At 36.3% G+C, this 57,671-nt stretch carries 51 protein-coding genes (1 of these 51 running past the window's edge); 33 read left to right on the top strand and 18 right to left on the bottom strand.

What is annotated here, in order from left to right:
* Positions 1 to 127: 127 nt before the first annotated feature.
* Positions 128 to 1,411, top strand: a complete 1,284-nt coding sequence (locus PY093_RS09415; RefSeq protein ID WP_275645258.1) for an IS110 family RNA-guided transposase — start codon at positions 128 to 130, stop codon at positions 1,409 to 1,411.
* Between the two features lie 680 nt (positions 1,412 to 2,091).
* Positions 2,092 to 2,439, top strand: a complete 348-nt coding sequence (locus tag PY093_RS09420) for a substrate-binding domain-containing protein (RefSeq protein ID WP_275645639.1) — start codon at positions 2,092 to 2,094, stop codon at positions 2,437 to 2,439.
* An 81-nt stretch (positions 2,440 to 2,520) separates the two neighbouring features.
* Here the strand turns inward: PY093_RS09420 and yhfH are convergent, their stop codons facing one another.
* Positions 2,521 to 2,655, bottom strand: coding sequence for a protein YhfH (yhfH, locus tag PY093_RS09425; protein ID WP_275645640.1), 135 nt, complete (start codon positions 2,653 to 2,655; stop codon positions 2,521 to 2,523).
* Between the two features lie 152 nt (positions 2,656 to 2,807).
* Here yhfH and PY093_RS09430 point away from each other — a divergent pair, with 152 nt between their 5' ends.
* From PY093_RS09430 to PY093_RS09465, 8 genes are all read left to right on the top strand, one after another.
* Positions 2,808 to 3,536 carry an MBL fold metallo-hydrolase gene (locus PY093_RS09430; RefSeq protein ID WP_275645641.1) on the top strand — a complete coding sequence of 243 codons (729 nt, stop codon included), beginning with the start codon at positions 2,808 to 2,810 and terminating at the stop codon, positions 3,534 to 3,536.
* A 205-nt stretch (positions 3,537 to 3,741) separates the two neighbouring features.
* Positions 3,742 to 5,295, top strand: a complete 1,554-nt coding sequence (locus PY093_RS09435) for a fatty acid--CoA ligase family protein (RefSeq protein ID WP_275645642.1) — start codon at positions 3,742 to 3,744, stop codon at positions 5,293 to 5,295.
* A 142-nt stretch (positions 5,296 to 5,437) separates the two neighbouring features.
* A complete protein-coding gene (locus PY093_RS09440; protein WP_275645643.1) occupies positions 5,438 to 6,214 on the top strand; it encodes an enoyl-CoA hydratase-related protein in 777 nt (258 codons plus the stop codon).
* A gap of 164 nt (positions 6,215 to 6,378) precedes the next feature.
* Positions 6,379 to 7,380, top strand: a complete 1,002-nt coding sequence (locus PY093_RS09445; RefSeq protein WP_275645644.1) for an ABC transporter substrate-binding protein — start codon at positions 6,379 to 6,381, stop codon at positions 7,378 to 7,380.
* 289 nt (positions 7,381 to 7,669) lie between these two features.
* A complete protein-coding gene (locus PY093_RS09450; protein ID WP_275645645.1) occupies positions 7,670 to 8,695 on the top strand; it encodes an ABC transporter permease in 1,026 nt (341 codons plus the stop codon).
* On the top strand, positions 8,670 to 9,464 hold the full coding sequence (locus PY093_RS09455) for an ABC transporter ATP-binding protein (protein WP_275645646.1): 795 nt from the start codon (positions 8,670 to 8,672) through the stop codon (positions 9,462 to 9,464). The genes PY093_RS09450 and PY093_RS09455 overlap by 26 nt, the downstream gene beginning before the upstream one ends.
* Before the next feature lie 155 nt (positions 9,465 to 9,619).
* Positions 9,620 to 10,339 carry an AzlC family ABC transporter permease gene (locus tag PY093_RS09460; RefSeq protein ID WP_275645647.1) on the top strand — a complete coding sequence of 240 codons (720 nt, stop codon included), beginning with the start codon at positions 9,620 to 9,622 and terminating at the stop codon, positions 10,337 to 10,339.
* A gap of 1 nt (position 10,340) precedes the next feature.
* Positions 10,341 to 10,637, top strand: coding sequence for an AzlD domain-containing protein (locus tag PY093_RS09465; RefSeq protein ID WP_481769290.1), 297 nt, complete (start codon positions 10,341 to 10,343; stop codon positions 10,635 to 10,637).
* A gap of 45 nt (positions 10,638 to 10,682) precedes the next feature.
* On the opposite strand, the gene PY093_RS09470 is transcribed toward PY093_RS09465, so the two are convergent.
* Positions 10,683 to 11,267 (bottom strand): SCO family protein, encoded by a 585-nt coding sequence (locus tag PY093_RS09470; protein ID WP_275645649.1) that lies wholly within the window; start codon positions 11,265 to 11,267, stop codon positions 10,683 to 10,685.
* A 241-nt stretch (positions 11,268 to 11,508) separates the two neighbouring features.
* On the opposite strand from PY093_RS09470, the gene PY093_RS09475 reads away from it, so the two are divergent.
* The 3 genes from PY093_RS09475 to aceA all read left to right on the top strand — a co-directional run bounded on the left by PY093_RS09475 (position 11,509) and on the right by aceA (position 15,894).
* Positions 11,509 to 12,774, top strand: a complete 1,266-nt coding sequence (locus tag PY093_RS09475) for a M48 family metallopeptidase (protein ID WP_275645650.1) — start codon at positions 11,509 to 11,511, stop codon at positions 12,772 to 12,774.
* Positions 12,775 to 12,988: 214 nt separating this feature from the next.
* Positions 12,989 to 14,578 (top strand): malate synthase A, encoded by a 1,590-nt coding sequence (aceB, locus tag PY093_RS09480; protein WP_275645651.1) that lies wholly within the window; start codon positions 12,989 to 12,991, stop codon positions 14,576 to 14,578.
* A 35-nt stretch (positions 14,579 to 14,613) separates the two neighbouring features.
* Entirely contained in the window at positions 14,614 to 15,894 is a 1,281-nt protein-coding gene (gene aceA / locus PY093_RS09485; RefSeq protein WP_275645652.1) for an isocitrate lyase, read from the top strand.
* 175 nt (positions 15,895 to 16,069) lie between these two features.
* On the opposite strand, the gene PY093_RS09490 is transcribed toward aceA, so the two are convergent.
* Together PY093_RS09490 and PY093_RS09495 are read right to left on the bottom strand one after the other, a co-directional pair.
* Positions 16,070 to 16,264, bottom strand: coding sequence for a hypothetical protein (locus PY093_RS09490; RefSeq protein WP_275645653.1), 195 nt, complete (start codon positions 16,262 to 16,264; stop codon positions 16,070 to 16,072).
* A gap of 56 nt (positions 16,265 to 16,320) precedes the next feature.
* The gene (locus PY093_RS09495; protein ID WP_275645654.1) at positions 16,321 to 16,557 is read right to left on the bottom strand and encodes an IDEAL domain-containing protein; all 237 of its coding nucleotides are present in this window, start codon (positions 16,555 to 16,557) and stop codon (positions 16,321 to 16,323) included.
* Between the two features lie 152 nt (positions 16,558 to 16,709).
* Between PY093_RS09495 and PY093_RS09500 the strand changes: the two genes are divergently transcribed.
* Both PY093_RS09500 and PY093_RS09505 read left to right on the top strand, forming a co-directional pair.
* Complete coding sequence (locus tag PY093_RS09500) at positions 16,710 to 16,919, top strand: hypothetical protein (RefSeq protein WP_275645722.1); 210 nt, start codon at positions 16,710 to 16,712, stop codon at positions 16,917 to 16,919.
* 208 nt (positions 16,920 to 17,127) lie between these two features.
* Positions 17,128 to 17,685: a competence protein ComK gene (locus tag PY093_RS09505; protein WP_275645655.1), complete on the top strand. Its 558-nt coding sequence runs from the start codon at positions 17,128 to 17,130 to the stop codon at positions 17,683 to 17,685.
* Between the two features lie 79 nt (positions 17,686 to 17,764).
* Here the strand turns inward: PY093_RS09505 and PY093_RS09510 are convergent, their stop codons facing one another.
* A complete protein-coding gene (locus PY093_RS09510; RefSeq protein ID WP_275645656.1) occupies positions 17,765 to 18,121 on the bottom strand; it encodes a YhjD family protein in 357 nt (118 codons plus the stop codon).
* A gap of 190 nt (positions 18,122 to 18,311) precedes the next feature.
* Here PY093_RS09510 and PY093_RS09515 point away from each other — a divergent pair, with 190 nt between their 5' ends.
* The 3 genes from PY093_RS09515 to PY093_RS09525 all read left to right on the top strand — a co-directional run bounded on the left by PY093_RS09515 (position 18,312) and on the right by PY093_RS09525 (position 22,039).
* Positions 18,312 to 20,321 carry a S9 family peptidase gene (locus tag PY093_RS09515; protein ID WP_275645657.1) on the top strand — a complete coding sequence of 670 codons (2,010 nt, stop codon included), beginning with the start codon at positions 18,312 to 18,314 and terminating at the stop codon, positions 20,319 to 20,321.
* Positions 20,322 to 20,495: 174 nt separating this feature from the next.
* The gene (locus PY093_RS09520) at positions 20,496 to 21,113 is read left to right on the top strand and encodes a TVP38/TMEM64 family protein (RefSeq protein WP_275645658.1); all 618 of its coding nucleotides are present in this window, start codon (positions 20,496 to 20,498) and stop codon (positions 21,111 to 21,113) included.
* Positions 21,114 to 21,517: 404 nt separating this feature from the next.
* Complete coding sequence (locus PY093_RS09525) at positions 21,518 to 22,039, top strand: YbaK/EbsC family protein (RefSeq protein WP_275645659.1); 522 nt, start codon at positions 21,518 to 21,520, stop codon at positions 22,037 to 22,039.
* A gap of 68 nt (positions 22,040 to 22,107) precedes the next feature.
* Here PY093_RS09525 and PY093_RS09530 read toward each other — a convergent pair whose 3' ends face one another.
* A complete protein-coding gene (locus PY093_RS09530) occupies positions 22,108 to 22,566 on the bottom strand; it encodes a DUF2269 family protein (protein WP_275645660.1) in 459 nt (152 codons plus the stop codon).
* Positions 22,567 to 23,005: 439 nt separating this feature from the next.
* Between PY093_RS09530 and addB the strand changes: the two genes are divergently transcribed.
* The 3 genes from addB to PY093_RS09545 all read left to right on the top strand — a co-directional run bounded on the left by addB (position 23,006) and on the right by PY093_RS09545 (position 30,649).
* Positions 23,006 to 26,500 carry a helicase-exonuclease AddAB subunit AddB gene (addB, locus tag PY093_RS09535; RefSeq protein WP_275645661.1) on the top strand — a complete coding sequence of 1,165 codons (3,495 nt, stop codon included), beginning with the start codon at positions 23,006 to 23,008 and terminating at the stop codon, positions 26,498 to 26,500.
* Positions 26,493 to 30,260, top strand: coding sequence for a helicase-exonuclease AddAB subunit AddA (addA, locus tag PY093_RS09540; RefSeq protein ID WP_275645662.1), 3,768 nt, complete (start codon positions 26,493 to 26,495; stop codon positions 30,258 to 30,260). Before addB ends, addA begins: the two co-directional genes overlap by 8 nt.
* Positions 30,261 to 30,412: 152 nt before the next feature.
* A complete protein-coding gene (locus PY093_RS09545; RefSeq protein WP_275645663.1) occupies positions 30,413 to 30,649 on the top strand; it encodes a hypothetical protein in 237 nt (78 codons plus the stop codon).
* Between the two features lie 75 nt (positions 30,650 to 30,724).
* Here the strand turns inward: PY093_RS09545 and PY093_RS09550 are convergent, their stop codons facing one another.
* The 6 genes from PY093_RS09550 to PY093_RS09575 form a co-directional block, all read right to left on the bottom strand.
* Entirely contained in the window at positions 30,725 to 30,943 is a 219-nt protein-coding gene (locus PY093_RS09550) for a spore germination protein (protein WP_275645664.1), read from the bottom strand.
* 77 nt (positions 30,944 to 31,020) lie between these two features.
* On the bottom strand, positions 31,021 to 31,386 hold the full coding sequence (locus PY093_RS09555) for a spore germination protein GerPE (protein ID WP_275645665.1): 366 nt from the start codon (positions 31,384 to 31,386) through the stop codon (positions 31,021 to 31,023).
* Between the two features lie 10 nt (positions 31,387 to 31,396).
* Positions 31,397 to 31,573 (bottom strand): spore gernimation protein GerPD, encoded by a 177-nt coding sequence (locus PY093_RS09560; protein ID WP_275645666.1) that lies wholly within the window; start codon positions 31,571 to 31,573, stop codon positions 31,397 to 31,399.
* A 2-nt stretch (positions 31,574 to 31,575) separates the two neighbouring features.
* Entirely contained in the window at positions 31,576 to 32,196 is a 621-nt protein-coding gene (gene gerPC, locus PY093_RS09565) for a spore germination protein GerPC (RefSeq protein WP_275645667.1), read from the bottom strand.
* 142 nt (positions 32,197 to 32,338) lie between these two features.
* A complete protein-coding gene (locus PY093_RS09570) occupies positions 32,339 to 32,587 on the bottom strand; it encodes a spore germination protein GerPB (RefSeq protein ID WP_275645668.1) in 249 nt (82 codons plus the stop codon).
* Positions 32,588 to 32,660: 73 nt separating this feature from the next.
* Positions 32,661 to 32,882: a spore germination protein gene (locus tag PY093_RS09575; protein WP_275645669.1), complete on the bottom strand. Its 222-nt coding sequence runs from the start codon at positions 32,880 to 32,882 to the stop codon at positions 32,661 to 32,663.
* 189 nt (positions 32,883 to 33,071) lie between these two features.
* Between PY093_RS09575 and PY093_RS09580 the strand changes: the two genes are divergently transcribed.
* From PY093_RS09580 to PY093_RS09590, 3 genes are all read left to right on the top strand, one after another.
* Positions 33,072 to 34,652, top strand: coding sequence for a long-chain-fatty-acid--CoA ligase (locus PY093_RS09580; RefSeq protein ID WP_275645670.1), 1,581 nt, complete (start codon positions 33,072 to 33,074; stop codon positions 34,650 to 34,652).
* 137 nt (positions 34,653 to 34,789) lie between these two features.
* Positions 34,790 to 35,974 carry a DUF418 domain-containing protein gene (locus PY093_RS09585; RefSeq protein WP_275645671.1) on the top strand — a complete coding sequence of 395 codons (1,185 nt, stop codon included), beginning with the start codon at positions 34,790 to 34,792 and terminating at the stop codon, positions 35,972 to 35,974.
* Positions 35,975 to 35,977: 3 nt separating this feature from the next.
* Positions 35,978 to 36,490: a DNA topology modulation protein gene (locus PY093_RS09590; protein ID WP_275645672.1), complete on the top strand. Its 513-nt coding sequence runs from the start codon at positions 35,978 to 35,980 to the stop codon at positions 36,488 to 36,490.
* 73 nt (positions 36,491 to 36,563) lie between these two features.
* Here PY093_RS09590 and PY093_RS09595 read toward each other — a convergent pair whose 3' ends face one another.
* A complete protein-coding gene (locus PY093_RS09595; RefSeq protein ID WP_275645673.1) occupies positions 36,564 to 36,752 on the bottom strand; it encodes an aspartyl-phosphate phosphatase Spo0E family protein in 189 nt (62 codons plus the stop codon).
* 616 nt (positions 36,753 to 37,368) lie between these two features.
* Between PY093_RS09595 and PY093_RS09600 the strand changes: the two genes are divergently transcribed.
* Positions 37,369 to 38,274, top strand: coding sequence for a fumarylacetoacetate hydrolase family protein (locus tag PY093_RS09600; RefSeq protein WP_275645674.1), 906 nt, complete (start codon positions 37,369 to 37,371; stop codon positions 38,272 to 38,274).
* A gap of 52 nt (positions 38,275 to 38,326) precedes the next feature.
* Here the strand turns inward: PY093_RS09600 and PY093_RS09605 are convergent, their stop codons facing one another.
* Positions 38,327 to 39,517, bottom strand: a complete 1,191-nt coding sequence (locus PY093_RS09605; RefSeq protein ID WP_275645675.1) for an ornithine--oxo-acid transaminase — start codon at positions 39,515 to 39,517, stop codon at positions 38,327 to 38,329.
* Positions 39,518 to 39,756: 239 nt separating this feature from the next.
* On the opposite strand from PY093_RS09605, the gene PY093_RS09610 reads away from it, so the two are divergent.
* Positions 39,757 to 40,113, top strand: coding sequence for a YisL family protein (locus tag PY093_RS09610; protein WP_275645676.1), 357 nt, complete (start codon positions 39,757 to 39,759; stop codon positions 40,111 to 40,113).
* 466 nt (positions 40,114 to 40,579) lie between these two features.
* Here PY093_RS09610 and PY093_RS09615 read toward each other — a convergent pair whose 3' ends face one another.
* Positions 40,580 to 41,140: a DUF2777 domain-containing protein gene (locus PY093_RS09615; protein WP_275645677.1), complete on the bottom strand. Its 561-nt coding sequence runs from the start codon at positions 41,138 to 41,140 to the stop codon at positions 40,580 to 40,582.
* Positions 41,141 to 41,321: 181 nt separating this feature from the next.
* On the opposite strand from PY093_RS09615, the gene asnB reads away from it, so the two are divergent.
* Positions 41,322 to 43,169: an asparagine synthase (glutamine-hydrolyzing) gene (asnB, locus tag PY093_RS09620; RefSeq protein ID WP_275645678.1), complete on the top strand. Its 1,848-nt coding sequence runs from the start codon at positions 41,322 to 41,324 to the stop codon at positions 43,167 to 43,169.
* A gap of 122 nt (positions 43,170 to 43,291) precedes the next feature.
* Here asnB and PY093_RS09625 read toward each other — a convergent pair whose 3' ends face one another.
* Both PY093_RS09625 and PY093_RS09630 read right to left on the bottom strand, forming a co-directional pair.
* Positions 43,292 to 44,668, bottom strand: a complete 1,377-nt coding sequence (locus tag PY093_RS09625) for an MATE family efflux transporter (RefSeq protein WP_275645679.1) — start codon at positions 44,666 to 44,668, stop codon at positions 43,292 to 43,294.
* A gap of 532 nt (positions 44,669 to 45,200) precedes the next feature.
* A complete protein-coding gene (locus PY093_RS09630; protein ID WP_275645680.1) occupies positions 45,201 to 46,964 on the bottom strand; it encodes an alpha-glycosidase in 1,764 nt (587 codons plus the stop codon).
* A gap of 268 nt (positions 46,965 to 47,232) precedes the next feature.
* Here PY093_RS09630 and PY093_RS09635 point away from each other — a divergent pair, with 268 nt between their 5' ends.
* The 6 genes from PY093_RS09635 to PY093_RS09660 all read left to right on the top strand — a co-directional run bounded on the left by PY093_RS09635 (position 47,233) and on the right by PY093_RS09660 (position 55,869).
* Positions 47,233 to 48,507 (top strand): sugar ABC transporter substrate-binding protein, encoded by a 1,275-nt coding sequence (locus tag PY093_RS09635; protein WP_275645681.1) that lies wholly within the window; start codon positions 47,233 to 47,235, stop codon positions 48,505 to 48,507.
* A 74-nt stretch (positions 48,508 to 48,581) separates the two neighbouring features.
* Positions 48,582 to 49,871, top strand: coding sequence for a sugar ABC transporter permease (locus PY093_RS09640; protein ID WP_275645682.1), 1,290 nt, complete (start codon positions 48,582 to 48,584; stop codon positions 49,869 to 49,871).
* Positions 49,871 to 50,713 carry a sugar ABC transporter permease gene (locus tag PY093_RS09645; protein ID WP_275645683.1) on the top strand — a complete coding sequence of 281 codons (843 nt, stop codon included), beginning with the start codon at positions 49,871 to 49,873 and terminating at the stop codon, positions 50,711 to 50,713. Before PY093_RS09640 ends, PY093_RS09645 begins: the two co-directional genes overlap by 1 nt.
* Positions 50,714 to 50,757: 44 nt before the next feature.
* On the top strand, positions 50,758 to 52,290 hold the full coding sequence (locus PY093_RS09650) for an alpha-amylase family glycosyl hydrolase (protein ID WP_275645684.1): 1,533 nt from the start codon (positions 50,758 to 50,760) through the stop codon (positions 52,288 to 52,290).
* A gap of 17 nt (positions 52,291 to 52,307) precedes the next feature.
* Entirely contained in the window at positions 52,308 to 54,674 is a 2,367-nt protein-coding gene (locus PY093_RS09655) for a glycoside hydrolase family 31 protein (protein WP_275645685.1), read from the top strand.
* Between the two features lie 157 nt (positions 54,675 to 54,831).
* A complete protein-coding gene (locus PY093_RS09660; RefSeq protein ID WP_275645686.1) occupies positions 54,832 to 55,869 on the top strand; it encodes a LacI family DNA-binding transcriptional regulator in 1,038 nt (345 codons plus the stop codon).
* A gap of 182 nt (positions 55,870 to 56,051) precedes the next feature.
* On the opposite strand, the gene metH is transcribed toward PY093_RS09660, so the two are convergent.
* Positions 56,052 to 57,671 carry the final stretch of a methionine synthase gene (gene metH, locus PY093_RS09665; RefSeq protein ID WP_275645687.1) on the bottom strand. 1,830 nt of this gene lie beyond the right edge of the window, so only the last 1,620 of its 3,450 coding nucleotides appear in the window; the start codon falls outside the window, past its right edge; the stop codon is at positions 56,052 to 56,054.

The following is a 57,671-nucleotide window of genomic DNA, read 5'->3' on the forward strand; positions in this document are numbered from 1 at the left end:
AAAGATAAGAAAGCATTCCTGTATTAAAGCAAAATGAGATTTGAATAAAATAAGCCTCCTTGGTATGATACAAAGTGTCCAAGCTGATCAGCGCAAAGGACATTTAATAACCAAAGGAGGACATAAAATGAAGTATAAACAAAATGACAAGATTCTGCAACTTACAGAAAAAACCTTAATTATAGGGGTTGACATTGCTAAACATAAGCATGTCGCAAGAGCACAAGATTATAGAGGTATACAATTTGGAAAAGCTCATACATTTTTAAACACATATGAGGGTTTTGAAGGTTTCATAAACTGGTTAAATCAAATCAAAGCTAAACAGTCTAAGGAAGATGTCATCATTGGGATGGAACCTACTGGACATTATTGGCTTCCGTTGGCTTATTGGCTAAAAGAAAAAGGAAAAAAGGTGGTTGTAGTTAATCCAGCTCATGTTAAGCAAACAAAGGAGTTAGATGACAATTCTCCTACTAAGAATGATTTCAAGGATGCTAGAGTTATCTCTAGACTTATTGAGGGCGGAAGATATTCGGAGCCCAATTTACCGGAAGGTATATACTCGGATTTACGTGAAGGTATGAACCTATATAACCAATTGGTACAGGACCTAACAGCTGTGAAAAATATAGTTCACCAATGGCTCGACCGTTTCTTTCCTGAATATTTAACGGTCTTTGGGAAGTGGGATGGAAAAGCTTCTCTACAAGTTCTAAGAATGGGACTTTTTCCTGATGAGTTATTAGAGCGTGAAGACTTGGAAATTCTAGCTGAAATTCGTAAAGAAGTTAAAAAAGGTGTGGGAATAAAGAAGGTTGTTCAGTTGAAAAACGTTGCCCTTCGTTCAGTAGGCATTAAAGAGGGGCGAAGTCTAGCTAGGTTAAAATTAAAAAGCTTACTAGACCAATACGATCTTCTTTCAGAACAATTAGAGAGCGTCTGGAGTGAAGTAGAGAACATCATACAAGATGTTCCAGGGGCGAGAGAGATGGGAGATATTAAAGGTATTGGACAAGTTACAGTAGCCTCCTTTTTTGCAGAAGTCGGTGATTTACAAAAGTACTCACATCCCGACCAAATTGTTAAGTTAGCAGGATTAAACTTAAAACTAGCTACATCAGGAAAGTGGAAAGGGCAAACAATTATTACTAAACGAGGGCGTCCTAAATTAAGGGCACTATTGTTTAAAGTCGTGTTGCCTCTTGTAGCTCAAAATCCTGCATTTAAGGCACTACATCAGTACTTTATTACACGAAATGAAAATCCATTAAAAAAGAAGCAGTCTATCATCGCTATATGTTGTAAATTAATTCGTATTTTATTTACGATTGGAAAGAAACAAATTGAGTTTGAACCAGCTAAAATGTTACAAGATATTCCTCATTTTAGTATGCAAGAAGCTGCTTAAAAGGATAGGGTAAAGTGATCAAAAAGAAGTTAGGTGCAGAAAATAGTCGAAGATTTATATAACATAAACAGTAGTATCGATGACAATATTTAATTCTCATTTTTTATTCACTTAGTAGTCGAAGTATTTTAAAGTTGTTTCAATTTGAAGAAGACTTACAACAGAAGCTAGGAGCAGTCGGCAAGCATTTATACTATTGGGCAATGACCCCGCAAGAAAGCATCGCCGACCCCACTTCATGGATAGGCAGAACGAAGGAATGTATGCGCATATTTTTCATATGACGCCGTGAGAAATGGGAGGGTGTGCCGCCATGAACATTGTGGGATCCAATAGCGACCATATTTCTAGATATTATCCTTTTTTGTAAAAAAATAGAAGAAGAGGGTTTATTTAACTATGTCCTCCTCCTCTAAAATACAAATAAAGTTCTGTTAGTCCATTAAAGTGCAGTCTTATTGAAATTTGAAATACTGAGAAAAACAGAGAAAACAAGAGAAAAACCTTACTTTAATGAGGGAGTATAAAAGTTTGTACCTAGTTTTAGTGTCTAGCTCCGGGTGCCACCCGGCTCTATGGTATAAGCCAATCCGTCTGGAAGGTCAAAGAACAACCTTCCAGAAGGCTCGTCTTATGCTTGACTGCACAGGATGTGCTGATGTCGATGTTCGCCACAGGACGTGGCGGGTTTTAATCGACGCGCCGATAGGCGGGCGCCCTGCGCTTTTCTTACCGGTGGAGATGAAGTAGCTGCCGGAATCATTTCGGAAGCAACATCCTACGGATGGGAACTACCAAAACAGTTAGCGGTAATCGGTTTTGATAATCAAATGATAACAGAATTAGTACAGCCAACAATATCAACTGTATACCAACCCATCGATAAAATCGGTGAAAAAGCAGTAACTATATTGCTAGATAAAATAAATAGTAAGAACTATCGTGTTCGCGAATCGCATGAATTTTCGTTAGAACTAGTAGTTAGAAAATCCACATTAAGTCAAATACCACATATTGTGAAAACATAAAAGCAGCCAATTAATTAGGCTGCTTTAAATATATCTGCAATAAGGGGCAGTTAAACCCCCACTGAGTAAGTTTATTTATATTTAGTGGTTACCTAGTTGAATACAATTGTCACATTTATTTCCATAGCACTCATGTTGCTCATTAATTTCGTTTTCACATTCGATACACTTTTTAGCAGGAAGATTTTTGAAAAACTCTGTACTTTTAATTATCATTATTGATCCCCTCCATTGTGTTTTATTAGTTTAATTGTACTATAACAGCTAATAACGGTCAATAACTGTTTTGTAACAATTTTTAAAAAGATGAAAATGCCTTTATAATGGTATATAGTGAAATGTGACTTATTTTTAAGGAGTGAATAAAGTTGAAAGTTACTGTTGTAGGCTTTTGGGGAGGATTTCCAGGGGTGAATGAGGCTACTTCTGGATATTTAATTCAGGACAATGGTTTTAATTTACTGCTCGATTGTGGTAGTGGTGTTGTAGCGCAGCTTCAAAATTACATAAAGGTAGAAGAGCTTGATGCGGTTATTATTTCTCACTACCATCATGACCATATTGCTGATATAGGTCCTCTGCAGTATGCTCGTTTAATTTCGAAGTCTTTAGTGGCTGGGGTCAGTGAATTGCCTATATATGGACATACATTAGATCGAGATGGTTTCACTAAACTACAGTATAAAGGTTGCACCGTAGGTATTGACTATCAACCAGAAGGTATCCAGATTGGTCCATTTTCCATTTCGTTTTTAATGACTAAGCATCCCGTACCGTGTTATGCCATGCGAATTTCAAATGGAAATAAAACAGTTGTATTTACAGCGGATACCAGCTATTTTGAAGAACTTACTAGCTTTTCTGTCGAGGCAGATTTGTTAATATGCGAGTGTAATCTCTATGAGGGACAAAATGGGGCTGCTTATGGACATATGACAAGCTCTGATGCTGGCAATGTTGCCGGGAAGGCGAATGTAAAAAACTTACTGTTAACCCATTTACCACACTTTGGAAATCATCAACTATTAATAGAACAAGCCGCTACCTACTACTCTGGCTTAATAACATTAGCTAAATCTGGATATGTCTGGAATTGACAGTTATTATTTTTGAAAAACTTTCCTTTACAAAATCGGAGAGTTTTTTTAAAATCGACACCATATTTTTTAATGACAGCAGGGTTATTTTAAAAGTTCACAATGTAATTCTTGCTAGTTTAGTTTTCTTTCAATATAATATATTTAGAATATTATAGAAAGATGAATGATTATTCATTCACAAAAATTAAGGGGAGGCGTTTATATGAATTTAACTTCACAACTTGGGGTAACAGCAAAGAAGTATCACAGTAAACCAGCATTCATTTTTAATGATTCTACAAGTACATATGCAGAGCTTGATGCAGCAGTAACAAAATTTGCAAGTGGTCTTACGAAGCTGGGAATCTCTAAAGGCGACCATGTTGCTCTATTATTAGGTAACTCACCGCATTTTATTATAAGTTTATATGGAGCTTTACGAGCTGGTGCAACAGTTATTCCAATTAACCCAATTTATACGCCGGATGAAATCGGATACATTCTCAACAACGGCGATGTAAAAACGATTATTGCCCTTGATTTACTTGTCCCTTTATTTGAAAAAATGAATGGAGCTCTCCCAGTGGTAGAACATATTATTGTATGTGAAACACCAAAGGGGGCAGAAAGCGATCTTGATGTAAGCACTCTATCTATTTCCCCTAAATTGAAATCGTTTACAAACTTATTAAGTTTGGGTGATTTGTTATTCGAAGGTCCAGTTTTAAATGATGATGACATAGCTGTTATACTATATACTTCTGGAACAACAGGTAAACCAAAAGGTGCACTGCTGACTCATAAAAACTTATTTAGCAATGCAAGTGATGTTGCAAACTATTTGAAGATATCAGATTCAGACAGTGTAATTGCAACACTTCCGATGTTCCATGTATTCTGTCTAACAGTTGCTTTAAATGCGCCACTAATGAACGGTGGAACATTAATAATTGTACCAAGGTTTAGTCCGGCGGAAATATTTAGAGTTGCTAAAGAGCACAACGCAACTGTATTTGCTGGCGTTCCAACAATGTACAATTTCTTAGTACAATACCCAGAAGGTAAAGTAGAAGATTTAAAAAGTCTGCGTCTTTGTATTTCAGGTGGTGCATCCATGCCAGTTGCCCTCCTTAAAAGCTTTGAGAACAAGTTCCAGGTTCTTGTTTCAGAAGGATATGGTCTATCTGAGGCATCACCAGTTACATGCTTTAACCCACTAGATCGTCCTCGAAAAGCTGGCTCGATTGGTATGAGTATCATTAATGTTGAAAACAAAATTGTAAATGAATTAGGTGAAGAAGTAGCCCCAGGTGAGGTTGGCGAACTAGTCGTTCGTGGACCGAACGTAATGCAAGGTTATTATAAAATGCCAGAAGAAACAGCTCACTCCATTCGAAATGGCTGGTTGTATACTGGTGATCTAGCAAAAATGGATGAAGATGGCTATTTCTTTATCGTTGATCGTAAGAAAGATCTCATTATTGTAGGCGGTTACAATGTATATCCACGCGAAGTAGAAGAAGTTTTATATGACCACCCAGGGGTTGTTGAAGTTGCTGTTTTAGGTGTTCCAGATCCTAACTTTGGCGAGGCAGTAAATTGCTATGTAGTTGTTAAAGATCAATCACTAACTGAAGAAAGTTTAATAGAATATTGCCAGGGGCACCTAGCTAAATATAAAGTGCCTAACTCCATTGTATTTTTAGAGGAACTACCTAAAAATACAACAGGTAAAATTCTAAGACGCGCATTAAAGGATAAAGTTCTCCAGAAATAGATTAGGAAGTAGTAGTCAGCTGCATTTAGTAGGCTGGCTATTTTTTACGAATGATACTATGAATATTTAAATAAAGGATTTTTCCTAATTTATAGAGAAATAAAATGTAAGCGATGACATGAGTTTTGGAGGGGAAAAACAAATGGAATCAGTTCTTTATCATGTAGAAAATTATATTGCAACAATCACGATAAATAGACCTGATGCGATGAACTGCTTTAATTTTGAATCATTAAAGAAGCTATCAGATGTAGTTGAAGAAATTCGGACGAACCAAGATGTTCGTGTTGTAGTTATTACAGGATCAGGTGAAAAATCATTTAGCGTAGGTGCTGACCTGAAAGAAAGGAAAACACTTACTCCTGCAGAGGTCAAGCGGAATGTTTATAAGATTGGTGAAGTATTTTCAAGTATAGAAAATTTACCGCAGCCAACGATTGCTGCCATTAATGGATATGCTTTTGGTGGTGGAATGGAACTTGCTTTAGCTTGTGATTTTCGAATAGCTGTCAAGGATACATTAATGGGGTTAACAGAAACAAGCTTGGCGATCATCCCAGGGGCTGGAGGAACTCAAAGATTACCTCGTTTAATTGGCGAAACAAAGGCCTTAGAACTTATTTTAACAGCGCGAAAACTTACTTCAGATGAGGCATACTCTTATGGAATCCTAACAAAAGTAGTCTCTCGTGATATGTTGCTTGAAATGAGCTACGCTTTTGCTAATGAAATGTTAAAGAATGGGCCAATTGCGCTCCAACAGGCGAAGTTTGCTATAAAAGAAGGCATGAATGCTGACATTCAAACAGGTCTTAAAATCGAACGAAAAGCGTATGAAGTAACAATTCCGACTGAAGATCGTGTGGAAGCCTTAAATGCCTTCAATGAGAAAAGAAAGCCAGTTTTTAAAGGAAAGTAATAAAAGGGCCTGACCTCCACACCTTTAAAGCGGTGGGGGTCAGGCCCTAATTTTTTAAAAAAATCTTGTAGTTTATTATTATTTATGTATAATTTAATTTAACGCATAAAAGCATAAAAGCCAAAAAGCATAAAAGCTAGGTTTTATAAAAGGGGGATGTTTAGATGAAAAAAGGTTGGAAGTCATTATTAGTTGGTGGTTCTATTGCAAGTTCCTTATTCATTTTAGGTGGGTGTGGAGGAACTAGCACTTCAAATGGTGGAGAAAAAACAGAGGAAAGTACCTATAAGGTAGGTGTAACTCAAATTGTCGAGCATCCTTCGTTGGATAAAGCTTTGGAAGGATTTCAAAAGGCTCTTTCAGACAAAGGGCTTTCAGTTGATTATGATGTACAAATCGCACAAGGCGATCAAAATAATAACCAAACCATTGCAACCAATTTTGTAGGGGACAAGGTAGATTTAATTTTTGCAAACTCAACCCCTAGTGCACTTAGTGCTTTAAATGTTACCAGTGAGATTCCTATTTTGTTCACTTCAGTTACAGATCCAATCGGTGCTGGACTTGTTGAGGCGATGGATAAGCCGGGACAAAATATTACAGGTACAACAGATACTCATCCTGATGCGATTCCAAATACGATTAAATTTATTGCCGACTATTTTGGTGGTGCATCAAGTGTTGGGATGATCTATAATTCCGGAGAACAAAACTCAACTGCACAAATTGAACTGGTCGAAAAAGCGATGGAAGGTACAGACTTAAAAACAAAATTAGTATCAGTATCCACTTCAGCCGAGGTAAAACAAGCGGCTGAATCGTTAGTAGGAAGTGTAGATGTGTTCTACATTATTACTGATAATACAGTAGTTTCAGCCTTAGAATCAGTGATCCAAGTTGCCAATGATGCAGATATTCCTTTGTTCGTAGGTGAGCTTGACTCAGTGGAACGTGGAGGCTTTGCTGCATATGGCTTTGATTATTTTGATATTGGCTATGAAGCTGGGGTAATGGCGGCACAGGTGTTAACAAAGGAAAAAGCTATAGCTGATTTACCGGTACAATATCCTGGAAACTTAAAACTTTTAATTAATAAAAATGCTGCAGCTGACATGGGAATAGAGCTTAAACCAGAATGGGATGAACTAGCTGAATACAGCGAGTAATAAAATGTTCCTCTTGATTTTTTTCAAGAGGAACGTATTTTTTAAAAAGATATGAAAGTATAAAAGGTTGTACCTAGTTTTAGTGTCTAGCTCCAAGGGCCATCGGACCTGAGGTCATAAGCCATTTCCTTTAAGAAGGAAAAACCACCTTCTTAAAGGAACCGTCTTATGCTTGTCGCCGATAGGCGGGCGCCCTGCGCTTTTCTTATTAAGAGTATCCAATAACAGCATGAGGAGTTTGAAAGAGAAAATCAAGTCTCTTTTTTCAAAAACTGAAAGGGTGAAGATAATGTCAATAGCCATTTTTGGATCAGTCGAATCAGGAATCCTATACGCAATAATGGCACTGGGAGTTTACCTCTCATTTCGAATTCTTGATTTTCCTGATTTAACTGTTGATGGAAGTTTTGTTACAGGTGCCTCAGTTTCGGCCATTATGATTGTAAATGGGTTTAATCCGTTTGTTGCGACGATCGCAGCATTATTTGCCGGCTTTCTTGCAGGTAGCTTAACTGGAATACTTCATACAAAAGGAAAGATTAATCCATTATTATCAGGGATTTTAATGATGATTGCACTTTATTCTATTAACCTTCGAATTATGGGTAGATCAAACGTGCCACTTTTACAGGAATCAACGGTTGTTAAAATAATGTCTGATTTTTGGAAGGGGTTAGGGATCGATGAGTTTATCACCAATCTCCTTTCTGCTATAGGAGTTTCTGGTTTTATTCCAAAAACGTGGGCAGTCCTATTTTTTGGTGCAATCATTACAATTACTATTAAACTAGTGATTGATCGCTTCCTAAAAACTGAAATTGGTCTTTCCTTAAGGGCGGCAGGAGACAATAAGAATATGATTCGAAGTTTCTCAGCCAATACGAATCAACTTACAACACTTGGATTAGGGTTATCGAATGCACTAGTAGCATTTTCTGGGGCAATGATTGCTCAATACAACGGCTTTAGTGATATTGGGATGGGAATTGGAATGATTATTATCGGTCTTGCTTCAGTTATAATTGGGGAAGCTGTTTTTGGAAACAAATCGATTGCTCGTACAACTCTAGCTGTTATCGGTGGTGCGATTATCTATAGACTAGTTGTTGGGCTGGCACTTCGTGTAGAATTTCTAGAAACGGGTGATGTTAAACTAATTACAGCTGCAATCGTCATTTTTGCACTTGTATTTCCGAAAATTGTCGATGCTGGACGTGAGAAGAGACGGAAAAAAGCACGACTACAAAATAGTAAAATGGTAAATGACGGGACGAAACGGGGTGAGAATCTTGCTACAACTGAATCAGATTTATAAAGTATTTAATGAAGGTACAGCAGATGAGAAGGTAGCACTTGACCACCTCAACCTGTCTCTAAAGGCAGGAGATTTCATTACAGTGATTGGCAGTAATGGAGCTGGGAAATCTACCGTTATGAATACAATTGCAGGACGCCTAATTCCTGATTTTGGTAAAGTTTTAATTAATGGGACTGATGTAACAAATATGGCAGAGCACCAAAGGGCAAAGTTAATCGGTAGAGTATTTCAAGATCCAATGGCAGGGACTGCTCCTACAATGACGATAGAGGAAAACCTGGCGATTGCCTATTCACGAACAAAATCTCGAACCTTTCATTTGGGAGTAACGAAACAACGTAGAACGTTTTTTAAAGAGCAATTAGAAACATTACACTTAGGACTTGAAAATCGCCTAAATGCAAAGGTTGGCTTATTGTCAGGAGGAGAGCGTCAAGCATTATCCCTACTGATGGCAACCTTTACTGAACCTAGTATTTTATTGCTTGACGAGCATACAGCCGCCCTTGACCCATCTAGGGCAGAGTTGATTACTAATTTAACAAAAGAAATTATCCAAAGACACGGACTTACAACTATGATGGTAACCCATAATATGCAACAAGCTTTAGATTTGGGAAATCGGTTAATCATGATGGATAAAGGCCAAATTATTTTTGAAGCAGAAGGTAAAGAAAAGCAAGAACTAACAATATCTCAGTTATTATCTGAATTCCAACGTATTCGTGGTGAACAACTAGCGAATGATCGCGCAATTTTAGGATAAAAAAAAGACATAGAATTTATTTTCTATGTTTTTTTTATTAAAAGGAAAAAATAAGATATAATTTCTCTATTGAATCTAATTTTAATGTAAAATAATCTTAAAAGGGTTTAATTTTAAGGAAATAGTAGATATCTAATGTAAGAGGGAGATAACTGATGTCAACAACAATATTAGCCAGAAAACAGTCAGAATTTCGTGAAGGTGTTCAAGCAGGCTTAAGCATCGCGATCGGTTATATGCCAGTTGCACTTACCTTTGGACTTATAGCTAAGTCTACTGGACTTTCAGTTTCTGAAACTGTTTTAATGAGTTTACTTGTTTTCGCAGGTGCGTCGCAATACATAGCACTTAGTTTACTTGCCGTTGGTACGGGTATGTTTGAAATAATATTAACAACATTAATTGTAAACATCCGCCATTTTTTAATGTCTGCTTCACTCAATGAAAAGGTCGAGGATGATTTATCTTTTAAGAAGGCACTATATGCCTTTGGAGTGACTGATGAAACGTTTTCTGTTTCTGCTGTAAAAGAAGGGAAAGTTACTGCTGGTTACATGTTCGGAGTAATCATAATGGCGTATTCAAGCTGGGTAATAAATTCGGGGATAGGACATGTGATTGGATCAAGTTTACCTACAAATTTACAAGAAAGCATGTCTGTCGCATTGTATGCAATGTTTGTTGGTCTATTAGTACCTTCGATGAAAAAACAGCGAAAAGTAATTGTTCTAGCAGGGATTGCAGCAATTGGTAATACAGCATTTTCTCAATTTCTATCAACCGGATGGGCAATTGTGTTAGCAACATTGGTTGCAGCGGTCGTGGTTGAATACTTCTCTAAGGGCTTAAATGGGGAGGGAAAAACAAGTGGATAATATGATTTTGTTATTGATAATTGGAATGGCGGTTGTAACATATATTCCAAGGATGCTACCTCTCGTTTTTATGAATGGCATACAGTTACCACCATTTCTACAAGGAGTATTAAAAAATGTACCATATGCTACCTTAGGTGCTCTAATTGTACCAGGCATTTTTACAATAAATGAAGACATCTGGTTCGGAATAATTGGCGCTGCAACAGCATTTATTGTTGCCTATCTCGGTGCTAATGTAATTCTTGTCGTTCTAAGTGCGATTGTTTCATTAAGTGTGTATTCGTATTTCTTTTAACAGCAATAAAAAAATCACCGAAATTTTAATCGGTGATTTTTCTGTTTAATCTATTTCCTTCTTGATTTGTTTATATAGTTTCTCTGTGTCAAACTCTTGATCCATTCCAAAAGTCTCAATCAACTTATTATTTTCATCGATTAAGTAAGTTGAAGTTGTGTGGATAATCATACCATTACCAGGGTCACGATAAAAGAATTTAAAGGCTTCAGCAATCTTCTGAGTATCTTCTTGACTTCCTCTTAATAAAACCCAATCCATTTCATTACCAATTTCAAAAACTTTTCCGTATTCTTGAAGTGCTTTTGCGGTATCTCGTTTAGGATCGACTGTAATCGTTAGAAACTCAACATTATCCCCAAAAACACCGTCAACTTCAAGTTTTTCACGAAGTTGTTTCATTTTATGTGTTGTAGCAGGACAGATATCCGGGCAATTTATATATATGAATTCAACTAATCGTACCTTAGGCGTTAAGTTATTAAATGAATATTGCTCGCCATACGCTGTTTCCAACTCAACATTTTTTGGGAGCTCCATACTTGGTTGACGAAAAATTGTAAAATAAAAAATACCTCCTAATATTCCAAGAACAAGTAGGGATATGATGGTAATAGATAGCTTTTTCAATAAAGTTCACCCCGCATCATTACAATATTTAGTTAATCAATCTATAACTATCATACATGTGGACTTGTTTAAATCCTAAAGCTTGTCTAAGGTATGAAGGAATATTGATGAACAAAAATAGACAAGTTGTTCTATCTGTCTTTAATTTACACTACAATAAAGTAAATATAGGTTGTTTTTGAAAAGAGTACACTCCATGAACAACATCTAAAGATCTTTTCATAGAAGGGAGCGCATCAATGTGAGAAAAGTTATCGGGTGGTCAATCGTTGGTTATTTACTGTTTGCTCTTTTTATAACATGGTATTTATTTTATGGAGCAAATACAGCAATACCTACCGAATTCAAAGGTACTGCTGCTGATCCAGAGTCTTTTTTGAATTCACGTGAATTATTACTTAGTGAGGAATACTCACAAATTAGAAACTTGTTATTCTTTTTAGCAATTCCAATTGAATGGATTATCTATTTGTTTGTACTAGTTTTAGGAGTCTCAGCAAAGTTTCGTAGCTGGTCAATGGTGTCATCAAAAATATCAGTGGTTCAAACTGCTATCTATTTTTTCTGGTTATCATTATTGGTTGAAGTCCTATCATTTCCCCTACAATGGCTTAGTTATACCTTTTCAAAAAATTATAATATCACAACCCAAGAGTTTTCAAGTTGGATGAAGGATATTCTTATTGATTTTTGGGTTAATTATGCACTGATGATTGTTATTGTAAGTGTGTTATATTGGCTTATTAGAAAAAGTACAAAACGTTGGTGGTTTTACGCTTGGCTACTGTCAGTTCCATTTTCGTTAATTTTAATGTTTGTTCAACCCGTAATTATTGATCCACTTTATAATGATTTTTATCCATTGAAGGATAAACAGTTAGAAACAAAAATACTTGCTATTGCTGATAAGGCCAATATTCCTGCAGAGCATGTGTATGAAGTAGATATGTCTGAAAAAACCAATGCATTAAATGCTTATGTAACAGGGATAGGCTCTAATTCGAGGATTGTCCTTTGGGATACGACCTTAAATCGTCTCGCTGATGATGAGATTTTATTCATCATGGCGCATGAGATGGGTCATTATGTCATGAAACATATTTATATTGGAATTGCCGGATATTTACTACTAACCTTACTTGGTTTGTATATCATAAATAAATTAATGGTTTTTATTATAAAACGCTGGGGGAATTTATTAAAGATACGTGATAGTAGGGACATTGCTTCACTACCGTTACTTTTATTATTAATTTCATTGTTAACCTTTGCGGCTAGCCCATTTTCCAATGCAGTATCAAGATATCAAGAAAATGCGGCTGACACATATGCAATCGAAATGACACAAAACAATGCTGCTGCAGTTAAAACCTTTCAGGAACTAACAAGGGCAGGATTGAGTCAAGTTAACCCACCATATTTAGTCAAGCTTTTTCGTTATGGACATCCAACTATGCTAGAAAGAATTACGCATTTGGAAAATTATCAAGTAGAAAAAAATAAATAATCCCCATTGAGGGTTAGTGTAGGGGCGTGCACGCCCTGAGCGCTACCCGTTACTGCGGGATAAATCCTTTATTTACCTGTTTTCTGTACTAGTACAGAAAACTTTTTTATTTTTTTTAGAAAACTGTTCCATTTTTGGGGATACTGTTATATAATACCTTTAAATTATTAATTCTGTATTATAACAATCCTTTTGAAAGGTGTTGAAAAAACAAATGGCTACACAAACATCAGGAATTCAAGTGAAAGGTAGAATGACTGAACAATTCGAAGAGATATTAACACCTGGGGCATTAGCTTTCATTGAGAGACTGGAAACAAAATTCGGAACACGCAGAAAACAGCTTTTGGAGCAAAGACAACAAAGACAGGAAGAAATAAATCAAGGAAAACTCCCAGACTTCCTTGCTGAAACAGAACATATTCGTAATGGTAAATGGACGGTTGCACCTTTGCCAAAGGATCTATTAGACAGACGGGTCGAGATTACTGGACCAGTTGACCGCAAAATGATCATTAATGCACTTAACTCTGGAGCCAAGGTCTTTATGGCAGACTTTGAGGACGCTAACTCGCCCACCTGGGAAAATGTAATAGAGGGTCAGATTAATTTACGTGATGCTGTGAACCGAAGCATTTCCTTTGAAAATCCAAATGGGAAAAAGTATAGGCTGAATAAAGAAACAGCAACTTTAAAGATTCGACCAAGAGGATGGCATTTAGAAGAAAAGCATATTGAGTTAGATGGAAGAAGGATTTCTGCTAGTTTAGTAGATTTTGGACTTTATTTTTATCATAATGCAAAGAACTTACTTACAAACGGTAGTGGACCTTATTTTTACTTACCTAAAATGGAAAGTCATAAAGAGGCAAAACTATGGAACGATGTTTTTGTATTTGCTCAAAATGAAATTGGAATTCCTCAAGGGTCAATTAAAGCGACTGTTTTAATTGAAACTATCCTTGCTACTTTCGAAGTTGATGAGATTCTTTACGAACTATGTGAACATTCAGCGGGCTTGAATTGTGGCCGCTGGGATTATATCTTTAGCTACCTGAAAAGATTTAGAAACTTTGAGGATGTTATTTTACCTGATAGATTACAAGTGACGATGACAGTTCCGTTTATGAGTACTTACTCACAGCTCGTTATTAAAACTTGTCATAAAAGAAATGTTCATGCAATTGGTGGAATGGCAGCACAAATCCCTGTGAAAAATGACGAAAAAGCAAATGAAGAAGCATTTGCTAAGGTAAGAGCTGACAAAGAGAGAGAAGCAAAGAACGGTCATGACGGTACTTGGGTTGCGCATCCAGGTCTTGTACCTATAGCACAAGAGATTTTTGATGCCTATATGCCACAGGAGAACCAAATCAACCGTAAGAGAGAGGATGTTAACGTTACAGCTTCTGATCTGCTTTCCGTTCCAGCAGGTAAGGTTACAGAGGGTGGGGTTCGTACAAATATCAATGTAGGAATTCAATATATTGAATCATGGCTAAGAGGAAAAGGTGCCGCTCCAATTCATAACCTAATGGAGGATGCAGCAACAGCCGAAATTTCCAGGGCGCAACTATGGCAATGGATTCGTCATCCAAAAGGAGAACTTGATGATGGAAGAAAAGTAACATTCGAATTAGTACAGCAGCTTCAAGAAGAAGAGTTGGAAAAAATTAAATTCGAGGTTGGTTCAGAAGCTTTTGAAAATGGAAGGTTTAAGGAAGCAACAGAACTATTTGAACAGCTTATCATAAATGATGATTTTGATGAATTTTTAACATTAAAAGGTTATGAAATTCTATAAATAACAATTTTGAAAGTAATAGGAGGAATCATATTATGTCAGATTCAAGAATTCAAAAGTTACAAGAAAGCTGGGAGTTAGATAATCGTTGGAACGGAGTGCAGCGTCCATATAAAGCTGAGGAAGTTATTCGATTACGTGGATCAATTGATATTGAACATACATTAGCACGTCGCGGTGCAGAGAAACTTAGGAACTTACTTAAAACAGAGGACTTTATAAATGCGTTAGGTGCATTAACTGGTAACCAGGCCGTTCAACAAGTAAAAGCGGGCTTAAAAGCGATTTATTTAAGTGGTTGGCAGGTTGCTGCTGATGCTAACCTTTCAGGGCATATGTATCCAGATCAAAGCTTATACCCGGCAAATAGTGTGCCAAGCGTTGTTAAAAGAATTAATCAAGCATTACAGCGTGCAGATCAAATTCAACATCTTGAAGCACAAGGTGACACAGATTGGTTTGCTCCAATTGTTGCTGATGCTGAAGCTGGTTTCGGTGGTCAATTAAATGTATTTGAACTAATGAAGGGTATGATTGAAGCAGGAGCCGCTGGTGTACATTTCGAAGATCAGTTATCTTCAGAAAAGAAGTGTGGTCACTTAGGAGGTAAAGTATTACTTCCTACACAGACTGCGGTTAAAAATTTAATTTCTGCAAGACTTGCGGCAGATGTAATGGGTGTTCCAACTATCCTTGTAGCAAGAACGGATGCAGATGCAGCAGATTTAATTACAAGTGATATCGATCCTGTAGACCAAGAGTTTATTACGGGTGAAAGAACACCGGAAGGTTTTTTCCGTACAAAAGCAGGGATAGAGCAAGCAATCGCACGTGGATTGGCATACGCGCCATATGCAGACTTAGTATGGTGTGAAACATCTGAACCTAGTTTAGAGCAAGCGCAAAGATTCGCAGATGCTATCCACGAAAAGTTCCCTGGTAAGCTATTAGCTTATAATTGCTCACCTTCGTTTAACTGGAAAAAGAAGCTTGATGATGAAACAATCGAAAAATTCCAAGTTGAATTAGGCAAAATGGGCTACAAGTTCCAATTTGTTACATTGGCAGGGTTCCATTCATTAAATCACGGGATGTTTGAATTAGCACGTGGCTATAAGGATAGAGGTATGGGGGCATACTCTGAATTACAACAAGCTGAATTCGAGAGCGAAAAACACGGCTATACAGCAACAAGACATCAACGTGAAGTAGGAACAGGTTATTTTGACGAGGTATCACAGGTTATTACGGGTGGAACATCATCAACGACTGCTTTAAAGGGATCTACAGAAGAAGAGCAGTTCACAAAAGCATGAAATCAAATAACACTCAGCTGGGTTTTTCCCCTCTGAATGTTATTATTACAAGGTCTTTTTTAAAAAGACGATTTCAGATTTTAAATGGTTAGAAGAGATACCACTAAACCTTAGGTTAGGTTTAGGAAACCAGCCTATAGCAAGATAAAACTGGCTAACCTAAATTATAATTAGGTTAGCCAGTTTTTTTCTTTTGATATTTAAGTAAAGCCGTTTGCAATCTTCCACTAATGACACAGAAACCTGAACCAACAGCTAGTAATAAATAAAACACTTCCTTAGAAAATGCTACCCCTAAAGGATATAAAGCTGAAAAAGCATATATCAGTAATCCTGCGACAAATAGTATGATTGGTAGCTTTCCGCTCATACTAACACACCTCACTATTTAACTAAAATTGAAGCTGTAACAATTCTGCTAATGAGCTATTGAGCAAATTTTGCAAGCTCTTGATATTCCTTTGATAGGCTCATAAACAATGTTTTATTTCGAGTATCGATGGCTTCATTTATTTTTTGCTCAAGTAAATCTCTTTTTCTTTTGTAGAGAGCTTCATCTAGAATCATTTGAATATACACGTCTAACATCGATTCGACTTCGTTTTTCATTTTATGCATAGTACGGGCTTTCATGATCTCAGTATAGGATTTTTCATTTTTCAAGAAAGATCACCCCTGATGTCTTTTTACTATTATATTGCTGAGTTGGAAAAATATCAACAGAATTTTTAGATTTTTTAGAATTTGATATTTTCTAAGATAAACAGGTATTTTTTTACTGTTGTAACACCATGATAGTAATGGAGGTGTTCTAAATGAAAGATCCTTATAATGTTTCAAAAGATATTCCAATGGGGACTCCTTTAAACCCTGTAGTTGGAATGTCAGAAGACCTTGACACTAATAACCCATTCGAATCTGAAGCCATGTATGCTGGAGATTCAGTAGACGAACATGTTACGTTAGAGCAAGCGAATCAGTATTTTGCTGAAAAAGAGATCAAACAAGTATATGACAATTCTTAAACATGGCGCAAGATAGTGGTTTTTCTTCAGACGAAGGAAAATCACTTTTTTTTGGCTAATCAGAATTTATATCCATAAATTCTAACACGCATAATTTTATCTTAATAGTTACAAATTTGTGAAAATTTTGTTGATTTATAGAAAAACATGATAGTAAATGGTAAGATTTGTAGAGGGTTATACTCATAAAGTTAAAGGAGTGGTAAAGATGAAAAAAAAATCGCTTAACTATTTAACTGAATTTGAAGTAAGTTGTCAAACAATGGCAATTATTCCAGTAACAATTGGGGACAGTAAGTACTCACGAGTACTTGAAACAGATGGAGAGTACATAGTAGCTATGAAACCAATCGATATTGTAGAACATAGCTGCCGTTATTTCGGGAGCAGCCTCAAAGGAAGGCGGGAAGGAACGAAAGAATTGACTGGAGTTACCCACAAATCGCCAATTATAGTTGAAGCCACTAGCATGATTTACCTCTTTCCGACAGCCTCACCTACAAAACCACAGTGTGCTTGGATTTCACATGCTCATGTTTTAAAACGGGATTCAGGCGGATACGGAAAAACATCAGTATTCTTTCATAACGGAAAAACAATTTCACTTCCAGTTTCAGTAGGTTCCTTTACAAGTCAACTACAACGTACAGCCCAGTTACGTACAATTATGTCAGGTAGACTAGAAAAAAAGGAAAGAAAAATGAACTTTATTGTGAATGCACCCAATCACAACAAACCTAATTTAATCGAGATTGATAAGTATTAAACATAAGTGAAAGATTCAAGCAAGATGTTATTTTTCGAGTAGTATCATTATTTTATGGCTCCTACATTTAATAGGGGCTTTATTCATGTTTAATTAGATACTTCTCCATGAGTACCGTTACTTCGTTTCTAATCCTTGGATTAAAATAATTATGCTGTTCTTCGTAGCCTTTATAGATAAAGGAAAATAACGTAAAAGCATCGTCCCGTTTAATCTGATAGACTTTAAGCTTTCTTTCTTTTAATTGTTGTTTGGCAAGATACAGGTCTTTGTGTACACGTTTAATAGCTCCTTCAATTAGATGTATATACGGATCTCTTAATTTAAAAGGACTGCTTTCAATGATTGATATGTCGCGGTTGAAGATCGTTAATAACATTGGTAAGAAGATCGCTTGTTCAAGAATTTGTCGATCTTCATCTGGAATTCTAGTCATTAGAAAAACTCCTCACATAAAGAACGTATGTTTGGTTATATAATAAATCAAAATTGAAAAATAAGCAAGACAAAAAAATATATTCAAGAAAAGTATTTCTGCTATCGAAATAGTTTTAAGAATGGTAAAATAAATGCAAGTTAAAAGTTTTGAATGTTTAATTAACTTTAGAAAAGGAAGGGTTTTTGTTATGACTACTATTGAAAAAAGAGGTATTAAATCTGAAGATTTATATAACTTAAAATCAGTAAATGATCCACAATTATCACCAAATGGTAGCAAAGTTGCTTTTTTAGAAACTGAGATAAACGAAGAGAAGCATGAGTATAAGACTCATATTTTTATGGGGAATCTTGAAAACAAGAGTGTAAAACAATGGACATTTGGGGATGTAAGAGATAACTCTCCGAGATGGTCACCAAACGGTGAGACGATTACTTTTGTTTCAAATAGATCAGGGAAATCTCAACTTTACATAATGGACGCAAACGGTGGGGAGCCAAGGCAATTAACTACATGCGTGAATGGTGCCAGAAATCCAATCTGGTCCCCAGATGGAGAAAAGATATTATTTGCAACCTCACTCGCTCCAGATGAAAAAATCACGGATAAGGAAAAGAAGAAAGAGGATTCAGAAAAGAAATTGGAACCAATGGTTATAGACAGAATTCGTTATAAATCGGACGCTGTTGGATTTTTAGATGACAAGCGTCAGCAGTTAGCAGTAGTTGATGTTGAAAGTGGAGAAGTTCAGCAACTAACGGATGGAAATCAAGATTATGCAGCAGGTTGCTGGTCACCTGATGGAGAAAGTATTACTTTTTTTGCTGATCTATCAGATGAGCCAGATTACAATTTAGTATCTGACCTCTATATCATGTCTTTAAAAGATAAGAGTTTACAAAAGGTAACTGGCAGTAATGGATTCTTTTCAAATAGCTCATGGTCTCCAGATGGACGATATATTTCCTTCATTGGACATGAAAAAGAGTGCCAAAGTGCTACATTATCTCGTATTTGGTTATATAAAGTAGAAGACAAACAACTAACATGTTTAACAGCTGAATGGGATGTTCAAATTGGTGATGTAGTAGTTGGTGACTTCCATTCAGGAAGCGTTAATCCAGGGATTGTTTGGACCGAGGATAGCAGAGGATTTTATTTTGTAATGAGTGATCAAGGAAACACAGGTGTGTATTATGGTTCAATTGAAGGTGAAATGTATCCTTCATTATTTGAGAGTCAACATGTATATGGCCTAACTGTCGATGGTAAAAGCCACAAGGCTGTAGTTGCTATCAGTAAACCAACACACCCAGGAGACTTATATACATTTGATTTAAGCACCGGTGAGATTGATCAATTAACATTTGTTAATGACAAATTTTTAGAAGGTATAGAACTATCAGGTGCCGAACCGTTCACATTTAACGCACCGGATAACTGGGAAGTTCATGGATGGATTATGAAGCCAGTTGGCTTTGAAGAAGGCCAAAAATATCCAACTATTGTTGAAATCCACGGTGGCCCACATGCAATGTATGCAAACACATACTTCCATGAATTTCAGACGCTAACAGCACAAGGCTTTGTCGTTGTGTTTACAAATCCTCGTGGTAGTCATGGTTATGGGCAGACATTTGTTGATGCTGTTCGTGGAGACTATGGTGGAAAAGATTATGTTGATGTCATGAGTTCGGTTGATTATGTACTTGAGACCTATGACTACATCGATGAAACAAAGCTAGGGGTAACTGGTGGTAGTTATGGTGGTTTTATGACGAACTGGATAGTTGGGCATACTAATCGCTTTAAAGCGGCTGTTACCCAACGATCTATTTCAAACTGGTTAAGCTTCTATGGTGTAAGTGATATTGGATATTACTTCTCTGAGTGGGAAGTAAAAGGTGATCTTGTGACCGACACTGAAAAGCTTTGGAAGCATTCACCGCTTCGTTATGTAGAAAATATTGAAACACCACTTTTAATTTTACATGGTGAAAAAGACTACCGATGTCCGATTGAGCAAGCAGAGCAACTATTTGTTGCGTTAAAGAAACAAAAGAAAGCAACAAGGTTTGTTCGCTTCCCAGAGTCGAATCATGAATTGTCAAGAAGCGGAAATCCTAAACTCCGTATCGAACGCCTAAATCACATTAAAGGGTGGTTTGTAGACTATTTACTAGGCGAAAAAGAATAAGAATATAGGAACGCTTGGGGCTAACATTCCGAGCGTTTTTAATGTCCAAATTTCTCATGAATTGGTTAAATTTAGCTATAAGCTTCAAAAAAATAGGTGTACAATTAGGACAGAGTGGTAAAGGATATAATATAAACATATTAATATTGCAGCCAGGTAGGGGAGATAAGGGTTATGGATTTTGAAACAATCAGGGAGTTAACTGATTTAGATAGAATACTTGAATTACTTGGAGAATACAGGTCACTCGGCCCATTACCAGGGATCTTCCTTCCAATGCTAGAAGCATTTATTCCATTTTTACCATTAGTTCTGTTTGTAATGGCCAACGCAGCCGCTTTTGGCTTATGGCTAGGATTTTTATATTCCTGGATTGGTACTTGCGCCGGTGCATTACTCGTTTTCTTTATTGTAAGAAAACTTGGCCAAAAGAAGTTATTCGGATTTATCAGTAGACATAAAAAGATAAAAAGTTTGATGTACTGGGTTGAAAGTCATGGCTTTGGTCCGTTGTTCTTGTTGCTTTGTTTTCCGTTTACACCATCTGCTGCAATTAATATCGTAGCAGCTCTATCAAAAGTAAGTATCGGTCAATTTACGCTGGCGGTTTTGTGTGGAAAATTAGTGATGATTTTTATGGTCAGTTATATTGGATACGATGTTAGGGCTCTTGTACAACAGCCTGTTCGTACAGCGATAGTGCTAATTGTAATCTTTATTTTATGGTATGTAGGAAAAAGAATTGAACAAAAATTAACGGTTCAAGGAGTTACTAAAGAAAAAGGAAATTAACTACGTATTGTCATACCCCAAATCACTGTAAGAATATTATTTATAATTATCTGAGAGAATAGAAAAAATGGTGGGGAAATTAGGGGTAATCGGCTGGAGAGTTGGGAGTGTAGATACATTGGGTTTATTATGATTAAACAAATTGAAGGGGAGTTCAATCTTAGATATTGGCCTGTGGATACTGTTGACATAAAGTTTTCATAATTAACTTTGTAGTTGGTCATATAAATGGGGATAATATGTATCCAGAACGGGAGCGGGACCCAATCGAAATTTACGAACAGGCTTGTAACGCAGTTGTTATCCTTTTACTATCTTAATTAGAGAAATACCCTTTTTTTTCTGTTCTCGAAATAAATATGTTATTATTTTACATAACACTAAATGGAAAAGGAGAAATGGTGATGTCATTAGAAAGTGTAAAAGCTCATTTCAAACAATATGATCGAGAAAAAGATGTGATGGAATTCGAAAGTCTGAGTGCAACAGTCGAACAAGCTGCTGATACAATAGGAACCATACCAGCTCGAATTGCGAAAACATTATCATTTAGAGGGGAAGATGACAAAGCAATCCTTGTCGTAGCAGCTGGAGATGCGAAAATTGATAACAAAAAATTCCGTCATACCTTTGGCTTCAAAGCACGGATGTTAGGTGCAAAAGAGGTACTCGAACAAACTGGACATGCAGTAGGTGGAGTATGTCCTTTTGGATTGAAAAATGAGCTAGATATTTACCTTGATATCTCACTTAAACGTTTTGAAACTCTTTTTCCGGCCTGCGGTAGTACAAACTCTGCAATTGAGTTGACCTATGGTGAAATATTTAACTATTCATCTGCGTTGGATTGGATCGATGTTTGTAAAGGGTGGGAAGGAACGGAGCTTAAGGAAAAGGTAGCAGCTCTAAGTAACGATGGACGTTGAGCTATTCCTTTTACATACTACAGAAAAAACAGACCACCACAAGTGTTGGTCTGTTTTATTGTGTTTCCTTACAACACAGGCTTCCAAATCATAAAAATAAATAAAAGTAAACCAAGGGCAGTGGCAATATAAAATTGATTACTAATCTTAGATAGTAAGAGATTTTGTTCCGCAGGAAGATCAATTTCGTCTTTATTCCTTTCATCAAATATCCATGCTGCGAGTTTTTTTGATTTTGGTTCGATAAACCCTATCACTACTACTTGAATAATAATATAAAGAATAAGAGAGCCGATTAACCAAAGGGTTAAAAAAGAACCATAGTTTCCTAGAATTACGAGTAAAATACCTGTTAGTACCGCAAGTGTTCCACCAATTTTTGGAAAATAATTAAGCTTTTGGGATAAAGCAATAGAATGCCGTAATGCTACTGCATTTTGATTTTTTCTTAATAAAATATGAGCAAAATAAGTAGGACCTATCCCGATAATGGCTGATAACACATGAATTATTACAAGAAACTTCAATTGTATCCCTCCTGATATAAGACTTATTATTTATTACATAAGTACCATACATATTATTTTTATATGATAAATATTTACCATTATACCAATTTTTTACTTTTGAGTCGATATCCGTTTAAATAATTTAGGATAAATTACCCAATTAAACAAACTATGAGAATGTTAAAGCTATGTATTGATGCTAAAATAGGACCAAGGCATGCTCCAGTTAATAAAGGGATAGCTCCAATTATTCCTGTTAGTACAAGTAAACTAGCTACAAATATAAGCGCAAATGAATCCCCGTCCTTTTAATGGTAACCACCAATCTTTATTAGGTGATTTCAATATAGACTTACAGTAAAATGGAATTAAGAAATAGATTGGTTGTATTAATTTATAGTTATAGTGTTAAGTATCTAATTTAAAATATTAACTTCTACATTTGGAGGTTCCAAATATGTCATTACACTTTATATTAGGACGAGCTGGTAGCGGAAAGACATTTACCTGTTTACAGGAGATCCGCGAAAGATTAATGGAAGACCCAACAGGTTCCCCAATTGTTTATTTAGTTCCAGATCAAATGACATTCCAATCTGAATACGACCTTATAAACACCCCAGGGCTAGGTGGGATGATGCGTGCCCAAGTGTTTAGTTTTACGCGGTTAGCTTGGCGTGTTCTTCAGGAAACAGGTGGAATGAGTCGTTATCATCTGAATAATGTCGGGGTTAACATGGTACTTCGAAAAATAATTGAACATCGAAAAAAAGAATTAAAAGTATTCTCACGTGCATCTGAAAAAAGTGGGTTCATTACACAGATGGAAGAAATGATTGCGGAATTCAAACGATATTGTGTTCAGGCAAACGAGTTACATGAACCAATCAATCAGTTTTCAACAGAAAAGAATCAAGTATTAGTTGATAAATTGCATGATCTTCAACTAATCTACGATGATTTGGAAAAACATTTATTTGATAAGTACGTTGATTCAGAAGACTATTTAAGACTATTAGCTGAAAAAATTCCAAATTCTATGTATCTTAAAGATGCGGAGGTATTTATAGACGGGTTCCATAGCTATACACCTCAAGAATTTGAAGTGTTAGGACAGTTGATGAAAAAGTGTAAGTCCGTAACGATTACTTTATCGGTTGATAAAAGATACGATGATCATCCTCCGCATGAGTTAAGTCTTTTTCGGATGACGGGTCATACCTATCAAAGTTTGCGTATGTTGGCGCAAGAACTAAATGTTGATATACCAGAACCTATCGTAGTGTTAAAAGAAAACCCAAGATTTATAAATACACCTTCTTTGTCTCATTTGGAGCGTTATTATGATTCAAGACCTACAGTTCCATATAATGGAGCTGCTGCTGTTACTATTTGTCAAGCGGTTAATCGACGTTCAGAAATAGAGGGAGTAGCCAGAGAGATACTTAAATTAGTACGGGATAAAGGTTATCGTTATCGTGAAATTGCCATACTAGTACGAAATTCTAGTGATTATCATGAGATGATTGAAACGATATTTACTGATTATCGGATTCCATTTTTTATTGACCAAAAAAGATCCATGCTGAACCATCCGCTAATTGAGTTCATTCGCTCAAGTCTTGAAGTAATAACAGGTAATTGGCGGTATGAAGCCATCTTCCGCTGTGTAAAAACAGACCTTCTATTTCCAATTGATCAGAAAAAGACTGCCTTAAGAGAAGATATGGACAAGCTAGAAAACTATGTTTTGGAGTACGGTGTAGAAGGGAGCCGTTGGACGAATCAAGAACGATGGGTATACCGAAAGCTTCGTGGCTTAGAAGATGAAGCGTTTGGCCAGACCGATAAAGAGCTTGAGTTTGAGGGGAAACTGAATCAGTTGAGAAACCTGATAGTGAATCCTATCCTTTCCTTACAAAAACGCTTAAACAAAGCAAAAGATGGTCGCGGGATGTGTGAGGCTCTCTATTTATTTTTAGAGGAACTTAAAATACCTGAGAAAATGGAAGCATTAAGAAATGATGCCGAGGCAGCTGGTCTCTTGGGAGAGGCTAGAGAGCATGACCAGGTATGGAAAGCGGTTGTAGAGTTACTCGATCAATTTGTTGAAATCATGGCAAACGAAAAGGTTTCACTTAAGTTGTTCAGCAGCATGCTTGACACTGGCATGGAAAGTATGAGATTTGCACTTGTTCCTCCAGCCATTGACCAAGTATTAGTCGCGAGTTTAGAACGTTCTCGTTTTTCGAATATAAAATGTACGTTTATTATTGGTGCAAATGATGGCGTAATACCTGCAAAGCCAAATGATGAAGGTGTTCTTTCTGAACAAGACCGCGAATTGTTGGCAGAAGGTGGTATCAAGCTAGCTCCAGGTAGTCGTGAGCTTTTATTGGATGAAAACTTTTTAATTTATGGTGCATTAACGAGCGCATCAGAACAATTACACATTAGTTATCCATTAGCAAATGAAGAAGGTAAGTCATTGCTAGCTTCAGTTATTCTTAGTCGTTTAAAAGATTTATTTCCTTCGATTAATATGAAGTTATTTGTTAATGAACCTGCTGAGTTAGATAGCAATGAACAGGCTCTTTACGCTGTGAACTCAGATGTGTCACTTTCGTATTTGACAGCACAACTCCAGGCATGGAAGCGACTATATCCAATTGATAACCTGTGGTGGGATGTATATAACTATTTTATCAATGATGAAACACTTAGGGAAAAGGCTAAACATGTATTAGGTAGCTTGTTTTATAAAAATGAAACAAAAAAATTACCACAACAAATTACAAAAGAATTATATGGTGACCATATTCAAGGTAGTGTCTCAAGAATGGAGGTATTCCAAGGATGTCCATTTTCCCATTTTGCAAGTTATGGACTCCGTTTGCAGGAACGAAATATCTTCCGTTTAGAAGCTCCAGATATTGGACAACTTTTCCATGCAGCTCTAAAACAAATTGCTGATGCACTTCATAAACGGAAATTAGACTGGCGTGATCTTACTAACGACCAATGTCATCAATTGGCTGTAGAGGCAGTCGAGACGCTAGCTCCAAGATTACAACGGGAGATCTTATTAAGCTCTAACCGATATCACTATATTAAGAGAAAGCTCCAAGACATTATCAGCCGAGCTTCAAAGATATTAAGTGAACATGCTAAGGCAAGTGGCTTCGCACCAGTTGGTTTAGAACTTGCATTTGGGAAAAATGGCCCATTACCACCGATTTCGTTTACGTTAAACAATGGAACAACAATGGAGTTAGTAGGTAGGATTGATCGAGTAGACAAGGCTGAAAGTTCTAAGGGCGTGCTGCTACGTGTTGTCGATTATAAATCAAGTCAAAAAAATATTAACCTCTCAGAAGTTTATTATGGGTTAGCCCTACAGATGCTAACCTATCTTGATGTTATTGTCACACATTCAAAGAATTGGATTGGAACTGAAGCGATTCCAGCGGGTGTATTATACTTTCATGTTCATAACCCAATGATCAATAGCAAAACAGCTATGTCAGAGGAGAGTATTGAAGAAGAAATTTTTAAACGTTTTAAAATGAAGGGTCTTTTATTAGGTGATGAAGAGGCAGTTCGATTAATGGATCAAACATTAGACACAGGACATTCTCAAATTGTCTCTGCGGCATTAAAAAAAGATGGCAGTTTTTATTCAACTTCAGCTGTAGCTAGTGAAGCAGACTTAGGGCACTTGCGCAACCATGTTCGTAATGTTTTCAAGGGAATCGGTAATCGCATTACTGAAGGTGTGATTGACATTGCACCATACAAGCTTAAGGATAAATCACCATGTACGTATTGTTCGTTTAAAACAGTGTGTCAATTTGACCAAACGCTAGAGGAAAACAATTTTAGAATATTAACACAAGAGAAGAATGATGCAGTACTTGAAAAGATTAGGAAAGGAGGGGGTAGCCTTGAATAGTAAAGACATTCAAAAGCCAGAAGGAAGCAAGTGGACAGACGATCAATGGAAAGCGATTACTGCAAGGGGTAGAGATATACTAGTAGCCGCAGCAGCTGGGTCAGGTAAAACAGCCGTGTTAGTTGAACGGATTATAAAAAAGATTGTTTCAACTGACAACCCAATTGATGTTGATCGCTTACTAGTTATGACGTTTACAAATGCTTCAGCTGCAGAAATGCGTAACCGTATAGGAGATGCGCTAGAAAAGGCCTTGAAGGGACAGCCTGCATCCCTTCATTTAAGAAGGCAGCTGAGCTTATTGAACCGTGCATCCATTTCAACCATTCACTCATTCTGTTTAAATGTGATTCGTAAATATTACTATAAGTTAGACATAGATCCTGGCTTTAGAATTGCAGATGAAACAGAAGGTGAATTACTCCGCGATGAAGTGTTAGAAGAACTCTTTGAAGAATATTACAGCACTGAAACAAATGAGGTGTTTTTTGATCTTGTTGATCGTTATACAAATGACAGAAGTGACACAGACCTTCAGGATATGATTCGAAAGCTATATGAATTTTCGCGAGCTCATCCTAAACCAGACGATTGGCTAGACCAAATGGTCAAGATTTATGATGTTGATGAAGAGACAACCATTGATGATACATCGTTTTTCCCTTATTTGATGGCGGATATTACGCTAAATCTTGAAGGTGCTAAAACTGGGCTTCTACAAGCTTTAGAAATAACAAAGCAACCAGGTGGACCAGCGCCTCGAGCAACTACAATTGAGGGAGACCTAGAGCAATTGTCAAGGCTTCTATTTGCAAAAAACAACTCTTGGCAGTCCCTTTATGAAGAAATGCAGAAGCTTAAATTTAGTAATGCAAAGCCTTGTAAAGGGGATGAATATGATCCTACTCTTTTAAAACGTGTCACCAAACTTCGAGACGATGCTAAAAATCAGGTCAAAAGAATCCAAGAAGAGCTCTTTAATCGGAAGCCTGAGAGCTATCTAAAGGATTTGCGTGATATGGAACCTGTGGTAGCGATGTTAATTACACTAGTAAAGGAATTTGGAAACAGGTTTCGTGTCATAAAAGAAGAAAAGGGCTTAGTAGACTTTTCCGATTTGGAGCATTATTGTCTCGAAATTTTATCGGAATCTACTACAGTAGGAGATCATCCTGTACCATCAGAGGCAGCACTAGAATATCGTGTTCAATTTGAAGAAGTACTTGTGGATGAATATCAGGATACAAATATGGTCCAAGAATCGATTTTACAGCTCGTTACAAAAGAGGGCGAAAGTACAGGAAATCTATTTATGGTAGGCGACGTAAAACAGTCCATATACCGATTTCGACTTGCCGAACCATTTTTATTCCTAGGAAAATATAAACGTTTTACAAAAGAAGTTGAAAACACAGGACTTCGAATTGATTTATCAAAGAATTTTCGAAGTCGAAGAGAAGTGTTAGACGGAACGAACTTTCTCTTTAAACAAATTATGGGGGAAGCTGTCGGGGAGATTATATATGATGAAGATGCCGAGTTAAAGCGAGGCGCTAGCTATCCTGAAAGTGATAACATGGCTGCTGAATTATTGTTAATTGATCGTGAAGGTCAAGAAGAAGATCCGGCAACATTTGAGGAAGATTCAGAAGAAGAAGTAGCGGTAGTATTCGATCAAGCTGAATTAGAAACAGCTCAGTTAGAAGCCAGGCTTATGGCTAAACAGATTAAGGGTCTTATAAAAAACCAATTCCAGGTTTACGATCGCAATCTCGATATGATGAGAAACATCAATTACCGTGACATCGTTATTTTGTTACGTTCAATGCCTTGGGCTCCGCAAATTCTTGAAGAGTTTAAGCAACAGGGCATTCCTATTTATGCTGACCTCCGTTCAGGGTATTTTGATGCAACAGAGGTTGCCATAATGATGTCTTTATTAAGGGTGATTGATAATCCGTTTCAGGACATCCCATTAGTGTCGGTATTAAGATCTCCTATTGTCGGTTTGGATGCCCAGGAGTTAGCAATGATTAGAATAAATTCAAAACAGGGCTCCTACTACGAGGCTTTGACTGATTTTATACGAAATAATAATACGGAAAGCAATATCCTACACAAAGTGCAAGCTTTCTATAATCAATTGCAAAAATGGCGAACAAGAGCTAGACAAGGTGCACTTTCAGAATTAATTTGGCAATTATATCGTGAAACGAGATTTTTTGATTTTGTTGGAGGTTTGCTAGGAGGAAAGCAACGTCAGGCAAACCTACGAGCGTTATATGATCGAGCGCGCCAATATGAAGCGACATCCTTAAGAGGGTTATTTCGCTTTTTACGTTTTATTGAAAGAATGAAGGACCGTGGGGACGACTTGGGAACTGCCCGAGCTCTTGGAGAGCAAGAGGATGTTGTTCGCTTAATGACAATTCATAAGAGTAAAGGCCTTGAGTTTCCAGTTGTTTTCGTTGGGGGATTGTCAAAGCAATTTAATATGATGGACCTAAATAAAAAGTACTTGTTGGATAAGGAATTAGGCTTTGGTTCAAAATATGTCAATCCTAAACTACGTATCAGTTATCCAACATTATCTCTGTCGACAATGAAAAAGAAAATGAAGCTTGAATTAATTGCTGAAGAAATGCGCGTGCTATATGTTGCGTTAACAAGAGCAAAGGAAAAACTCTACTTAGTAGGTACGGTAAAAGAGTTACAAAAGCAATTGGAAAAATGGCAGGATGAACTACAGAATAAAGAATGGTTGATTCCTGACCAAAAAAGAGCACTTGCAAAATCGTATCTTGATTGGATAGGTCCGGCAATGATACGCCATCAAGACTGTGGGCTACTTCGTGGGGAGGCAACTGCTTTAGATGTTCCAGCTGAAATTACGAATCACCCGGCCAGATGGCAAGTTGAGTTTATCAGTACGACGGGATTGCACGAGATAGCACAAGATGAACAAAAAAATGATCAGGCTGTACTAGAAGCATTAAAGAATGGTGAGCCAATTTCAATTGAAAGCAGGTATAAACAGCAAGTATATGACCAATTAACATGGACTTATCCTAATAAGTTAGCTGCAATACATCGTTCAAAACAAAGCGTTACTGAAATAAAGAGACAGCGTGACAGTATTGATGAAAGTAGCGGTAGAGAATTAGTTAAAAAGTTTCGCTCACAACAAGCAGATCGACCGCGCTTTATGCAAGAAAAGTCGTTGACTGCTGCTGAGAAAGGAACAGCCATGCACATGGTTATGCAGCATGTAGATTTAACATCTGAAATAAACGAACACACGATTCGTGAGCAACTAGCAAAAATGATAAATAATGAACTTATTACAAAAGAACAAGCGGAAGCAATTGATATTGAGAATGTAATTAGATTTTTCCAAACAGGTGTTGGTATAAGACTAATAAAAGCCCCGAATAATAGACGTGAGGTGCCGTTTAGCCTAGCTTTACCAGCAAACGAGGCGTATGCAAACTGGGATAATGCACAAAATGAGCATATCTTAGTTCAAGGTGTGATCGATTGTATTTTTGAAGATGAACAAGGACTCGCTCTAGTAGATTATAAAACGGATGCGATTACTGGTAGATATAAAGGTGGCTTTGAAGAAGCGAGGCCAATCTTAGAGGAACGGTATCGTGTACAGATTGAGTTATATTCAAGAGCGATCGAATATATCTTTAAAAAGCCTTTAAAGGATAGGTATTTGTATTATTTTGATGGTGGACACATGCTGAAACTTTAAGAAATTTCTCTTTACACGAACGCTTGTTTGTCGTATATTTAGTAAATATTTTTTTCTGAATAAAAGAGTAACTAGCCCACGACAATTACCTAGTAGATGAATATCCTTTAGTGTAAGTAAATTCTAGGTAAGTGTGGAGGTTTTAAAAAGTTATGAATCAACATTTTCAAATAAGAACATTGGACAGTCGCTTCTTTGGTATTGGTAGACGTCCTTTTGGTTATGGGTTTCATAGACCTAGACCCTATTTGGGCTATGGATTTGGTGGACCTTTTGTTGGAGGGGTATTAGGTGGGCTTTTAGGAAGTGCCTTACTTAATCCATATCTATATTATCCACCATATGGGTACGGGTATGGCTTTGGCTATCCGGGAGGATTTTGGTGGTAGTTATCGATAATTTATAGCTAATTTTTCAACAAGTAAAAAAGGCAACTAAAAGTTGCCTTTTACTTATTGAAAAAGTTACGCATTTGCCGTTACAGTTGAGTCACCGACATCGGGATCGGCTACATTTGTAGCACTTAATCCGTTATTAATCCATTGAAAATCACCGGTATTACCTCCACCGGAACCTGTAGCTGCTTTTGCTGTACTCTTAGGTGATACATAAAAAGAATCGCCAAAGTTCACTACTCCACCAGCGACACTATTTATCTTGATGGGTCCAACTATTGAGGGCATGATAAACATCCTTTTTTAAAATTTTAATGTAATATTTGTTTTAATAATATATGCTTATTTTAAGGATAACGTTCGTCTTATTCTAATAGTTGACGAATATGTTTAACTCTTGATTCAGAGGTAATATCTCCAGTTGAACCGACTTGGACCACTGCCGATGAAGAAACAGCCGTTACAGAAACATTATTTACTTTGATTATTGGTTTTTCATTAAATTCTGCCATATATACTTTTTCATAAAATAATGGTTGGGGAATAGGCTCGGTGAAAATTGGGTAACTGTAAAAATTACCCTCCTCCTCGAAAAATAATTGATATTCTCGTTGAACTGCAAGAGCCCTTGCTTGAGGTCTAATATTTGTTGAATCTCCTAGTTGCAAAACTGATCCAATACCTAATGAGTTAACATACAGATTATTAACTACTGATAATCTTTTTAACATAGCATACTCCCTATTGTGGTGCTAATGGCACAAAAGGTCCAATAATTAAAGACTCGGGCGGTGTATCAAAAGTTGAAGATAAGGAAATTGTTTTTGTATCACCTATTAAAAAAACAGAAGAAGTTGCGACACCTATGACTTTTATATTGCCGACACATAAATCTCTGTTTACTACAGTAAAATTCATCACTAATCTCCACCTTTCATGTTATCTGGTAAATTTGAAATAAAGGCATCTATTGCATTTTCAATATCTTTTTTCAAATTCGTTACTACAGTGCGCTTTATCGTTTTGTTGTCACTACGGGCAAACGTAGGATTCTGCATTTGTTGATTTAAGTAAAATTCGATTCTAGAATCAAGTTGTTTGTAAATATCATCAATGACGAAATTACGATAAGAATCATCTAATTTAAAACCATGGTTGACTTCAAGTTTATTCAATACATCGATACATTCATCTTCTAAATAAACGATAAGCTCTCCCCGAACTTCATCCACAATACCTTGATTGAACTGGTTAAAGGGAGGTACCTGCATTTTATCGTTTGATACTGAAAAGTCATCGATTGATCCAGTATCTGAAGGGTTTAAGCCAATGTTTAATGTGCCTTCTAGAGTTTCAATTTTTAATTGATCAAATTTATATTCTATTCGTTCGATGTTTGTATTAGGTTTTTGTTTAATATCATTAACGGTATTTTCTAGTTTTTCGACCATTAATTCTAACTTTTTGATTTTTTGATTTTGTTTTGATACATAGGAATGGAGTTGCTGCAAATATTGAGCCAATTCATAAGATATATGCACGCATATCCCTCCAATCATAATTCATACATTCTACAATCCTAGTCTAAACTGGAAAAACATTACCATGCACAGGATTTGTAAATATTTCAATTTATATTATGCAGTAGTGCGAAATAGGTGAATACCCACAAGATTAATTATATTAACCTGGGATTGGTGCAGTCAGTGGAACTTTAGGACCTTCTGGGTCTGAAACCTTCTCCTGGTCTTCCAAAATTAACGTTTTCTTTGATGGAGCATCTGGACCGGGTTGGGTATACCCTCCAGTATTATATAAATTACTTAATGGCTTAATTATTCCTGCACTGCCAATTTGTAATACAGATGAATTTGACACACTTCCAACACGTAAATAATTGATGGAGATGTTTTGATTAATATAGAAGTTCAATGCATACTCCCCCTTCAAAAATACTTTTATATCAAAATAAAATCTTTTGAATTATTTTATAAAAACAGTCTTGCTAAGCGTTTCCAACAGTAGGTTGATCTACAAGGTCTTTATCATTTGTATTAGTAGAACTTTGTCTATTCAGCACATATAATCCGTCCCCTGTGTTAAAAGAACCAGCACCTGCAAATGTCTTTACATTGCTAATAGGCGAGATAGTAAAAACATCTCCAATGTTGAAAACACTACTACTACCAATGCTATTTACTTTTACTGCTCCGACGATTGCTGGCATACTATACACCCTTTTGTGTTATTCTTCTATGTCATTATATGAATTTACACAATTAGGCGTGAATCTAGATTAAGAAGGTTTGGATTATGTAAAAGAATAAATGATACTTTCAAAACAAAAAATGGATGATATGGTATAATTAAGTACAATTTTAAATATTCCGAATAATTGACTATGGGGGTCTGAAACATGAATGTACCATTACTTCTTACGCAATTTTTAGACAGAGCAGTTTCACTATATGGAAATAAGCTAGGAGTTATTTGTGATGGGCGAGAGTTTACATATAATGAATTGAATGATCGAGTCAATCAGCTTTCTTTTGGTCTAAGGGATCTAGGGGTATGTAAAGGAGATCGTGTAGCCTATTTGGCACCAAATACAGTAGAAATGCTTGAAGGTTTTTATGGAGTATTTCAACTTGGAGCAATAATGGTACCGTTAAACACCAGGTTAAAGTCAGAGGATTATTTATTTATTTTGAATCATAGTGAAAGTAAAATCCTATTTGTTGATCAAGAAATATACTCATTAATTGCTCCAATAAAAGAACAGCTAACAACAATAGAGGAAATTATTGTTCACTATAAAAATGAGACTACAGAGGAAATTGACTATGACAATTGGCTGGGGCAGTATCCCGAAAAGTCATTCAAAAGAACAGAGTTAGATGAAAACGATGTTTGTAGCCTTCTCTACACAAGTGGTACAACAGGAAATCCAAAAGGTGTTATGCTTACACATAGAAATAACTACATTCATGCGTTAAGCACGATGCATCACCTTCGTGTTTCAGACAAAGATATGTATTTACATATATTACCGATGTTTCACGTCAATGGCTGGGGTTCTCCATTCTATTATACTGCTAATGGGGCAACACATATTTGTCTTAGAAAGCCAATACCTAAAACAATATTTGAAAACGTACAAGACTATAAGGTTTCGATTATGCACATGGCACCAACAGTTTTGAATTCTCTCTTACAATTTGCTGAAAAATATCCACCCGGGATCGACCATGATGTTCGTGTTGTTATAGCAGGATCTGCTCCACCACCTCCATTTGTAACTCAGGTTGAAGAAGAATTAGGATGGGAGTTTATCCAAGTATATGGGATGACTGAATCCTCTCCATTAAGTTTAGTTTCTACAATTCGTTCAAATCTTACAAACTTGCCGAAAAATGAGCAATATCGTATGAAGGCAAAAGCGGGCTACCAGATGATTGGAGCAGAGGTTAAAGTTATCAATGATAATGGAGAAGAAGTAGTTAGAGATGGGAAAGAAATCGGTGAGGTTGTTACTAGAAGCAATGGAGTAATGTTAGGATATTGGAAAAATGAAGAGGCAACAAGAGAGATAATTAAAGATGGTTGGCTTCATACGGGAGATATGGCAACCGTTGATCGACATGGGAACATTGAAATCGTAGATAGAAAAAAAGATATTATTATAAGTGGCGGCGAAAATATATCTTCTATTGAAGTTGAAGGAGTTCTTTATGAGCACCCAGCAGTAGTAGAAGCAGCCGTAATCGCCGTACCACATGAAAAATGGGGTGAAACGCTACATGCCTTTGTTGTTTTAAGACAAAACGACAATGTAACAGCTGAAGAACTTATTCGATTTTCAAGGCAACAACTTGCCCATTTTAAAGCAATTACCGGGGTAACATTTGTAGATGAATTACCGAAAACAGCTTCAGGAAAAATTCAAAAAATCCACCTTCGTAAGGAATATTGGGATCGTGGAAAGTTTGTAAATTAGTTAGTATGATAATAAATAAATAAGGGCTTGGATAATTTTCCAAGTCCTTTTACATTACAATCTTTTTCTCTTATAACACATAAAACGAGTATAATGGTAAATAAGTTATATTTTAGGTATAGGAAGTGTGTGATTAAATGAATCAACTACTTACTCCAATTCAAACAAAAGAAAGGATTCAGTCAATCGATATAATTAGAGGTTTTGCTATTTTGGGGATCTTTCTTGTCAACATGCCTGCCTTCAACTCACCGGTACTATACATGAAACCAGGGGAATGGTCTGGCAAACTAGATAATTGGACAGAACAGTTTATTAATATTTTTGCTCAAGCTAGTTTTTATACATTGTTTTCGTTTCTTTTTGGCTTTGGCATCATGATTTTTAAGGATCGTGCGATTGCAAAAGGATATTCATTTCCAAGGTTATTTTCTAAAAGGTTATTCGTTTTGTTAATGATTGGTTGTTTGCACGCATTCTTAATTTGGCATGGTGACATTTTAATTTCATATGCTATTGTGGGCTTACTTTTTTTACTATTTCATAAAGCTAAACAAATTACGTTACTGGTTTGGGCTTTAGTTTTATTTATCGTTCCTACCTTCCTAATGTCGGCTCTTTTATTATTAGCATTTTACCTAGATCCATCGATGGCAGGGATTCCTTTTAATGAGACGATGGCTCGACGTTCTTTGGATGTTTATAGTAGTGGGGCCTTTGTAGACATTACTGGGCAGCGGTTTCAAGATTGGTATTACGTGAATGGACCAGCTAATTTGCCGTTTTTAATAATTAGCATATTACCAATGTTTTTATTAGGAGCATATATGGCCAAAAAGAAATGGTTTTCACAAGTAGAAGAAAACCTAAAAGGAATACAGAAGTTGTGGTTGACCACGATGATAATTGGTGTTCCTTTTAAACTTTTACCTTACTACACAAGTCAAAATCTTATAACAGAATATATCCAAGATGCAATTGGAGGACCTGCTATTGCCTTATTTTATGCAACTTCAATCGTTCTCATAACAAGACATGACTTATGGAAAAGAGTCCTTTCGCCGCTTGCTGCAGTGGGAAGATTATCCCTTTCAAATTATTTATTTCAATCGGTTTTAAGCACTTTAATATTTTACAGCTATGGACTAGGACTTTATGGTGAAATAAGTCCATTTACAGGATTAATCCTGACAATTATTATTTTTGCTTCTCAAATCGTGATAAGTAAACTTTGGTTATATAAATTTCAAGTTGGACCTGTTGAATGGATATGGAGAACATTAACGTATGGGAAAAAACAACCTCTCAAAGTGAGGAGTTAAATAGTGAAAAAAATAATGATTATTGGGCCGGGTGGCGTAGGTAAATCTACCTTAGCAAAAGAATTAGGACACATTTTGCAGATTGACGTCATACATCTAGATGCAATATTTTGGAAATCAGGCTGGACTGAAACTCCAAGAGAGAAATGGATTGAGAAACATAAACAATTACTCAAAAGAGAAAGTTGGATTATTGACGGTAACTATGGAAGTACAATAGATAGAAGAATGGCAAGTGCAGATACGGTTATTTTTCTGGACTTTGCACCGTTAGTTTGTGTGTATGGTGCAATTTCTAGAAGAATCAAGTATCACAATAAAACGAGACCTGACATGGGACAGGATTGTCCAGAAAAATTAGATTTAGAATTTTTAAGCTGGATATGGAATTATAAAAAAGAAAAGTCACCTTCAATAGTATCAAAGTTACATGAACTTCCTGTTTCAACAAATGTGTATCATATGAAAAAAAGAAGTGACGTTAGGGTTTTCTTAGCAAATATAACACTACCCTAACAAAAAAGCATTCGCTGCATATAGCGGATGCTTTACTAATTGGAAAAAATGCTGCTGTGGCCCACAAAATGTACTAAGAAGTCGCAGTTAGTAAATTTTCAAAAGGGATTCCTTTTTTTTCTGCAGTTACAATCTGTCTATGAATGTTCAAAAGCTTGTCTAACTCTTGGCTGCATTCTACTGTTTCTTTAGCTGAAAAACCGTGTTTACTTGCTAAAGAAATCATCTTTTTTCTTTTAATTTCAATCATTAAGGTTAACATCTAAGTATCTCCATTATTATAATTTTATCTTGTCATTTGCATTATCGGGTAATACAGAAGTACTACCAGTCATATTACAAGTAGAGTATAGCCAAGTAATGCTAATTAGCGTGCAAACGATTGTAAAATCATTATACCTATTACTATTAAAAATTAAACACTTTCGATAAAAGATGTCGTAAAGTTACAAAGGATTACAAAATTCTACAAAATAATCACTATTGATGCGAAAAATGATTCTTTTAGCACTATTGAAAAAATAAAGCGGGCGTTATAACCTATTGCTTTGAAATTTTACTGGGGCTCCTATTAAAATGCTATTTCCTCTAGTCCTATTTATATTTCTTAGTAACTTTATAGTCTTATTAGGTCCAGCTGTTATCCAATTTATCGAAGCATTTGAATAAGCATTTTAAAAATAATAGGTATTTACCCTTATGGGGTGAATACCTATTTTTCATTGTTAAGGAATTTATAAAATTGTAAGATTGTGTATAACTTCGTGTCTTTGTCTATCTACGTCCAGCTCCAGCGCCCAGCGCTTTTTGGGAATTTGTAGAAGGAAATTTAATTTATATCACGAATGTATATATAAAAGATACTTGAGGTGAATAAAATGAGATTCGTAACAGCGAAATTAGATGACAAGGTTTTCATTGGTACCATTGATGAAAGATTACAAACAGTGATTAATTTGAATGAAGCAGAAAAAGCGATGTCAGGTACATCAACATTACCAACCACAATGAATGAGTGTATTGAGCTCGGAGATGTGTTTGTAAATAAAGCAGGTGAGCTTGAAAAGTGGGCGTTAGAAAATCCATCAGAAACGTATAGCTTACCATTTTCAGATGTTCAAATAAAAGCACCTATTCCAAGACCACGTAAAAATATTTTCTGTGTGGGTAAAAACTATACAGATCATGCAATTGAAATGGGGAGTGCGGCAGATATCCCTAAGCATATTATGTTATTTTCAAAAACACCAACAACAGTCGTAGGGCCAGAAGAAACAATTTTAGATCATGAGGATATTACTAGTCAGCTAGATTATGAAGGTGAGTTAGCGGTAGTTATTGGGAGAAAAGGTAAAAAAATTTCAAAAGAAAACGCGTTAGATTATGTGTTTGGTTATACGATTTTAAATGATGTAACCGCGAGAGATTTACAGGAAAGACATAAGCAGTTCTTTTTAGGAAAAAGCCTTGATACCTCATGTCCAATGGGACCATATATTGCACATAAGTCAATCATTCCAAACCCCTCTAATTTAGACATTGAAACAAAGGTAAATGGTGAGGTAAGACAATCAGGTAATACAGAGCAATTTATATTTACTATCGAATCGATTATTTCTACTATTTCACAAGGAACTACGCTTGAACCAGGTGATATTATTGCAACTGGAACACCAGCAGGAGTAGGGAAAGGGTTTAAACCACCACGTTTTCTTAAAAAGGGCGATACCATTGAAATTTCGATTACTGGTTTAGGCACTTTAAAAAATACAATACAAGAGTAACTAGTTCTCTAATGAAAAAGGGCTCTACCAGTTATGGTAAGAGCCCTAAATATTATGAAAGAACTTTTTTTACCTTTTCAATGGCCCAATCCAGATCCTCTTTCGAAATAACAAGAGGAGGTGCGAAACGAATAACAGTTTCATGCGTTTCCTTACATAATAATCCTTCTTCTTTTAGTTTTTCACAATATGGACGTGCTTCCTCTGTTAATTCAACACCGATGAATAGCCCGCGGCCACGGACCTCTTTAATGATAGGGTTTTGAATTTCTTTTAATTTTTCCTGCATATAGTTACCTAATTCATTTGAACGTTCATGTAATTTTTCATCAATTAAAACGTCAAGAGCAGCAATTGAAACTGCACAAGCAAGAGGATTTCCTCCAAATGTAGAGCCGTGTGAGCCTGGATTAAACACGCCTAATACATCTTTATTGGCAGCAACACATGAAATAGGAAAAACCCCTCCACCAAGTGCTTTACCTAAAATATACATATCAGGAACTACATTCTCCCATTCACATGCAAACATTTTACCAGAACGACCTAATCCTGCTTGGATCTCGTCGGCAACATATAAAACATTATTTTCCTTACAAACAGTATATGCTTCTTTTAGGTAGCCTTCTGAAGGGATGTTTATACCTGCTTCCCCTTGGATTGGTTCGAAAATGAAAGCTGCAGTATTAGGTGTAATGGCTGCTTTTAAAGCCTCGACATCTCCATAAGGAATAATCTTTATCCCAGGAAGCATTGGACCAAAACCACGTTTATACTCATCACTTGAGGACATCGAAACCGCGGCCATTGTACGACCATGGAAATTATCCTCACATACAATAATTTCAGCTTGATTATCGGCTACGCCTTTTACATCATATGCCCAACGGCGTGCTGTTTTAACGGCTGTTTCTACTGCCTCAGCTCCGGTATTCATTGGAAGAATCATATCTTTTCCAGTAAGCTTCGCCATCTTTTCATACCACGGACCTAATTGATCATTATGAAATGCACGAGAGGTTAATGTGATTTTATCAGCTTGATCTTTTAAAGCTTGAATGATTTTCGGGTGACGGTGTCCTTGGTTAACTGCCGAGTATGCACTTAGCATGTCCATATATTTATTTCCTTCAGGATCCCTAACCCAAACTCCTTCCGCTTTTGAGATTACAATTGGTAGCGGGTGATAGTTTTTAGCTCCAAACTGTTCTGTTAATGAAATAAGTTCACTTGTTTTTCCCATAAGTAGAAACTTCCTTTCCTAATAGGATTTAGTGTTTATGTATCCCTCTTATACAATATCCTACTCTTCAAATCGAATCAACTAATATAAAGGGAAACTTCAACAGTCGGATTTTATAATCCACATCAATCCTTCCCGCGAAAGTTTTACCGCCCCTATGTGTGAGATAAAGTTTTTCATTTTCCCTCTAAAACGTGGTATTATGTTACTGTTGGAATACAGTTTAGGGAGGAAATACAATGACACATGCGCATATAACGACATGGGTAATCGCACTTATCCTATTTTTTGTAGGCATCTCCATGCAAAAAGGTGGAAAAACAAAACCATTAAAAATGGTACACATGACATTGCGTTTATTTTACTTATTTATTTTAGGTACAGGCATTGCTTTACTATTAGGTCTTGATGCTCTTCCAGGTTCATATATCCTAAAAGTCATCGCTGGTATTTGGGTAATAGGTATGATGGAAATGATCTTAGTTCGCGGCGGAAAAGGAAAATCTACTAACATCTTTTGGATTCAGCTAATAATTGCGTTTATCTTAGCGTTGTACCTAGGTCTAAATTTACCACTTGGCTTCGACATATTTTAATAATGCCTGATAGTCGCCTCATTACGGCGGCTTTTTTAAAAGATAAGAAAGTATAAAAGTTTGTACCTAATTTTAGTGTCTAGCTCCGGGCGCCATCGACTCGAGGTCATAAGCCAATCCCTTCCCGAAGGCAAAAAACGCCTTCAGTCAGGGCTCGTCTTATGCTTGTCGCCGATAGGCGGGCGCCCTGCGCTTTTCTTATATTTCTAATGATACACTAGGTCATTACTCAGGTTATATAATTTTTAAACAACTGATTGAAAGAGTTAAGAACTAGTCTCAGTGTCTAGCTCCGGGCGTCATCTGACCTTTGGTCATAAGCCATTTCCTTTAAGAAGGAAAAACCACCTTCTTGAATAAACTGTCTTATGCTTGACTTGCACAAGATGTGCTGAAGTCGATGTTCGCCACAGGACGTGGCGATTTTTAATCGACGCGCCGATAAGCGGGCGCGCCTTTCGCTTTTCTAGTTTAAATTCATTAATATTGATCTTTTACCATCTGCCCAAGTGAACTCAAATCTGTCATGGTTTTTTTTTCCTCGTTCAAAATGGTGCAAAACTGCACAAACAATCTCGGTGTTATCAAAGTTAATAAAATTGACTCCATGATAATGCTCAATTTCATCGTGAAACATCATATGATTATGACAATATATACAATCGTAGAGAGAATACGAAAACTTGTTTAAAGTAGAAGTGAACCTAACGAACACCTCATCTGGAAACGCTTCAAGTAATGCTTTGTAGGTATGTGGTAAATGCTTTCGAACACGAACGCAATCTCCATCAGTTAGTTGGTAAAAATAGTCCGCTGTCTTTAACAATCCTTCTTCTGTTAAGGTTCCACCTATCCATGACTGTAGGGTAAATACTTCTATCTCGCGTTCCACTAATTCTTCAAGTAATGATGCTTCCTCATTTTCGTCGTCAAAAAATATCCATTGTTCATTAATAAACTCCACTGTTCCCATAGAATATGAACGGGGTTGTTCTTTAATTGCATTAAGTCTGTGTTGTAAATTCAAGTTGAATCCTCCTGTCTGAATGTGAGTTCTTGGTGTTTCCTTACTCACTGTTTTGACAAAAATAAAGAAATTTATAACTGTAAGGGCTTGCATGTTTTGGACAAATCATTGTACAAGTTAATTTTGCATACAATGTAATCAGCTTGCGAGCCGTGGTTTGCGGTTAGAAAGGATGATGTACATGTGTGGAATAACAGGCTGGATTGACTTTAAAAGAAACTTACTAGGGGAAAGAGAGACTGTCACAAGAATGGCTGAAACATTAGCGAAGCGTGGGCCTGATGATACCAATACATGGACTACAACCCATGCAGCCTTCGGACATAAGCGATTAGTCGTTGTAGATCCAATTGGTGGAAAGCAACCAATGTCCAAAAATAAGAAAGAGGCCAAATACACTATTTGCTATAATGGTGAGCTCTATAATACCGAGGATATTCGTAAAGAACTATTAAAAAGAGGTTATACATTCCAAGGACATTCTGATACAGAGGTTCTTCTAACGGCTTATATGGAGTGGGAAGAGCGATGTGTGGACCATCTCAACGGGATATTTGCCTTTGCGGTATGGGATGAAACAAAGCAAAAGTTATTTATCGGTAGAGACCGTCTAGGAGTAAAACCGCTTTTTTATAAAGAAGAGAATGGAAGATTATTTTTTGGCTCTGAGCTAAAGTCAATACTAGAACACCCAGATGTAAAAACCGAGGTAGGGTATGATGGCTTGTCTGAAATTTTTGGACTCGGACCTTCAAGAACACCTGGCCATGGTGTCTTTAAAGGAATTGACGAATTACGTCCAGCACATGCTTTAACCTTTACAAAAGAAGGTTTAAAAATTTGGCGTTATTGGAATGTGAAAAGTAAAGAGCATAAAGATTCATTAAACCAAACAACTGAGAAGGTCAGAGAGTTATTTACTGATGCTGTTACAAGACAACTAGTTTCAGATGTTCCAGTATGTACATTTCTTTCCGGTGGACTAGACTCTAGTGCAATTACTGCAATTGCGGCAAAGGAGTTTAAAAAAGAAGGTAAGGGGCCACTTCATACGTATTCGATAGACTACGAGGATAATGAAAAGTACTTTGAAGCTAATGAATTTCAACCAAATTCTGATGAGTTTTGGATTAAGAAAATGACTGACACATATGGTACTGTTCACCACAGTTCTGTTATTTCCCAGCAACAGTTGGTTGACTACCTATCAGAAGCTGTCTTAGTACGAGATTTGCCTGGAATGGCTGATGTTGATTCCTCCCTTTTATGGTTCTGTAAAGAAATAAAACAAGACTTTGTGGTTGGTTTATCTGGAGAATGTGCTGATGAAATATTTGGTGGATACCCATGGTTTCATCGTCCAGAGGATTTAGCTTCAAAGGGATTTCCATGGATGCGATCGACTGAGGAGAGAGTGAACCTACTCAGAAAAACTTGGCGAGACAAACTACATTTACAAGAATATGTAGTAAGCCGTTACAATGAAACAGTAAAAGAGACCCCGTCACTATTTGGTGAAACTAAGGTCGAGGCAAAGAGACGGGAGTTGTTTTATTTAAATATACTTTGGTTCATGACAACATTGTTAGATCGGAAAGACAGAATGAGTATGGGAGCAAGTCTTGAAGTGCGTGTCCCATTTGCAGACCATCGCTTGGTGGAGTATGTTTGGAATATTCCATGGGAGATGAAAATGCATGGAGATCGCGAAAAAGGTATTTTACGCCGTGCATTAGAAGGTTTGTTACCAGACGAAGTTCTTTATAGAAAAAAGAGTCCGTACCCGAAAACACATAACCCTCACTATACAAACGCAGTGCAAAGTTGGATGAATAATATTCTGGAGGATAAAAACTCCGCCTTATACGAGTTTTTCGATGATAAGAAGTTAAAGGATATAGTTGAATCTGGTGGAGAAGCTTTTAAAATACCATGGTTTGGTCAGCTTATGACTGGACCGCAGCTCCTAGCCCACCTAGCTCAAATTCATGTATGGTTTAAAGAATACAATGTAAATGTGACGGAATGAAAAGAATAAGGTAGCCATTTAATTATAATGGTTACCTTTTCGAATATCTGAATATAACATGATGATTTACAGTTAGGAAAGGAAAACCCCAAACTCAAATACCAACCAATAGCTCGACTTATTTATACAGCCTCTTGCTCTTTAGTTGTAACGAAAGATTTTTTTTGCCAAGCACGTGATCGCCAACGCCAGAGCATCACTACGCCTCTTAGCCATTCGTCGACAATGAATGCAATCCAGATCCCGACTAATCCTAATCCAAAGTGAACCCCAAGGATATATGCAATTGGAACACTGACTCCCCACATCGAGAGGATACCCATATAAACGGGCACTTTTACATCCCCTGCTGCCCGCAGTGCATTTATTATGACTAAGTTAAAGGCACGTCCAGGCTCAAGAATAATTGTTAATAGTATTAGTGTACCACCGATTTTTATAATCTCTTTGTTGTCAGTAAATATGCTAAAGAACGAGTCGGAGAAGAATGAAACAATAACTGCCATTAAGGTTGAGATTCCAATAGCCATATATAAGCTCCTTAAGCATCTCCGATATGCGTTTTCAAACTCTTTTGCACCAATCATGTGACCGATTATTATTTGCGTACCTTGACTGATTGCAATACTAAATAAGAATATAAACATCATAATATTTTGAGCATACACCTTTGTCGTTAATGCTTCTGTTCCTAACATTGTTATGAAAAAGGTAATTAACATTTGTGAAGTATTATAAGATAAATGTTCGCCAGCGGAAGGAACACCAATTTTTAAAAGATTCTTTAAATGTACTACTGGTAATGTAAACACCTTTTTAAAAGGGAGTTCATGATCAATTCGCTTAAATAAAAGATAAGTTATCGCTATTAACCCAATCCCTCTACTTACTGTTGTAGAAATAGCAACCCCTTCAACCCCTAAAACAGGAAATCCAAATGGTCCGAAAATAAATAAATAGTTACCAATAACATTTAGGATATTCATGCCGATTGTGACATACATTGTATCCCTCGTGAATCCATAGCTTCTAATAATCGCCCCAATTGTCATAATAATAGCTTGGATAAAAGCAAATCCACCGACAATTCGTAAATAAATAGATGCTTCGTCCAATAGTTCAAGTGGGAGATCCATTAAAAGAAGGATTTTGTTGGATGCAACAAAAATGGCAATGCTAAACAGTAGTCCAAATCCGACATTAGTAACAACAGAAACAACAGAGACCTCTGAGGCCTTTCTGTATTCCTTTGCACCGAAATGCTGGGCAACTAACACAGTTGTACCTGTTGCAATAAAGCCGAACATTACAATAATAATTGAAAGTATCTGATTAGAAACCCCAACTGCTGCAACAGAATTATCAGAGTATTGACTAAGCATTAAAGTATCTGCATTACCCATGAGCATGTGAAGTAAAATTTCTATAAAAATAGGCCAAGTCAGAGCGAATAATGACAGTGTTTTCGTATTTGAATTATGTTGCTCTTTCTCTTTCATTGATGACAACCCCTTTGTAAAACCTCATTAAATGCAGACAAATGACATTTACTATTTTTTGAAAAGCAATTTTAAGTTTATAGTGTTATCGTTATAATAAAAAGAGATGAAGTCGACTACTTTTGGAAAATCTTGACATATCGGTGTGTTAATGAATGTAATAACCTTTCTGTTTCACCGTTTCCAACCTTTATAAAGTCAGGTATTGGAAAGTTTACAGTAGGTGAAAAACACTTTAAACGAACTTTTTTTCAATTTTTGATCTGTTATATGTCACATTAGGTACGTTATTTATGATGGAAAATGGAATACCTTATGAAGTCAATTCAGGACAACTACCTATTTCTCAAAGCTTTTTAAAAAATTTGAAGGAATTAGCCCTTCTGAATATAGGCAGTTTGTGCACCGGGGAAAAGCTAAGAAAAGGATCTGCCCTCACAAATGAGAGGACAGATCTTTTTCAAAAGATAAGAAAGCATAAAAGTTTATACCTAGTTTTAGTGTCTAGCTCTAGGTGCACCCTACGCTTTTCTTATTTTCCGACTTTAAAAATTTTAAATCCATAGGGGCTTAGAGGTTGATGTAGCTTATCAGATACTGGTGTAAATAGTTCACCCGTCCATAAATCAACAACATTCTTCCCTTTCATATTTATAGGTATTTCTACATCAAGTTCTTTATCAGAGTTATTGAGAATGAAAATAGTTTCAAGCTCTCTATCTGTCTTTGTGTAAATAAGTAAGTTTGTTTCATTATTTGCTTCAAGGAACTGAATATCGTTAGCTGTAAAGGTTGAATTTTCTTTACGTAACTGTATTAACTTTTTAACATGTTCAAATAAATCGAGATCTTGATTTTCTTTGTTCCATTCCATGCATTTACGGCAGCCAGGATCTTGACCACCAGTCATCCCGATTTCATCTCCATAGTAAATGCAAGGGGCACCAGTGAATGAAAGTTGAAACACGTATAAAAGTTTAAGTTTTTCTTTGTTATCCTTACAAATCGTTAAAATTCTTGGTGTGTCATGACTGTCTAATAGGTTAAAAGCTACTTCATTAACATTAGTAGGATATGAATGTAATACATTAGAGATTATATTTGTAAATTTTTCAGCATTAATTTCGTCTTTGGCAAAATAATTAAGTGCGCCAGTTGTAAAAGGATAGTTCATAACTGCATCAAACTGATCACCTTGAAGCCAAGGCATTGAATCATGCCAAATTTCTCCTAAAATGTACACGTCCTCTTTAATTTCTTTTACTGCCTGACGGAACTCGCGCCAGAATTGGTGATCAACTTCATTAGCAACATCTAAACGCCAGCCATCGATATTGAATTCTCTAACCCAGTAACGACCCACCTCAAGTAAATAGTTTTTTACATCAGCATTTTCAGTATTTAATTTAGGCATTGATGAAACAAACGCAAATGTATCATAGTTAGGAATTGGCTCTGTAACAATTGGAAAGTCTTTAAGATGGAACCAATTTTTATAGATTGATTTGTCCTGGTTTTTTAATACGTCTTGAAACTGAGGGAAATAGTAGCCGCTATGATTAAATACAGCATCAAGCATTACTTTTATTCCGTTTTTATGACAAACGTCTATTAGACGCTTAAATGTTTCTTTGTCACCGAATTGAGGATCAATTTCCATATAATCAATTGTATCGTATTTATGATTGGAGTGAGCTTTAAAGATAGGAGTAAAATAGATTCCTGTAATACCTAACTCAACTAAGTAATCTATATGTTCTATGACTCCTTCGAAATCGCCTCCAAAAAAGTTAACTGGTGTTGGTTCGGTACTCCCCCATGGTAATGTTCCAGGTGGATCATTTTTTTGATCGCCATTTGCAAACCTCTCAGGGAAAATTTGATACCATACAGTATCTTTGACCCAATTTGGTGCATCAAATACATCAATCTTATTTATAAAGGGAAAACAGAAGTAATATGCAGTATCGTCACTTGGAATTTCATTGTAAAAACCTTTTTCTGTATAGATAAAGACTTCTTCTTGATTTCTTAGTTCAAACCCATAACGTAGTCTTTTATAGGAGGGCTGAATTTCAACAAACCAATAATCAAATAAATCATCAGACCCACTTTTTATCATCGATTTCTTTTTGTAGTTCCAAGATCCGTCTGCCCAATCATATGGGTCACCAAATATTAGCGAAGCAGACTCGACATCATTTCTTTTTGTTCGTATTCTAATATGAAGAGTACTTTCATTATAGGCATAAGCATAATTGTTTTTGGGGCGGTGATAAATAGCTTCCTTTAACATTAGTTTCATCCCTTCTTAAATCACGCAAACGATTGCGTTTGTTTTATTAAAAGAGTAGTGGAATATATTTTGAATGTCAATCAATAATAAATATGCCATGTGATTGTTAAAAACAATGAAAGAAAATTGTTGTCAAAATAAATTTTGGATGTATAATTAGGTTTAGTGGTGCAATCGTTTTCACAAAGATGTAAGCGCTAAAATTCATCACCCTGTGCAATCGATTGTGCAAAATAAAATATTTACATAAACAATAGGAGGGGTCAAAATGAAGAAATTTTTATCGATGTTTATGATTATGGTTTTAGCTTTGGGCTTCTTGGCTGCTTGCGGTCCACAACGTAATGCACAAGAAGAGCCGGCAGAAGGTGGGGCTAATGAAGAGGCTACAGAAACAGACAAGCCAGAAAAGTTAACGATGTGGGTTAATGATGAAGAAAAACAAAAAGATGCTATTGCTGAAATGGTTAAAAGTTTTACAGAAGAGTATGGTATTGAAGTTGAAATGACACCAATAAGCATGCTAGATCAAGTTAAAAACCTAGCATTAGATGCACCAGCTGGAAAAGGTCCAGATGTATTCTTCCAACCACATGATCGAATTGGTGATATTGTAACACAAGGATTAGCAGAACCAGTTACACTTGATAACGCTGGTGACTACAGTGAAACGGCAATTGATGCAGTAACGTATGATGGTGAAATTTATGGTGTACCACAAGTAGTTGAAACGTATGGTCTTTTTTATAATAAAGATCTATCACCAGAGGCTCCAAGCACAATGGAAGAGCTAACTGCTCTTGCGTCAAGCCAAACGGATGCTGCTCAAGATAAATATGGCTTCTTAATGGAAGCAGCTAACTTCTACTTCGTATATCCTTTCTTTGCTGGATATGGTGGTTATGTATTTAATAAAGAAGGTGGAGCGTATGACGCTTCAGATATCGGACTAGCAAATGAGGGTGCTGTACAGGGCGGAGAATTAGTACAATCTTGGTTCACTAATGGTTATATTCCTAAAGAGATTACAGGCGATATCATGAATGGTTTATTTACTGGTGGTAAAGTAGCGGCTGTAATTACAGGTCCTTGGAATATTGCAACATACCGTGATGCTTTAGGTGATAAACTTGCTACTGCACCACTACCATTATTAGAGAATGGTGAAAACCCAAAATCATTTGTTGGGGTTAAATCATGGATGGTTTCATCTTATTCTGAAAATAAAGAGTGGGCTACAAAGCTTTTACAACACATAACAAATCAAGAAAATTCAATGTATTATTATGAAAATGCTGGTGAAATGCCTGCAAATCAAGCAGCATTAACCGATGAAAAAATTACAAATGATCCATTAATGAGTGGATTTGCAGAGCAAATTGCTTATGGTGAACCAATGCCAAGTATTCCACAAATGCAACAAGTATGGGATCCAATGGGTAGTGCACTTCAATTCATTGCTAATGGTGATGATGTAAAAGAAGTATTAGAAGAAGCTGTTCAAACGATTAAAGATAACATCGCTGCAAGTGGTGCGAAATAATCATTAAATGAGTATAGGGTGGATAGAGAGAAATCTTTCTATCCACCATTATTCATTAACCAGGAGGATTACCGATGTCTGACCAAATAGTGAAACATAAAGGACATAATCCCAAAATAGCTATCGTGCTATCAATCCTGTTTGCAGGATTAGGTCAGTTTTATAATCGTAGATTTTTAAAAGGATTCTTTTTAATCATTATAGAAGCGGCCTTCTTAATAACATTTTATAATTTCTTGAATATAGGAGTATGGGGAATTGTAACGTTAGGGGAAATCCCAAAGATTGACCACTCTATCTTTTTATTAATTCAAGGACTTGTTTCGGTTATAATAATTGGCTTTGCGTTAGTTCTTTACTATTTTAATATTATAGATGCTCGGAGAGACGCAATCAAAATACAAGAAGGAACAAAAATTCCGTCAATCAAGGAATCATTATTAAAAGCATGGGATGCTGGATTCCCTTACATTTTAGTAACACCCGGCCTAGTACTTCTAATTTTCATCGTCGTACTACCATTATTATTTATGGTTTCGCTTGCCTTCACAGACTATAACTTATACAATTCACCACCGCGAAACTTATTAAACTGGGTAGGATTTGATAACTTTGTAAATCTGGTATCGATTCCAATATGGCAAAATACATTTTTTAGCGTATTTTCTTGGACCATTGTTTGGACTGTAGTTGCAACTACATCTCAAATCGTTTTAGGGCTATTCTTAGCATTGTTAGTGAATGATTCACGGATTAAATTTAAACGTGCTATAAGAACATTGTTGATTTTACCTTGGGCGGTCCCAGCTTTTGTAACGATCCTAGTTTTTGCTGCGATGTTTAATGATAAATTTGGTGCAATCAATAGAGATATACTAAGTCAAATTGGTGTTATGATACCATGGTTAACCGATCCATTTTGGGCGAAAATAGCGTTAATCATGATTCAAACCTGGTTGGGCTTTCCATTTGTATTCGCTCTGTTCACAGGGATATTGCAAAGTATTTCAAAGGATTGGTATGAGGCTGCAGATGTTGATGGCGGGACGAGATTCCAGAAATTCCGTTTTATAACATTACCACACGTCTTATATGCAACTGCGCCATTATTAATCATGCAATACGCAGGGAATTTTAATAACTTCAATATTATTTACTTATTTAATGATGGAGGACCAGCAGTACGAGGTCAGAACGCCGGTGGAACCGACATCCTTATTTCGTGGGTGTATGACTTAACCTTTACAACAAATAACTATAACATGGCAGCAGCCATTTCCATCATTATTGGATTACTAGTAAGTGGATTTGCGTTCTATCAATTCCGTAAAACTCGTTCGTTTAAAGAGGAGGGGAATATTTAATGAATGCAAAATTAAAGTCGAAAATAGAAGTTTCATTAATATATCTGTTTTTATTGATTATGTTTGTAATCATTGCTTATCCTTTGCTTTGGACAATTGCGATGTCATTAAACCCTGGGACAAGTCTTTACTCTGCTTCAATTATTCCAGAACGAATAACCTTTGAACATTATAGATGGCTATTCTTTGATCCGAAAAGTGATTATTTAATATGGTATAAAAACAGTATTTTTGTAGCTGTAATTAACTCATTTGTTTCCGTTTTTATTACAGCATTAATAGCATATGCATTTTCTAGATATCGGTTTGTTGGAAGAAAATACGGTTTATACGCATTTTTAATTTTACAAATGTTCCCGTCATTAATGGCGATGGTTGCATTGTATATCCTTTTAAATATGCTTGGATTACTAAATACATTGTGGGGCCTAATTTTAATTTACGTGGGTGGTCAAATTCCATTTAATGCATGGTTGGTAAAAGGGTATTTTGATACAATTCCTAAAGAGCTAGATGAAGCAGCACGTATGGATGGAGCAGGACACTTCGGCGTATTCTTTAAAATTATGCTACCGCTTGCTAAACCAATTCTTGCGGTTGTTGCATTATTTAACTTTATGGCGCCATTTACAGATTATTTACTACCGAGTATTGTAATCCGTGATGCAGATAAGTTTACATTAGCACTGGGATTATTTAACTTTATTAATGATAAATTTTCTAACAATTTTACAGTATTTGCTGCAGGTTCAATTTTAATTGCACTACCAATTGCTTTAGTATTCCTGTTCCTACAAAAATATTTAATTTCAGGTTTGACTGCTGGTGGTACAAAAGGATAATCTTAAAGGCGTGAATATAAAAATGATGAATAGGGGGAGCGGAGATGAATAAACGTGTGATATCACTGTTTCTAATTCCGTTTCTTCTTTTTTACGCCTTGCCGGTTCAAGCCGTAGAAAATGAAGAACGTAGTTGGCAGGAAGAAATAATGTATTTTATTATGGTGGACCGTTTTAATAATGGTGATCCTACAAATGATTATGAGGTAGACCGTAATGACCCAAAAGCCTATCAAGGTGGAGATATAAAAGGGATAACAGCAAAACTTGACTACATAAAAGGGATGGGGTTTACGGCAATTTGGTTAACACCTATTTTTAAAAATGAACCGAAGGGATACCATGGTTACTGGACCGAAGACTTTTATGAAGTTGAAGAAAACTTTGGAACTCTAGAGGATTTCAAAGAGCTAGTCAATGAGGCTCATAAACGTGATATAAAGGTAGTCCTTGACTTTGTTGTTAATCATACAGGCTACCAAAACCCATGGTTAGAGGATCCTGACAAACAGGATTGGTTTCATGAAAGAAAAGATATTATCAATTGGAATAGTCAAGAACAAATTGAAAACAGACAACTATATGGATTGCCTGATTTGGCACAAGAAAACCCTGAAACAAAAGAATACTTACTAGAGGTTGCAAAATGGTGGATTCAAGAAACAGATATTGATGGGTATCGTCTCGATACAGTACGTCATGTACCAAAATGGTTCTGGGAAGAGTTTGCAACTGCCGTAAAATCAGTAAAAGAAGATTTCTTTTTACTTGGTGAGGTATGGGATGATGATCCAAGTTATGTAGCAGATTATACTAAAACGGGAATTGACTCTGTAGTTGACTATCCTTTTTTTAATGAAGCTGCACGGGTGTTTAGTTCCCCAGATCAATCTTTAGATCGTCTTGATACAGTCTGGCAACGAAATAAGACTCTTTATGAAAATCCTTATATACTTGGGAATTTCATTGATAACCATGACAATGTTCGTTTTACTAGAAGAGCGTTACAACAACAGGAGAATCCAATAACTAGATTAAAGCTCGCTCTTTCATATTTATACACAGCACCTGGCATTCCAATTGTGTACTATGGCACCGAAATTGCAATGGATGGTGGAGAAGACCCTGATAATAGAAGATTAATGGATTTTCGTACCGACGATGAGTTAGTAAATTATATAACTAAATTAAGTAACCTAAGAAAAAATAATTCTGCATTAACTGAAGGCGATTTCGAATTACTTCATGATGATAAAGGAATGGCTGTTTTTAAACGAACAAATGAAGATAACACAATTATTATCGCAATCAACAATTCATCCGAATCAAAAAGGTTTGACCTTTCAAATGAGGTTATTGAGCCTAATATGCAATTGACAGGAACATTAACTGATGATGTTATCCCTGGAAATTCGGATGGATACACAATTATATTAGACCGTGAATTGGCAGAGGTTTATGTACTTACTGAAAAACAAGGTGCAAATATTCCTATTATTAGCGTTTTTATTCTAGTTCCTCTCGCAACAGTTGGATTTTTCTTACTGAATAGAAGGAGACTAAAGAAAAAGGATTAGTAACATGGAGGTAAAGTATGTTAGAAGATACAAGTTTTGCGATTCATCCAGGGCAAAAAAAAACACTGGAAAATACAACATATCATGATGTCGGCAATTTATTAAACTTTGAGGAGACAAAAGGGGTCTATACATTTTCTTGTGATGCCGGCTATGTCACACTTTTATTTTACAGGCAAGATATTGTACGTATTATTATGAATCCTTTTGAGAAACCATCTGTAAAGTCGAGTGTTGCATTAGTAAAAGAGCCAGAAAAAGTTAATGTTGAAGTTGTCGAAAACGAAGTGGAGATCGCCCTTTCTACTGGGAAATTAGCCATTAAAATCTTAAAGACTCCATTTCGGGTAAGTATTTATGATGGAACTGGTACACTGTTAGTCAGAGAAACGGTAAAAGGAATGGGGTACAAAGAAAATCGTGAAGTGATCTGTTTTAAGGAGATGTCTGAAAATGATCATTTTTATGGCTTTGGTGAAAAAAGCGGGTTCTTAGATAAACGTGGCGAAAAAATGACAATGTGGAACACAGATGTGTATGCCCCCCATAATCCAGAAACAGATGCGTTGTATGAGTCAATTCCTTATTTTATGACTTTGCGAAACGGAAATGCCCATGGAATTTTCTTTGATAATACCTTTAAAACAACGTTTGATTTACGAACAGAAACAGATACATTTTCCTTTCATGCTGAGGGAGGGCAATTAGATTATTATGTACTAGCAGGGCCAACTCCCAAAGCTGTCCTTGAGCAATATACAGACCTGACTGGGAGGGCGCCAATCCCGCCAAAATGGGCGATAGGCTACCATCAATCACGTTATAGCTATGAAACAGAGCAAGAGGTTCGTGAATTAGCCAAAACGTTTTTAGAAAAAAACATTCCATTAGATGTAATCTACCTTGATATACATTATATGGATGGCTATCGTGTTTTTTCCTTTGACAAGGACCGCTTCCCAACACCTGATAAAATGATCAAGGATTTGAAAAATGCTGGTATTCGCATTGTACCAATCGTTGACCCAGGAGTTAAGGAAGATCCAGAATATAAAATATATCAAGAGGGTATTAGAAATGATCTATTTTGTAAGTATATCGAAGGAAATATATACTTTGGTGAGGTATGGCCTGGAAACAGTGCTTTCCCGGATTTCACTACGAAGAAAGCGCGTGAATGGTGGGGAGATAAGCATTCATTTTATACTGATTTAGGGATTGAAGGAATTTGGAATGACATGAACGAACCAGCAGTCTTTAATGAAACAAAGACAATGGATTTAAAAGTATTGCATGATAATGAAGGTGACCCACGTACTCATAGAGAGCTTCATAATATTTATGGTTTAATGATGGGTGAAGCGACCTATGAGGGAATGAAAAAGCAGTTATCTGGTAAACGACCATTTTTATTGACCCGTGCTGGTTATTCTGGTGTGCAGAGATATGCGGCTGTCTGGACAGGTGACAATCGTAGCTTTTGGGAGCATCTTCAAATGTCATTGCCTATGGTGATGAATTTAGGATTATCTGGTATTCCTTTTACAGGTCCTGATGTTGGGGGCTTTGCACATGATTCAAATGGTGAGCTTTTAGCTAGATGGACACAAGTTGGAGCATTTACTCCATATTTCCGTAACCACAGTGCTATAGGGTTTGCCAGACAAGAGCCATGGTCATTTGGGGTAAAATACGAAGAGGTTATTAAGAAATATATCCAGCTTCGATATCAATGGATGCCTCAATTGTACAGTTTGTTTGCAGAAGCAAATGAAACAGGAACTCCTGTAGTACGACCTTTAATGATGGGGTATCCAAATGATGAACATACATTTAATTTATCAGATCAGTTTATGTTTGGTGATAATGTCATCATTGCACCAATTATGACTCCAGGCACAACCCACCGTGCTGTCTACTTACCTGAGGATATTTGGGTGAATTATTGGACAGACGAAGTGCTAGAAGGTGGTACACATCACCTTATCCAAGCAGATTTAGAAATACTACCGATTTTTATAAAACAAGGAACGATGATTGCTCATGGTGAAGTTAAACAATCATCAGACTATATTGATGAAAAGTTAACGATTCATCTCTATACCAGTTCAGAAGGGTCTTCTCTCTTTACACTATATGAAGATGATGGCAAGACCTTTGATTATGAAAAGGGTGCATTTCTTCGTAAAACAATAAAAGCAGAGTTTCAGCAAAATAAGTTAGAACTTACAATTGAAGACGAAGGATCATACACACCAACATGGAAACACCTAGAGCTAAAACTACACAATAGCACAGAAAATTTGAAAGTAAATGTGAACGGTAAAGAGATCAGTGAAAAAGAGTATGATAGAAAAGTAAATGTAGTGACTTGTATCCTTTGATATTTAGCCAATTAGGGTGTCAGATATGACTCTTTCACCTATCTTTTACAGGAATAAAGTGGAACTAATAATTTTGTGTAAAACCACTCATTTGAATAAGAAATATAGTAAAATAAATTAAAATGGATGTTGCCGAAAGAGAGGAAGTTGCGTTCTGATGACAGTTACAATTAAAGATGTAGCAAAACTTGCTAAGGTTGCTCCGTCAACGGTATCTAGAGTAATTGCCAACAATCCTCGGATTAGTGATAAAACAAAAGAGCGAGTAAGAGAAGCGATGAAAGAGCTAGGTTATCATCCGAATTTTATAGCTAGGAGCTTAGCTAGTAAGTCAACACAATCGATTGGGCTAGTTATGCCAAGTTCAGCAGATAAAGTCTTTCAGAATCCTTTCTTTCCAGAAGTTATTCGCGGAATTAGTAAGGGAGCACATGAAAAACAATATTCATTGCATATGTCAACAGGTGAAACTGAAGATGAGATTTTTGACGGTCTCATCCAAATGGTACAGGGACGTCGAGTTGACGGAGTCGTTCTTTTATACTCGCGCTTTGATGACGAAGTTGTATCTTATTTACAAAAAAGAAATTTCCCCTTTGTTGTAATTGGAAAACCGTATAAAAATATAGAGGAAATCAATCATGTAGATAATGATAATTACCGAGCTTCTAAGGAAATCACAGAATACCTAATTGGTTTAGGTCATGAACGAATTGCTTTTGTTGGTGGAAACTTAAATTTTGTTGTGACAATAGATCGATTATTAGGATATGAAAAGGCTATTCGAAATTCGGGTCTAACGTACCGAGATGAATACATTAGCCATGAAGAATTTTTAAAAGAAGGTGGCCAAGAGGCGATTACAGAGTTATTGTCTTTAGAAGAGCCTCCTACTGCTCTGGTTGTTGCTGATGACTTGATGGCACTGGGAATATTGGGTAAGCTTGATGAAATGGGTAAGGTTGTCCCGGAGGATATTTCTGTGATTAGTTTTAATAACGTACTTTTAACAGAAATATCTAGACCACCGTTAACGTCAGTAGACATTAATATTTTTCGGTTGGGTTACGAAGCAGCTAAAAGTTTAATACAGCTAGCGGAAAATCCTAACGAAACAGTAAAACGTATTATTGTGCCATATAAAGTTATAAAGAGACAATCATGTGGTGTAGTTAATAAAATGCCAATAATTTAAAGAAGCGAAGTGGACAGGATATAGCTGTTTGCTTCGCTTTGTTAATGCTGTTTCCCTTTTATAAACGCTTCTGCAAAGAAACAAAGACCAGCACTTATTATTAGCAATGATAAAAATTATGATGAGTAGAAAACTAAATACGGGTCAAAACCCCAAAATGGATTTGACCCGTACGCATATATCTAAAGTACGTTAAAATATCTTGCTTCTGGATGTGCAAACACAATAGCTGAAACAGATGCTTCTGGTTCCATCATGAAACCGTCTGTTAACTGAATACCAATGTCTTCGGGTTTAAGCAATTCAAAAAGCTTTTCCTGGTCATCTAGATCTGGACAAGCAGGGTATCCAAATGAGAAGCGCTGTCCCTGGTATTTGGCCGAAAAGCGGTCCTTCATTGTGAAATCAGGACCATCAGGGAAGCCTAATTGATCCCTCATTAATTGATGTACTCTTTCTGCAAAACCTTCAGCAAGTTCAAGTGCTAATGCCTGAATAGCATGACTTTGTAAGAAATCTCCATCATCTTTAAACTTTTTAGCAAGTGCACGTATACCTTTACCTGCAGTTACTGCGAAAAATCCAACATAATCCATTTCCCCACTTGATACAGGTTTCAGGTAATCTGCAAGACAGAGGTAGGATCCCTTTTGCTGACGTGGGAAAGTGAATTTTTTAATAACCGTTTTTTCATCATTAGGATCATAGATAATAACCGACTCGCCATCACTTTGAGCTGGAAAGAATTGATAGACGGCAGATGGCGTGATAAGTTCTTCGTTCTTAACTTTAGTAAGCAACTTATCTACGGTATCTTTTAAAAATACTGCTTTTTCATCTTTTGTCTCAAGTAGTTGGTCAACTTTACCTTTTAACCCTAGATGATGTCCTAACAGCATTTGCATATTTATATAGGGTTCAATTTGAGCAATCGTAATATTTCGTAATAAGTGACGTTTCAGATCTGCTGGTTTGAACACTTTTACTGTAGTCGAGACAGTTGAACGATTCATAACCGCTATAGAATGATCTTTCTTTATTGGTTCGCTAATTACATCCGCTTGTTGTGCACTCCGTTTTTGTTCAAGTTCCGTTATGATTTCGTCAAATGATTCTTTGTTTTGTAAACGATTGGCTAAAGATAATCCATCCATAGCATCCTTTGCATATAACACAGGACCTGAGTATTCATGAGCAATTTTATTATTTGTAAATTTTCTAGAAAGGGCAGCTCCTCCAACTAAGATAGGAGTTGAAATACCTGCCTGGTGTAGATCCTGAGCAGTGACGACCATTTGCTGAGCCGATTTAACGAGTAAACCAGATAAGCCTACAATATCGGGCTTCTCATCCTGTATTGCTGTGATTAAGGTCTGCGGTGTTACTTTAATTCCTAAGTCGATAACCTTATAGCCATTATTACTTAGGATAATGTCGACTAAATTCTTTCCAATGTCATGAACATCGCCCTTTACCGTAGCAAGTAGAACTTTCCCTTTTCCATTACTGTCTGCTTTTATTTCCATATGTGGTTCTAAAAATGCGACAGATGCTTTCATAACCTCCGCACTTTGTAATACTTCTGCGACAATTAACTCATTATTGTTAAAAAGGACTCCAACCTCAGACATACCAGCCATTAGTGGACCATTTATTATATTCAGAGGATCACTATATTGCTTTAAAGCAAGTTCCAAATCAGGTAAAAGGCCTTCTTTTGTCCCTTCAACAATATAAGAGGCAAGGCGTTCTTCAAGCGTCATAGTTGAAGATTTAATTTTAACTTCCTTCTTTTTTCCACG

The sequence above is a fragment of the Cytobacillus sp. S13-E01 genome (assembly GCF_029193815.1).
Classification (GTDB): Bacteria; Bacillota; Bacilli; order Bacillales; family Bacillaceae_L; genus Bacillus_BV.

Bases quoted from the DNA above. Each gene is read 5' to 3' on its own strand.
- PY093_RS09415 (WP_275645258.1), top strand. From the start codon at position 128: ATGAAGTATAAACAAAATGACAAGATTCTGCAACTTACAGAAAAAACC.
- yhfH (WP_275645640.1), bottom strand. From the start codon at position 2,655: ATGATAATTAAAAGTACAGAGTTTTTCAAAAATCTTCCTGCTAAAAAG.
- PY093_RS09435 (WP_275645642.1), top strand. From the start codon at position 3,742: ATGAATTTAACTTCACAACTTGGGGTAACAGCAAAGAAGTATCACAGT.
- PY093_RS09440 (WP_275645643.1), top strand. From the start codon at position 5,438: ATGGAATCAGTTCTTTATCATGTAGAAAATTATATTGCAACAATCACG.
- PY093_RS09445 (WP_275645644.1), top strand. From the start codon at position 6,379: ATGAAAAAAGGTTGGAAGTCATTATTAGTTGGTGGTTCTATTGCAAGT.
- PY093_RS09450 (WP_275645645.1), top strand. From the start codon at position 7,670: ATGTCAATAGCCATTTTTGGATCAGTCGAATCAGGAATCCTATACGCA.
- PY093_RS09460 (WP_275645647.1), top strand. From the start codon at position 9,620: ATGTCAACAACAATATTAGCCAGAAAACAGTCAGAATTTCGTGAAGGT.
- PY093_RS09465 (WP_481769290.1), top strand. From the start codon at position 10,341: ATGATTTTGTTATTGATAATTGGAATGGCGGTTGTAACATATATTCCA.
- aceB (WP_275645651.1), top strand. From the start codon at position 12,989: ATGGCTACACAAACATCAGGAATTCAAGTGAAAGGTAGAATGACTGAA.
- aceA (WP_275645652.1), top strand. From the start codon at position 14,614: ATGTCAGATTCAAGAATTCAAAAGTTACAAGAAAGCTGGGAGTTAGAT.
- PY093_RS09490 (WP_275645653.1), bottom strand. From the start codon at position 16,264: ATGAGCGGAAAGCTACCAATCATACTATTTGTCGCAGGATTACTGATA.
- PY093_RS09500 (WP_275645722.1), top strand. From the start codon at position 16,710: ATGAAAGATCCTTATAATGTTTCAAAAGATATTCCAATGGGGACTCCT.
- PY093_RS09505 (WP_275645655.1), top strand. From the start codon at position 17,128: ATGAAAAAAAAATCGCTTAACTATTTAACTGAATTTGAAGTAAGTTGT.
- PY093_RS09510 (WP_275645656.1), bottom strand. From the start codon at position 18,121: ATGACTAGAATTCCAGATGAAGATCGACAAATTCTTGAACAAGCGATC.
- PY093_RS09515 (WP_275645657.1), top strand. From the start codon at position 18,312: ATGACTACTATTGAAAAAAGAGGTATTAAATCTGAAGATTTATATAAC.
- PY093_RS09520 (WP_275645658.1), top strand. From the start codon at position 20,496: ATGGATTTTGAAACAATCAGGGAGTTAACTGATTTAGATAGAATACTT.
- PY093_RS09525 (WP_275645659.1), top strand. From the start codon at position 21,518: ATGTCATTAGAAAGTGTAAAAGCTCATTTCAAACAATATGATCGAGAA.
- addB (WP_275645661.1), top strand. From the start codon at position 23,006: ATGTCATTACACTTTATATTAGGACGAGCTGGTAGCGGAAAGACATTT.
- PY093_RS09545 (WP_275645663.1), top strand. From the start codon at position 30,413: ATGAATCAACATTTTCAAATAAGAACATTGGACAGTCGCTTCTTTGGT.
- PY093_RS09550 (WP_275645664.1), bottom strand. From the start codon at position 30,943: ATGCCCTCAATAGTTGGACCCATCAAGATAAATAGTGTCGCTGGTGGA.
- PY093_RS09555 (WP_275645665.1), bottom strand. From the start codon at position 31,386: ATGTTAAAAAGATTATCAGTAGTTAATAATCTGTATGTTAACTCATTA.
- PY093_RS09560 (WP_275645666.1), bottom strand. From the start codon at position 31,573: ATGAATTTTACTGTAGTAAACAGAGATTTATGTGTCGGCAATATAAAA.
- PY093_RS09575 (WP_275645669.1), bottom strand. From the start codon at position 32,882: ATGCCAGCAATCGTCGGAGCAGTAAAAGTAAATAGCATTGGTAGTAGT.
- PY093_RS09580 (WP_275645670.1), top strand. From the start codon at position 33,072: ATGAATGTACCATTACTTCTTACGCAATTTTTAGACAGAGCAGTTTCA.
- PY093_RS09585 (WP_275645671.1), top strand. From the start codon at position 34,790: ATGAATCAACTACTTACTCCAATTCAAACAAAAGAAAGGATTCAGTCA.
- PY093_RS09595 (WP_275645673.1), bottom strand. From the start codon at position 36,752: ATGTTAACCTTAATGATTGAAATTAAAAGAAAAAAGATGATTTCTTTA.
- PY093_RS09600 (WP_275645674.1), top strand. From the start codon at position 37,369: ATGAGATTCGTAACAGCGAAATTAGATGACAAGGTTTTCATTGGTACC.
- PY093_RS09605 (WP_275645675.1), bottom strand. From the start codon at position 39,517: ATGGGAAAAACAAGTGAACTTATTTCATTAACAGAACAGTTTGGAGCT.
- PY093_RS09610 (WP_275645676.1), top strand. From the start codon at position 39,757: ATGACACATGCGCATATAACGACATGGGTAATCGCACTTATCCTATTT.
- asnB (WP_275645678.1), top strand. From the start codon at position 41,322: ATGTGTGGAATAACAGGCTGGATTGACTTTAAAAGAAACTTACTAGGG.
- PY093_RS09625 (WP_275645679.1), bottom strand. From the start codon at position 44,668: ATGAAAGAGAAAGAGCAACATAATTCAAATACGAAAACACTGTCATTA.
- PY093_RS09630 (WP_275645680.1), bottom strand. From the start codon at position 46,964: ATGTTAAAGGAAGCTATTTATCACCGCCCCAAAAACAATTATGCTTAT.
- PY093_RS09635 (WP_275645681.1), top strand. From the start codon at position 47,233: ATGAAGAAATTTTTATCGATGTTTATGATTATGGTTTTAGCTTTGGGC.
- PY093_RS09640 (WP_275645682.1), top strand. From the start codon at position 48,582: ATGTCTGACCAAATAGTGAAACATAAAGGACATAATCCCAAAATAGCT.
- PY093_RS09645 (WP_275645683.1), top strand. From the start codon at position 49,871: ATGAATGCAAAATTAAAGTCGAAAATAGAAGTTTCATTAATATATCTG.
- PY093_RS09650 (WP_275645684.1), top strand. From the start codon at position 50,758: ATGAATAAACGTGTGATATCACTGTTTCTAATTCCGTTTCTTCTTTTT.
- PY093_RS09655 (WP_275645685.1), top strand. From the start codon at position 52,308: ATGTTAGAAGATACAAGTTTTGCGATTCATCCAGGGCAAAAAAAAACA.
- PY093_RS09660 (WP_275645686.1), top strand. From the start codon at position 54,832: ATGACAGTTACAATTAAAGATGTAGCAAAACTTGCTAAGGTTGCTCCG.